The following is a 55,780-nucleotide window of genomic DNA, read 5'->3' on the forward strand; positions in this document are numbered from 1 at the left end:
CTCCCCCTGTGCGGGCCGCCGCCGGACGCGCGACCGGGGGCCGTGCGTTTCGGACGGCCGCCCAGAGGAGGACTTTGTGCCGGCAGCGCACCGCAAGCCCCGACCGCGTTCGCTCAGCGTTGGTAGGGCCCGCACCGCGGCCACCCTCGCCCTGGCATCCGCGGCCACCGTCACCGCCCTCGACGGCGGGGCGGCGCACGCGGAGCCCGAGCTCGGCGCCGCCCAGGTGCGGGCCAAGGTCGACAAGCTGTACCAGGAGGCGGAGGTCGCCACCCAGAAGTACAACGGCGCGAAGGAGAAGGCGGACGGGGCGCGGAAGAAGGTGGACGAGCTCCAGGACGAGGCGTCCCGGCGCACCGAATCGCTCAACTCCCAGCGCGAGAAGATGGGTTCGGTGGCGGCATCCCAGTACCGCACCGGAGGCGTGGACCCTTCGGTCCAGTTGCTCCTCTCCTCCACCCCCGACGCGTACCTCGACAAGGCGTCCCTCACGGAGCGCGTCGGCGCCCGGCAGGCCGCCGCGGTCACCCGCGTGCAGGACGAACTCCGCGAGATCGACCAGCTGCGCGGCGACGCCGACGGCACGCTCTCCGAAATCCGCGCCAAAAAGGCCGAGTTGGAGGACAACAAGAAGAAGGTGAAGCGAAAACTCGCGGAGGCCCGCCGCCTCCTCGACCGCATCACCCCCGAAGAGCGCACCCCCACCGCCACACAGAGCGGGCGCACCTCACGCTCGACGGAACGCGCCGACCTCTCCCAGGCCCCCAACTCCCGCGCCAAGGCCGCGATCTCCTTCGCGTACGGCGCCCTGGGCAGCCCCTACGTATGGGGCGCCACCGGCCCCTCCGCCTTCGACTGCTCGGGCCTCACCCAGGCCGCGTACAAGGCGGCAGGCGTCTCACTCCCCCGCACGACGTACGCCCAGATCGACGCGGGCCCGCGCATCCCGAAGTCCCAGCTCCAACCCGGCGACCTGGTCTTCTTCTACTCCTCGATCAGCCACGTGGGCCTCTACATCGGCGGCGGCAAGATGATCCACGCCCCGAACCCGAGCGCACCGGTACGGGTGGCCCCGATCGACGAGATGCCGTTCGCGGGGGCGACGCGGGTGGCGTGAGCGGTCGGCTCGTCACGCCGACGTGGCGGGGAGCGACGCGAGGAACCGGCGTACGTGGCGGAGCCAGGTCGCCCGGTCTGCCGGGTTCAGGACGTGGGCGGCTCCAGGCAGTTCGATCAGCTGGGCACCCGGGATACCGGCCGCCAGCCGGTACGAGCTCTCGGGCAGCACCAGGCGGTCGCCGGTCGGCACCACCACCAGGGTGGGGGCGGACACCTTCGCCAGATCGGCCCGCACGTCCACCCGGGACACCAGGTCGAAGTGGTCCAGCATGCCCGGCGGCATCGCGGTCAGGGTCTGGGCGACCGGTTCGTCGAGGGCTGCCGGTTCACGGTCCGCCAGGTCCGCCAGGTCCGCCAGGTCCGCCGGGGACATGCAGGACAGGAGGGCGAGCCTTGCCACGTCCTCCCACTGACCCGCGGCCGCAAGGGACTTGATCAGCTGGGCGGCGAGCGCCAGGACCGGATCGGCGGCAGCGAAGCCGGCGGTCAGGACGAGGGCCCGGACACGGCCGGGGTGCCGTGTGGCGATCCGGACGGCGACGACGCTGCCGAGGGATTCTCCGAGGACGGCGAACGAGTCCTGGCCGGCCTCGACGGCGGCCGCGACCAGGCGGTCGGCGAGGTCGTCCAGGTCCAGGGGGCCGGTGGCCACGGCAGAGCCGCCGGCCCCGGGGTAGTGCGGGCCGACGAGGGTGTGGTCCTGGGCGAGGTCGTCGAGGACGAGACCGAAGTTCCCCTCGATGCCACCGCCCGCACCGTGCGCGAGCAGAAGTGCAGGGCCGCTCCCCTGCACGAGAACGTCGAGGCAAGAGGCGGGAAACGCGTGATCGGCAGTCATGGCGCCGACGTTAAACTCCGACATCAGTGTCAGAGTCAAGTCGCTTCTCCGGCAAGGGGAGCAGGGGGAGGCGAGCGGCATGCGCATGCAGGAGATGGTGCGGCGTACCGGGGTTCATGAACGGTTGCTGCGCTACTACGAACAGCAAGGACTCGTGACACCCGACAGGCTGCCCAGCGGCTACCGCATCTACGGCGAGTCGGACGTCGAGACAGTGCGCCGCATTCGCTGTCTGCTGGCGGCAGGCCTTCCGACCGCTCTGATCGCCCAAGTCCTGCCGTGCATCCGGGCGGACGACGAGCGCCTCGTGCCCGCCTGCCCGGATCTGCGCGCCCAACTCCGCCGGGAGGGCGAGCGCATCACCCGCGCCATCGAAGATCTACAGGCGTCGCACGCGATTCTCGACACCATCATCACCGCCGCACCCTCAGGGGCGCCGGCCGCTGAGGCCGCCCCAGCTTCAACTCCCTTCACCAGAAGCTGAGTCGGGGCGCATGGTCGAGTTCCCGGCCGGCTTCAGGCCGTCGTGTGCGCCGCCAGTGCCCGGATGAGCTCCGGCCACAGTTCGCGCGGCCTGTCGTGCCCCATGTCCGGGAGCAGGAGGAGTTCGGCGCCGGGGATCAGCTCGGCCGTGCGACGGCCGCCGTCGGGGGCGATCAGGGTGTCGTCCAGGCCGTGGATCACCAGCGAAGGCACGCTGAGCGCCTGGAGTGCGTCCGCGCGGGAGCCGCTGAGGATCATCGCGCCGAGCTGACGGCCGGTCCCGGCCGGGTAGTAGGCGCGGTCGTAACTGCGAGCGGCCAGATCCCGCAGGACGGCGGCGTCGCCGTACCGTCTGGAGGCCCACACCAGGGCCCTGTCCGCCACCGCGACGTACCCGGAACGGTCGGCCGGCTTCGGGGCGAAAAGCGCCGCCTGCGCCTCCGGGGTCGACCGCCCGCACTCGGGCTCGCCCGTCGAGGACATCATCGAGGTCAAGGTCAGGACGCGCTCTGGCCGGGAGATCGCCATCGTCTGGGCGATCATGCCGCCCATGGAGGCGCCGACCACATGGGCCCGCTCGATACCGAGCGCGGTCAGCAGGCCGAAGGCGTCGTCCGCCATGTCCTGCAGCCGGTACGGGATCATCGCGAGGGCGGCGGGCATGTCCCCCGCGCTCACCGTGGCGATGAACTCCGCCATGTCCACAGGGTGTGCGTCGAACTTGGTGGACAGGCCACTGTCCCGGTTGTCGAAGCGGATCACGTACCTGCCGCGCTCCGCGAGGGTGCCGCAGAAGTCCTCGTCCCAGGCGATCAGCTGGGCACCGAAGCCCATCACGAGCAGCACCACCGGGTCGGCAGGGTCGCCGAAGGTGTCGTACGCGATCGAGATCTCGGGCGATACGTCGACGCTCGGCATCAGTCCGCCCGCCCCGTGGCCGCCACCGTCACGCCAAGGCCCACCATCGCGAGGCCGCCTGCTCCGCCGACCGCCGCGAGGCGGCGCGGGGAGCGGGCGAACCAGGTGCGGGCCGTGGAAGCGGCCAGGCCCCAGACGCTGTCCGAGGCGATCGCGATGACGTTGAACACCAGTCCCAGAAGCAGCATTTGGAGCACGGTGTGCCCGGCCTCCCGGTCGACGAACTGGGGCAGCACCGCCGCGAAGAAGACGATCGTCTTGGGGTTCGCCACACCCACCGCGAAGCCCTCCCACAGGGTGCGCAGAGTCGTCGTGCCCGCCGCGCCCCGCTCCTCGTCGAACACCGCGCGCAGCGAACTCCGTTGACGTATCGCCTTGACGCCCAGATAGATCAGGTACGCGGCGCCCACCAGCTTCAACGTCATGAAGATCGCCACCGACCGCTCGACGAGCGACCCGACACCGAGAGCCACGGCGATCACGAGGACGTACGCCCCGAGCGTGTTGCCCACGACCGTCATCAGCGCGGCGCGCCGCCCCTGTGCGAGAGCACGGCCGACGACGAAGATCACGCTCGGCCCCGGGATGACGATCAGCAGCAAGGACATCGCCGCGAAGGCCAGGAGGCGGTCGGTGGACATCATGGGATCCATGGAGCCACATCCGGGGCCATGAACGCACCCGGATAACGGATCCGCCGGATCTGTCCCTCCTGCGCATGGCCAACCCTGCGGCTTGCGGCTCAGCCGGAGGTGCGTCCGACATGGGTGACCAGAATGCGGATCACGTCGTCGTCGATGACGTACAGAGCCCGATAGACACCGACTCGCAGACGCCGGTAACTGCTGCCGTACGGCGTCGAGTTGGCTGGGCGGGGATTTGTGGCCAGGCTGTCGACGGCTTCGTACAGAGCGGCCAGACCGTCGGGGTCGTCCTTGAGGAATCGCACGGCGGCACTGGTGGCCTCCGGCTCCCAGATGATGCCGTACGTCACCGGCGCAGCCCCAGCAGCCGGCCGACCTCGTCGTGCGACATGCCCTCGCCCAGCGCCCCCTCCGCCTTGCTCCGCTCACGCTCGGCGATCGCGAGCGAGTCCTCCAAATCCTCTATCACCTGGGGCGATACGAGGAGCGCGGCCACGTGGCCGTGATCGGTGAGGGCGATGGTCTCGCGGCCGTGTGCGGCGCGGCGCACGAGGTCGCCCAGCTCGGAGCGTGCCTTGCTGATGGCGATCTCAGTCATGCCCACATGGTGGCACAAGATTAATCTTGTGCCATATTCACGCCGCCCGCCACGGGGCGGCACGTCCGGCACAGCCCGCCCGGCAAGGCTGCGCGCTTTACGCGCCTTCCTGACCTCAGAGGTCATCGCCTCGGCCCCGCCCGCACCGACAGGATGAGGAATTCCTCCGCGTCGCAGGACGCGGACCACGACGGAGAGGTTCGCCATGTCCACAGCCGCACCAGCCAACACCCGTACGGTGACAGAGGACTTGCTGCGCAGGATCGGCGAGGGCGACCCCGAGCGCATCGCCGAGCTGTATGCCGAACAGGGCGACTGGAAGTTGAACTGGCCGGAGACCGAGCACGGTCGCGCCACCACGCCGTGGATCCGTCACCGGTCTTCACGGGCCGACGCCGCCGCCCACTACCGCGCGCTTGCCGAGCATCATGTGCCGGAGCACGTGGCGACCGAGGTCGAGCGCATCCTCATCGACGGTAACGACGCGGTGGTGCTCGGCGAGATCCGCCAGACAGCCCGGCCCACCGGACGTGCGTATCGTGCACGATTCGCTCTCCACCTCACCGTCGAAGACGGTCTTGTCACCCGCCACCACGTCTACGAGGACAGCCTCGCCGTCGCCCAGGCGTTCGGGGTGGACGGCCGCTGAGGTGACCGCGTGATCGCGGGCGCGTCCACCGGACGTCGCTCACACCAGCCGACGCGCCGTCGCCCACCGCGTCAGCTCGTGGCGGTTCGAGAGCTGGAGCTTGCGGAGGACCGCTGAGACGTGGGACTCGACCGTCTTCACCGAGATGAAGAGTTGCTTGGCGATCTCCTTGTAGGCGTAGCCGCGCGCGATGAGGCGCAGGACCTCGCGTTCGCGCTGCGTGAGGCGGTCCAGGTCCTCGTCGACCGGCGGCGCGTCCGTGGACGCGAAGGCGTCGAGGACGAAGCCCGCCAGGCGCGGCGAGAACACCGCGTCGCCTTCCTGGACGCGGAAGATGGAGTTGACGAGGTCGGTGCCGGTGATCGTCTTCGTGACGTAGCCGCGGGCGCCGCCACGGATCACGCCGATCACGTCCTCCGCCGCGTCCGAGACCGAGAGGGCCAGGAAGCGGACCGGGTTCTCCGCGTCCGCCATCATCTGGGCGCTGCGGCGCAGGACTTCGACGCCGCCGCCACCGGGGAGGTGCACGTCGAGGAGGACGACCTCGGGACGCGTCGCCGTGATCACCGTGACCGCCTGGTCGACGTCGGCGGCCTCGCCGACCACCTCGACACCCGTCTCCTCGGTGCGGCCGATCTCCGCCTGGACGCCGGTGCGGAACATCCGGTGGTCGTCGACCAGGACCACTCGTACCCGTCGCTCCTGAGCTGCCTCGTCGGTCATGACGCCCCTTCCGCCCTCTTCATGGTCAGTTCGACCTCCGTGCCACCGTCCGGCACCGCCCGCAGCCGGGCCGTCCCGCCGTTGCGTTCCATTCGGCCGATGATCGATTCTCTTACGCCCATGCGGTCGGGCGGGATGGAGTCGAGGTCGAAGCCGGGGCCCCGGTCGCGTACGGAGACGAAGACCATGTCCCCGTCCACGTCCCCCTCGACCTCCGCGTACACCTGGACGGCGCCGCCCACGCCACCGTACTTGGCGGCGTTCACCATGGCTTCCCTCGCGGCCTGCATCTGTGCCGACAGTTGATCGTCGAGCGGGGTGTCGCCCACCACCACGACCTCCAGCGGGACCCCGTGCTTGTCCTCGACCTCCGCCGCGTTGCGCTTCACCGCCTCCGCAACCGTCTCCGGCTCCTGCGGGTTCTCCGCGGCGGCCGGTTTGTAGAGCCACGCGCGCAGGTCGCGCTCCTGGGCGCGGGCGAGGCGGCGCACCTCGGCCGGATTGTCCGCGCCCCGCTGGATCAGGGTGAGCGTGTGCAGGACCGAGTCGTGCACATGCGCCGCGACCTCCGCCCGCTCCTGTGCGCGGATGCGCATCAGGCGTTCCTCGGAGAGGTCCTGCGTCATACGGATCAGGTACGGGCCCGCGAGGAGCGCGATGCCCACGATGACGGCGAGCGCCGCCTGGAGGATCGGGCCGATGTGTTCCGTGGCGCCCTGCGTGACGAAGATGCCGGTGACGCCCGCGCCGACGAGCAGCACCCCGGAGGCCGCGCGCGCCAGACTCAGCGTGCGCCGGCGGCGGCCGACCTCCATCCAACGGGCCCTGCGCGCGTTGTCGGCCTGTCGCCAGACGAGCGCGACGCCCGCCGCGACGAGCACGGTGGGGATCAGGTACGCCTTGGTGTTGCCGGTCAGGTTCACGTTCTCCACGAAGATCATCGCTACGACGACCATCAGGAGCAGGGCGAGGATCTGGCCCTTGTCCGGCTTGCGCGTCACCAGCCTGCGGCGGCCGTCGACGGACGTCTCCGTGCTGAGGACGGGCGGCCGGTCCGCGCCGACACCGCCCACGCCGAGCGGCACGAAGAACCAGAACGCCGCGTACAGCAACGCGCCAAGACCATCCGCCATGAACAGGCCCACGAAGACCAGGCGCACCCAGATCACCGGCAGCCCGAGATGCCCCGCGAGGCCCCGCGCCACTCCGCCCAGCCAGCGTCCGTCACTGCTGCGGTAGAGCTTGCGCGGCGGCCGCGGGTCGTCTCGGTTCTCGGCGAGAGAGGCGGGCGCTGCTTCCGACATGCCACCGATCGTCACACGCGGCAGGGGGCCGGGCATCAGGGTTCGGCCCGGATACTTCCCTGATCTTCGGGCCGGGGCCCGTGATCTTCGGGCTGGGGTACGTGACTCTTCGGTCCGGGGAGCCGTCGACGCGGATGGCACGGGGCCTCAGGGGTGATCTCAGGGTTCGGCCAGGGTTGTCCCGGCTGCCGCGGGCGGGTCCCGGCCGTCACGATGTACGTATGACGGAGCAGCCCCTTCAGGACACGGACACCGTGGCCCCCGACCCGACACCGGCCAGGCCGCTGCGCGGCTTCCGCAGGGACCGGCGGTACAAGACGCTGGGCGGGGTGTGCGCGGGGCTCGGCCGGCAGTGCGACATGGATCCGGTGATCTTCCGCATCGGCCTCTCGGTGCTCGCGGTGACCGGCGGCGTCGGGCTGATCTTCTACGGCTTCGCGTGGCTGTTCGTCCCGTACGAGGACGAGGACGAGAACGAGTTCCGCAAGCTCCTCACGGGGCGGGTGGACGGTCCTGGCCTTGCCGCGATCGTCACCGCGCTCGTCGGGTGCGGGGTGTTCCTCTCCATGCTGAACAACGGGGGCGCGCTCACCTTCGCCGTCGTGCTCGCGCTGCTGCTGGCCGGGGCCGGTTACTGGTCGCAGGCGCGGCGCACCGCCGATCCGGACCCGGTGGCCGCGCAGGCCGTCGCGGACGCGCCGCCGGAGGCGCAGGCGCCGCCGGTCGCGCGCGGGCCTTCGTGGTGGCGCGACCCGATCGTGAAGGACGGCACGCACGACGGAGGCACCGGCTACCTGTGGGGTCCGCCGGGCGCCGAGGAGCGCCCGGCGGCGGCGCGGTTCGGCTCCTGGCGCGGGCCTGTCTCCGCCGGGCCCGCCGCGCCACCACGGCCCGCCGGGCCGCGCGGCATCGGCGCGCTGACGTTCCTCGGCGCGCTGATCGCGGGCGGCATCGGCACGGGCGTGACGTGGGACGAGCGCACCCTCGACGCCAGCCTGCAGACCGGACTGGCCTGTGCGCTCGCCGTGTTCGGCCTCGGCATCGCGGTGAGCGCGTTCCGCGGCCGCACCGGGGTCGGCTCGATCCTCCTCGCGCTGATCACGGCGGGCCTGCTCACGGCGTCCGCCGCGCTGCCCTCGAACATCAGCACGCAGTGGGCCCGCACCGACTGGGCGCCCGCGCGCGCGGCGGATGTTCGGCCGAACTACGAACTGGGCTCGGGCGACGGCACGCTCGACCTCTCCAAGGTGGACATCGCCAAGGGCGCCACGACCGCCACCCACGTCGAGGTCGGTGCGGGGCGGGCGAGGATCGTGCTGCCCCCGGACGCCGACGCCGAGCTGCACCTGGAGGTCGGGGTCGGTGCGATCCGGCTGCCCGCCGATGTGTCGCGCGATGTGGACATCCGGCCGGGACTGGACCGGAACATCACGATTCCCGCGGCGAAGGCCTCCGGCACGATCGAGGTGCACGTCGAGGTCGGGCTCGGACAGGTGGAGGTGGATCGTGCGGCGTGAATTCCATCCGGGGCGGCTGGTGGCCGGGCTGGTGCTGATGGTGACGGCGGTTGTGTATTTCGGCGATGCGGGGGGCGCGTGGGACGCGCCGTGGTTCGTGGGGATTCCGCTGGTGGGCGGGGGGCTGTGCGTGGCGGCGGTCGTCGGCACGGCCCGGCGCCTGGCAACCCGCCCCCGGGGCTCCGCCCCGGACCCCGCTGCTCAATCGCCGCAGGGGCTTAAATAACCGACCCGAGCCATTCAATCGCCGCCGGGGGACCATCAGCCCCGCCGGCGATTGAGGCGATCCAGCCCTGCCGGCGCCTGAGGCGCGTACACCAAGCCCCAGCGGCGGGCGCGCACACCGAGCCCCAGCGGCGGGTGGGCACATCAAGCGCCTGCGGCGATTGAGCAGCGGGGTACGGGGCGGAGCCCCGGGCTTTCGAGCCCCGCCGGCGATTGAGGCGCGGGGGCCGGGGCGGAGCCCCGTGGCCGTCACCGCGTCCGGTTCAATACTCGGACGACCGCAGCCTTCGGCCCCGCCACCAGGAATCCACCGACCACACCGCCGCTCCCGCCAGAACCAGTGGGAGCCACGCCATCAGATACGCCAAGTCGTTCCCGAGGTAATACGGTTCCGTCGCCCAGCTCACCGTCAGCCACAGGCTCAACGAGATCAGCGCCCCGCCGACCGCCGCGAGCCGCGCGAGGACACCGAGCAGCGTGCCGACCCCGACCACCAGCTCGCCGAAGGCAATCGCGTAGCCGAACCCCGCCGGCGACTTCAGCGCGAGGTCGACGAGCTCCGGGATCGCGGACGTGTCCCGCACCCCCCGCATCTGGTCACCGATCGAGCCGCCCCCACTGGCCTTGAAGAACGCGCTGTCGGTGAGCTTGTCGAAGGCCGCGTAGATGAACGTGACGCCAAGGAAGGCGCGCAGCGGCACCAGGGCGTACCGCTGCGCGGTCTCGCGCCAGCCGCCCCGTGGCGGGCCGTAGTTCGTGGTCAGGTCGGATCGCATGCTGTGCGCCATAGCCGCTCCGCCGCCTCTCGCGCGCCGCTCGCGCCTGGTGTCTTTACCTGACCATACGTACGAGAGCACGCCCCGGCTCAGCGCGGAAGCCGTTCGGCCGCCTCAGTCGACGACGTCGATGCCGCAGCGGTTCGTCTCCACGCCCGCCGCCGTGATCACCTGCACCTCGACCCGACCCGGCTCCACGTCCACCGGAACCGGCACGGTGAGCAGCGCGTCGGTCGGGTTGGTGAAGCCGCCGGGGACCGGGACCAGCGGCACATGGACGTGGACCGGGCCGATCCGCACGGCGACCCGAGCGAGCTGGTCCACGACGCCCGCGCCGGGCGGCACGAACCCGGAGCCGCGGATCTCGATGTCGTCGCCGGTGCGGATCGGCGCGTCCAGGTCCCCGGCCTCCCGCGCCCGCACGACGGACAGGATCGCCGGCCGGCCGCCCTCCGTGTACTTGCCGGCGAGATACGTCGCCGCGGACACGCCCACCAGGACCGCGAGGGACCACGGCAGGTCGGGCAGCTGGTCGGGGCGGCGCGCGAGGCGGACGACCGCCCAGACGACGGCGGCCGCGCCCACGGCTACGTACTGGATGTCGGTGAAGCTGCCGCGCCCGGAGTCGTCGGTGAGCACGTCGGCGGCGCGCGGCCGGGGCGCCCGCAGCTTCTGCAGCCGCTGCCCGCCGACCCGGACCCCGACCACCCGCCGCACCAGCACGGCCACCCCGCACACCACGGCGAGCACCGTCAACAGGCCTGCCCCGCGCGCAAGTTCGAGGCCGCCGATGAGCGCGTCACGACGCCCTGGGTCGGCCGCGAGCGCCAGTTCACCCGCGAGGACGAGGACCGCGTACACGGTCGGCAGAAGCACGCCGCACGCCACCGCCCGCGAGGTCGACAGGCGGTTGTCCTCGCCGATCAGCGGCGCGAGCAGGCCGCCGCGTGCCCGGTGCAGATACCCGGCCGCGGTGAGCAGTCCGGCCACCACAAACGCGGCCACGAGCCCCGCCGTGCGGGCGGCGGTCCAGCCGGCGCCGATCGCGGTGAGCGACTGGCCTATCAGCAGCGCGCACACGCCGCCCCACACCACGTACAGCGTGCGCGGCCACAGCCGGGTGAACCAGGCCACGCCCTCCTCACGGCCGCGGTCGGCCATCGCCCGCGCGGACTGGGTGAGTTCGTCGGAGATCCACTGCCGCGACGCCCCCGCCGAGTACGCGACGGCCGCGGGCAACCCGTGCCCCGCCGCCAACTCATCCCGCTTGGCCGCAAATCGGGCAACGGCCCTGCGATGACCCTCGCGCGCCCCCCGCGGACAGTCGCCACAGGTACACCCGCCCTCGTGCGCCGTCCGGTCGTCCCGCGCTTCCTGCACCGCCACTGCCGCCGCCCCACCCTCGTCAACTTCCGCACCTTGAAGGCGAATTGTGCCGCACGCCGGGGGCGCGAACGTCGCACGGGCCCACCCCGCACGGGTGAACGGCTTTGACCTGCATTGACCGGAGTATTGACGTCACTGCGAGAATTTCCGTATGGCCGAGATCATCCAGCGTGACGGAACCTGGGCCTTCGACGGGACCACGGTCCGCATCACACCAGGTCTGCACCGGTCGGTCGCCCTGCTGCGGCAGACCTACGGCGAGATCGACGTGCCGCTCACCGCCGTCGCCGGCGTCGCCTACGAACCCGAGCGCAAGCGCGGCCGTCTCCGCCTCACCCTGCGCGAGGCCTCGGACCCGCTGCTCCAGGCCACCGGCGGCCGCCTCCCGGACACCGCCGACCCGTACCGGCTCACGGTCGACGCGGACCGCTCCGGGGTCGCCGAGTACGTCGCCGAGGAGATCCGCCAGGCCCTGCTGCTCGAACAACTCCCGCCGGGCCCCGCCGATTCGTACCTCGTCCCGGGGCCCGCCGTGCCGGTCTCGGTGCGCTCCAGCGACGGCCTCGTCTCCTTCGACGGCAGCCGGGTCCGCATCGACTGGAGCGAGACCTCGGACCGGGTGAAGCGTTCCACGGGCCCCCGCGTCATCGCGCTCGACGACCTCGACGAGGTCGAGTGGGTCCCCAACTCCGGTTACGAGGACGGGGTGATGCGCTTCATCCCCAAGGGCTCCCCGCACTCCAAGGACTCCCCGCACTCCAAGGGCTCCCCGCACTCCAAACTGCCGGCGGAGAAGGACCCGTACGCCCTCGACCTGTGGGGCAACGCCCGCAAGGACCTGCTGACCGCCCTCGTCGCCGCGGCGGTCACGGCCCGCCTCCCGCACCCCTCGGCGCCGCGCGGCACTCCTCCGCTGCTGCCCCGGCGGGCCGACCACGACGTGCTGCTGCGGCGCCTGCGGGAGCTGGGCGAGCTGCACCGCAGCCACGTGCTCACGGACGAGGAGTTCGCGGCGACGAAACGGGCGGTGCTGCGCGACTTCCGCTGATCACCCACGTATCAGAAGTATCAGGAGAGCAGGTCCGGCTCGCTGCGCGTGATGTCCTGCCACAGGCTCTGGTAGTTGATCCAGCCCACGAGGTCACTGCCCGTCTGCTCGTGGGTCGCCACCGCCTGCCGCCGGTCGATCAGCACCGGACGCCCCGCCGCACGCGCCGCCAACTGCACCTCGCAGGCCCGCTCCAGGGCGATGAACCACCAGGCCGCCGCGTCCACCGAGTCGCCCACCGTGAGCAGCCCGTGGTTGCGCAGCACGAGCGCCTTGTGCGAGGCGAGGGCGACGGCGATCCGTTTGCCCTCCTCCGGGTCCACGCCGACGCCCGTGTACTCGTCGAGCAGCGCGTGGTCCTCGTAGAACGCGCAGGCCTCCTGCGTGATCGGCTCGATCAGTTCGCCGAGCGCGGCCACGGCGCGGCCGTACGTGGAGTGGCAGTGCGCAACCGCGACCACCTCGGGGCGGGCGCGGTGCACTGCTACGTGCGTGGTGAAGGCGGCCTGGTTGACGTGGAAGCGGCCGTCCACGACCTGCCCGTCCCCGTTCGCGAGCACGAGGTCGCTCACCGTGACGTGCCTGAAGGGCACGCCGAACGGGTTGACCCAGTAGCAGTCGTCGTACTCCGGGTCGCGGGCGGTGATGTGCCCGGAGACCCCTTCCTCGTAGCCCGCCCGCCCGAAGACGCGCAGGGCGCCCGCGAGCCGCTCCTTGCGGTACCTGCGCTCGTCGGCGTACGTCTCGTGCCGCGGCGGCATCGCGAATCGGAGCTGGTCGTGGGGTATCGGGGCGGGGGGCTGCGTCGACATGCTGCGGAAGGTACCTCCGCTTCCGCCAAGGTGACAGGGCCGTCGTGTGAAAAGAATGCGGCGAAACGCGCGGGGATACCGGACAGAAGACGTCGGGATTGCGCGCGAGACTCGCCACCATGACGTCGAACGCGGCCACCTGGGCCACTTTCACCGAAGCCGAACCGGAACTCGCCAAGACCGTCGAGGACCGCTTCGGGCAGCACACCCACCACGTCCTGGCCACACTCCGCAAGGACGGCTCGCCGCGCACCAGCGGGCTCGAAGTACGGTTTCTGAACGGGGAGTTCTGGCTCGGCATGATGCCCGGCTCGCTCAAGGCCCGCGACCTGTTGCGCGATCCGCGGTTCGCGGTGCAGGCCAACCCGGGCGAGGGCCAGACGATGGGCGGCGGCGACGCCCGGATCAGCGGCCGGGCGTACCTGGTCGAGGACCCGGCGACCATCGCCCGCTACACGGACCGGGTGGAGGTCCCCGACCCGAACGACTTCCACCTGTTCCGCACCGAGCCGACGGAGGTCACCAGGACGTACGTCGAGGACGACACGTACCTGGTGGTGCAGGTGTGGACGCCGGGCGAGGCGGTCCGGGTCATGAAGCGGTCGTAGGCGACGCAAGTGAAAGTGCCGCCCACCCGAGGGTGGACGGCACTTTCACAGAACTACGAACTACGAGCTGCGGACTATTCCCACTCGATGGTGCCCGGGGGCTTCGACGTCACGTCGAGCACGACCCGGTTGACGTCCTTGACCTCGTTCGTGATCCGCGTCGAGATCTTCGAGAGCACGTCGTACGGCATCCGCGTCCAGTCCGCCGTCATGGCGTCCTCGGAGGAGACGGGGCGCAGGACGATCGGGTGGCCGTACGTGCGGCCGTCGCCCTGGACGCCGACCGAGCGGACGTCCGCGAGGAGGACGACCGGGCACTGCCAGATCTCGCGGTCGAGGCCTGCCGCGGTCAGCTCCTCGCGGGCGATGGCGTCGGCCTCGCGCAGCAGGTCGAGGCGCTCGCGCGTGACGTCGCCGACGATGCGGATGCCGAGCCCTGGACCGGGGAACGGCTGGCGCTGGACGATCTCGTCCGGCAGGCCCAGCTCGGCGCCGACCGCGCGGACCTCGTCCTTGAACAGCTGGCGCAGCGGCTCGACGAGCGAGAACTCGATGTCGTCCGGGAGCCCGCCGACGTTGTGGTGCGACTTGATGTTCGCGGTGCCAGTGCCGCCACCGGACTCGACGACGTCCGGGTAGAGCGTGCCCTGCACGAGGAACGCGACCTCCGGGCCGTCCTCCTGGAGGATCTCCAGCTGGGCCTGCTCGAAGACGCGGATGAACTCGCGGCCGATGATCTTGCGCTTCTCCTCGGGGTCGGAGACCCCGGCGAGCGCGTTCAGGAACCGCTCCGACGCGTCGACGACCTTGAGGTTCGCGCCGGTCGCGGCCACGAAGTCCTTCTCGACCTGCTCGGTCTCGCCCTTGCGCATCAGGCCGTGGTCGACGTACACGCAGGTCAGCTGGGAGCCGATGGCCTTCTGGACGAGGGCCGCGGCGACCGCGGAGTCCACGCCGCCGGACAGACCGCAGATCGCGCGCTTGTCGCCGACCTGGGCGCGGATCGCGGCGACCTGCTCCTCGATGACGCTGCCGGTCGTCCAGCACGGTGTGATGCCGGCGCCGCGGTACAGGAAGTGCTCCAGGACCTGCTGGCCGTGCGTCGAGTGCATGACCTCGGGGTGGTACTGGACCCCGTACAGCTTCTTCTCGTCGTTCTCGAAGGCGGCGACCGGTACGACGTCCGTGGACGCGGTGACGGTGAAGCCCTCGGGCGCCGCGGAGCAGGCGTCGCCGTGCGACATCCACACGGGCTGCTCGGCCGGGGTGCCCTCGAAGAGCGTCGAGTCGCCCTTCGACACGGACAGCGCGGTGCGGCCGTACTCGCGGGCGCCGTTGTCGTCGACGGTGCCGCCGAGGGCCGTGGCCATCAGCTGGAAGCCGTAGCACATGCCGAAGACGGGGACGCCGGCCTCGAAGAGCGCGCGGTCCAGGCTCGGGGCGCCCTCCGCGTAGACCGACGAGGGGCCGCCGGAGAGGATGATCGCCGCCGGGTTCTTGGCGAGCATCTCGTCGACCGGCATGGTGCTCGGGACGATCTCGCTGTAGACCCGGGCCTCACGGACGCGGCGGGCGATGAGCTGGGCGTACTGCGCACCGAAGTCGACGACCAGGACGGTGTCGGGGGCGGCGGCAGCGGAGGTCGCTGATGACACGGGTTGCCTTCCGGCGGCTTAGCGGGGGGTCGTGTGGCCGATTCTACCGGGTAGGTCACCCGTGGTCGGCGTCACGGGGCTCTGCCCCGGACCCCGCTGCTCAATCGCCGCAGGGGCTTGATTGTGGGCACCATCGCCGCAGGGCCTGATTGTGGGCGCCATGGCCGCGTGGGCTTGATGGTCCGTCCTCGGGACTTGATGGTCACGGAGGCGGGGTTATAGTGACGGCATGTTCTCGCTCACGACCTTCGTCTTTACCTATGGCAGCCGGCCCGCCGGATGCCATGGTCGTGCTGCTTGAACCACTGACAAGCACTTCACCAGGCGCCCCGGGCCGACAAGGTCCGGGGCGTCTGGCGTTTCCGGGGCTTGGCGGTCCGGGGCTCCGCCACCACGCCAGAGGAGCCCCTCATGACCACCACCGACACCACCACCGACGTGATCTCCGGTGCCCGCGAGCGCATCGACGCGCTCGACGACCGGATCATCGGCCTCGTCCAGGAACGCATGGCCGTCTCCGCCGTCGTCCAGGAGGCCCGGATCGCCTCGGGCGGGCGGCGGGTGAACCTGTCGCGCGAGAACGAGGTGCTCGGGCGCTACAGGGACGCGCTCGACAAGCCCGGCACCTCGCTCGCCATGACGCTGCTCGAACTGTGCCGGGGCCGGATCTGACCGGCTCCGGCAGGGCGGGGCACCTCAGTTCGGTTGCGTCCTCACCCATACGGCGCGTGACCCGTTGGCACAGGCTTCGTTGGTCCCGGTGTCCGTGCCAGCCAGGGGCGGGCCGATCGAACCACGCGTGGCTCCGCTGGAGCGTTGAGACGTATCGGGTCATGCCATACGTCGTGGGACCTCGCTCCAGACAAGTGACCGGACGGCAGGGGACAGCAGCCCGGTCACACCAGAGAACGGTCGGCCTCGGGGACGCCCGAGGCCGACCGGACTCCGTAGTACAACCCCATACCCCTCCGAGCGGGATCAGCCGGTCTGCAGCGGCTTCTGCTCATCCTTCTTCGGCGGCACCTCGGGTACCGCGAGGAGCGGCAGCTTCAGCGCGCCGAAGGCCTCCGCCGGGACCGCCGGGCTCTTCGGCTCGACGGGCGCGAGCCGCCGGTACGCCGAGCCGACCTCCGGCCGGGTGTCCTCCTCGCCCTTGTTCGGCCAGTACGACAGGGCCCGCTCGGCCTGCGCCGTGATCGTCAGGGACGGGTTCACGCCGAGGTTGGCGGTGACGGCGGCGCCGTCGACGACCGAGATGCCGGGGTGGCCGTAGACCCGGTGGTACGCGTCGATCACGCCGGTCTCGGCCGAGTCGCCGATCGGGCAGCCGCCCAGGAAGTGGGCGGTCAGCGGGGTGCCGATCAGCTCGCCGACGTTGGAGCCCGCGAACCCGTTGATCTCCGCCGCGATCGCCGAGGCGCCCTCGGTCGCCGCCTTGATCTGCTTGGGGTTGGGGGCGCCGTGGCCCTGCCGCGCGGTGAGCAGTCCCTTGCCGACGCCGTCCGCCTTCAGATGCGTGGTCAGCGAGTTGTCGAGGGACTGCATGACGAGACCGATGATGGTCTTCTCCGACCAGCGGCGGTTGGAGAGCGAGCGGACCATCAGCGACGGGTGCTTGACCACGTTCGCCAGCCAGCCGGCGACCCGCGAGGAGCCCTCCGCGTACGGAACTTGCAGGACCGACAGGCCGCCCATCGAGTTCGAGCCCTTGCCGTAGCGGACCGGCTCGATGTGCGTGTTCGCGTCCGGGTGGATCGAGGACGTGATCGCGACGCCCTTGGTGAAGTCGACCTTCGCGACGCCGTGCTTCTTCTTGTAGCGCCGGTTCGTGGTCTGCGAGCCGACGAGCGCCTCGGAGTTGGTGCGGGTCAGCTCGCCCAACTTCGCGGACAGGTGCGGCAGTTGGCCGCTCGCCTTCATGCGGTGCAGGAGGGTCTGCGTGCCGTACGTGCCCGCCGCGACGACGACCTTCGGGGCGGTGAAGGTGCGTCCGGCCGCCTTCTTGTCGTCCGTCGGCAGGGTCGCGACCGCGTAGCCGCCGCGCGAGTCGTCCGTCACCGAGACCACCGACGTCATCGGGTGGACGACGGCGCCCGCCTTCTCGGCGAGGTACAGGTAGTTCTCGTTGAGGGTGTTCTTCGCGCCGTGCCGGCAGCCCGTCATGCACTCGCCGCACTCGGTGCACGCCTTGCGGGCGGGGCCCGCGCCACCGAAGTACGGGTCCTCGACCTGCGCACCCGGGGCCGCCCTCGACTCGCCCTCGGCGTCCTTGCCGTCGCCGAAGAAGACACCGACCGGCGCCAGGTGGAAGGTGTCGCCGATGCCCATCGACTGGGCCGCCGCCTTCAGGTGCACGTCGGCGGGGCTCATCGTCGGGTTGAGCCGTACGCCGAGCATGCGCTGCGCCTGGTCGTAATACGGCTTCAACTCCTCCTGCCAGTCCGTGATGTGCGCCCACTGCGGGTCCTCGAAGAACGGCTTCGGCGGTACGTAGAGGGTGTTGGCGTAGTTCAGCGAACCGCCGCCGACCCCCGCGCCTGCCAGGACCATGACATTCCCGAGCAGATGGATGCGCTGGATGCCGTACATGCCGAGCTTCGGTGCCCAGAGGTAGTTCTTCAGGTCCCAGGAGTTCTTGGGGAGCGTGGCCGGGGTGAAGCGGCGCCCCGCTTCCAGCACGCCGACCTTGTAGCCCTTTTCGGCGAGGCGAAGGGCGGACACGGATCCACCGAAGCCGGAGCCGATGACCACCACGTCGTAGTCGTAGCCGTCCTGCGTCACGTGTGCGTTCTCCTTTGAACTTTGAACGTTGGAACGGCCGTCGGCTACTTCAGCCGGAACTTCTTCATCAGGCCGAGGCTGACCGTCATGAACGCGGCGTAGCGCTCGTCGTCCATGCCGAACGACGGAGCCATCGGCATCACGCGCTGGTGGGCGACCGTCTGCGCCTCGGTGTACTTGAGGATGCCCTCGGAGCCGTGCCGGCGGCCGAGCCCCGACTCCTTCATGCCGCCCATGGGCGACTGCACGCTGCCGTACGCGGGCGCGTACCCCTCGTTGATGTTCACGGTGCCGGTGCGCAGGCGGGCCGCGACCTCGTGGCCGCGCTTGGCGCTCTTCGTCCAGACCGAGGAGTTCAGGCCGTACGCCGTGGAGTTGGCGAGCGAGATCGCCTCGTCCTCGTCGCTGAAGCGGTAGATCGAGACGACCGGGCCGAAGGTCTCCTCGTTACAGACCGACATGGGGGCCTCGACGCCGTCCAGGATCGTCGGCTCGAAGAAGTACGGGCCGATGTCGGGGCGCGCGGTGCCGCCCGCGACGAGCGTGGCGCCCTTCGCGACGGCCTCGTCGACATGCCGCGTCACCGTCTCCAGCTGCCGCTCGCCGACGAGCGAGCCCATCTCCGCGCCGTACGCGAGGGACCGGCCGAGCCGCATCCCCTTGGTGCGGGCGGCGAACCGGGCCACGAACGCGTCGGCGATCGACTCGTGGACGTACAACCGCTCGATGGAGATGCACAGTTGACCGGCCGAGGAGAAGCAGGCGCGGACCGCGCCCGCCGCGGCCTTCTCCACGTCGGCGTCCTCAAGGACGAGCATGGCGTTCTTGCCGCCCAGTTCGAGGGAGACGCCGACGAGGCGCGCGGCGGCGCCCTGCGCGACCTCGCGGCCGGTGCGCGTGGAGCCGGTGAACGAGACGTAGTCGGCGTGCTTGACCAGCTCCGGGCCGACGACCGGGCCCTCGCCTAGTACGACCTGGAAGACCTCGGACGGCAGGCCCGCCTCGATCAGCAGGTCGCGCGCCCACAGGGCGGTCAGGCAGGTCTCCGTGTCGGGCTTCATGACGACCGCGTTGCCCGCGACGAAGGCGGGGAGCGCGTCGCCCACCGACAGTTCGAGGGGGTAGTTCCACGGCGCGATCTGGCCGACGACGCCGCGCGGCTGACGCAGCTCGGTGACCTTGGTCAGCGTCGGGACGGCGCCCGTGTGCCCCTTGGGCTTCAGGTACGAAGACGCCTTGCGGCCGTAGTGCCGGGCGGCGACCGTGACGGCCTGCACCTCTTCGTGCGCGTGCAGACGGGCCTTGCCGGTCTCCAGCTGGATCAGGTCGAGCACCTCGGCCTGGCGGGCGAGCACCAGGTCGTGGAAGCGCAGCAGGACGGCGGCGCGCTTGCGGACCGGCGTCTTCGCCCAGACCTCCTGGGCGGCGCGAGCCCGCTCGAACGCTTCTGCGACGTCCTCGGGCGTCGACTCCGGCAGGTCGGCCAGCTTCTCGCCGGTGAACGGCGTGTGGTTCGCCGTCCGCCCCGAGCCGACCACGTCCCGCGTGAGGCGCGCGATCAGGTCGGGCGTGACCACGTCGACGGCCGTGCGGGCACCCTCGGGGGCGGCCGCGACCGGGTTCGTGCGGGTCTTCTCTGCCACGTGCTCGGGGGTGGCCTGCGACTGCGTCATACGGGCGAGCGTAAGTCCGGGCGTCCGCTTTCGGTACCCGTCGGTAACAGGTTTCACCGACTGCACACACCGCGCCAGTGATCGCTGGCAGCAAAGCCGCTGATCAGGGCTTTGCCACCAACGAACGCGACTTCAGAGCTTGTTGACCTCCAGGTTGGCGATGGCACCCTTGGCGACCTCGCGACCGCGTTCCGTGAAGTCGCCCTTGCCCGGGTAGTCGACCCACAGCCGGTACATGTCGCCGGCCTTGCTCTTGTAGTAGAAGGCCTTCGCCTCGCGCGGCATGTCCTTGTCGAAGTCCGTGCCGATGCTTCGCACGCCGTACGTGATCGTGTTGAGCGCGGCGTCGCGGTCCTGGTACGTGACGTTGGAGTCGGTCTCGCTGGTGCTCTTGGTGTCGCTCGACATCGACGCCCCGGCGCCGCTGAACGTGCCGCCCTTGATGTCCTCGGAGTCCTTGGAGGCCTCGGCGTCGGCCGTGCTCGCGATGTCGGCCACCTCGTCCTTGTGGTCCGCGCGCGACAGGTTCACGGTGATCGCGCCGCTCGGATCCGCGTACGTCATCACCGACTTGTCGTCCTCGTCCGGGATCGGGATGTACGTGTCCGGCAGGCCGACGGTCGTGTCCAGTGGCGCCCCCGCCTCGAACTCCTTCCACCCGTCCGGCAGCGGCCCCGCGAACGGGTTCGCGACGACCAGGTACGCGACGACGGCCGCCACCACGACGCCCGCACCGATGCCCAGGAGGGTCTTGCGGCCCAGGCGCAGGCCGCCCTGGGCGGAGCCGATCTGGACGACCTGGGTCGGCGCCTGCGACGGCGGCTCGGCCGCCTTCTCCAGGAGGACGCGCACCTGCGCCGCGTTGGGCCGGCGCGCCGGGTCCTTCTGCAGCAGCCCGTTGATGGCGTCGGCCAGCGGGCCCTGCGCGGCGGCGGGCGCGGCCGGCGTCGCGTTCAGCACGGACTGGAGCGTCGCGGGCGTGTTGTTGCGGCGGAACGGGGAGACGCCCTCGGTCGCCGCGTACAGGACGACGCCGAGCGACCACAGGTCGGAGGCGGGGCCCGGACGCTGACCGAGGACCCGCTCCGGGGCGATGAATTCGGGCGAGCCGACAAAGCCACCCGTATCGGTCAGATTCGTCTCGCCCTCGATCTGGGCGATGCCGAAGTCGGTGAGGATCACGCGGTCGTGGCGGCCGAGCATCACGTTGTCCGGCTTCACGTCACGGTGCAGGATCCCGCCGGTGTGCGCGGCCTCCAGGGCGCCGAGCATCTCGAGGCCGATGCGGGCGGCCTCGCGGACGCCGAGCGTGCCCTCCTGGAGGGCGGCGCCGAGCGAGCGGCCCTGCACGAACTCCATGACGATCCACGGCTGGCCGTCCTCGACCGCCACGTCGTGCACGTTCACGACGGAGGGGTGGTCGAGCCGGGCCGCGGCGCGGGCCTCGCGGCGCATCCGCTCGAAGGCGTTGGCCCGCTCCCGCTCCGGCAGGTGGTCCGGCAGGCGCGGCTCCTTCACGGCGACCTCGCGGTCCACCGTCTCGTCCTTCGCCCGCCACACCGTGCCCATGCCGCCGTGGCCCAGCTTGCTCAGCAGCCGGTAGCGCCCGGCCACGAGCCGCCCCGCGCCCGGTTCGTGCTGCTCGGTCGAGACCTGCGTGGGCTGGGCGGCGTACGGGTTGCCCGGGTGCGGCACGTACGGCTGCTGCGGCGGTTGCAGGGCAAAGCTGGTGGGCTCGTTCGGGCCGTGTGCGGCTCCCCCGTTGTCACTCATGGGTCCATAAGTACCTTGCGGGACACGCCTGGGACCACTCGGAGCACGGAGTTGTGACCACGCTGATGCGAGGCCTCACCCCCGGGGCACCGCGAACCTGTCGACCGCGGCGTCGAAGTGGGCGCGCGCCCGGGCGGTGTCGCCGACGGGGGCCGACACCCACACGTCGTACATCCGGCCGCCCTCCTCCCAGCACAGGTCGACGGTGTGCCGGGCGCCCTCGGCCTCGCTGAACCCGTTCCAGGTGAACTCCCACAGCGCGGCGTCGTGCCCGTTGTGCGAGGTGTCGGTGACCTTGGCGGCACGGTAGCCCGGATTGTTCTTCGGCCCTCCGGCGTCGGAGCGCCGCTGCACGGCGCCGGGGCCGCCGCTCTCCGTGCGCCCCACCTTGACGCCGATGCGGTAGGTCTTGCCGGGCGACATGTAGAAGATCCGCGGCCCGTCCACGGAGCGCGTGAACCCCTCGGGCACGGCGAGCCGGAAACCCTCGGGGTCCGTGACCGTGCGATAGCCCTGCGGGGCCCCGGCGTCCGGCGTACGGGTCCCCGGCCGGGTCACGGTGACCGTGGAGGTCGGCGAGGGCGAGCCGGAGGCGGACGGCGTACCGGTCGAGGCGGAGACGGTGGTCGTCGGCGGCGGCGCGGGCGTCTTGCCGTTGTCCCCGGCCAGCAGCACCGCGGTCGCGACCCCGGCCCCCGCGAGCGCGGCCACCAGCGCCGCCGCGACGAGCAGCGCCCGGGTCGACACGACACGTCTGCGCCGCGCCATCGGCACGTTCGCCTGCGTCGGGGTGTAGAGCACGCGCGGCACGAGCGGGATGGGGACCGCGGGCTGCGGCGTCGCCCCGGTGGCGATGTACGCGCGCAGCAGCCGCTCGGCCTCGTCCAGGTTCATCCGGCGCGCGGGGTCCCGCTCCAGCAGGCCGCGGATCACCGGGAGCAGCGGCTCGGCCTCCTCGGGCGGTCTGATCTCCTCGTAGACGACGGCGTGCAGGATGCCGCCCAACGAGTCGCGGCGGAAGGGGGATTCGCCGCTCATCGCCGCGCAGAGCAGCGCCCCGAGCGACCACAGGTCGGCCCCCGCGCCGGCCCGCTCCCCCGCCATCCGCTCCGGTGCCGTGTACTCGGGCGAGCCGACGAAGCCGCCGGTCTCGGTGAGGGTGGTGGCGCCCTCGACCTGGGCGATCCCGAAGTCGGTGAGGACGACCCGGCCCGTCGAGCTCTCCAGGAGTACGTTCGCGGGCTTCAGGTCCCGGTGCAGCACGCCCGCGGCGTGGGCGACGCGCAGCGCGCCGAGCAGCGCGAGCCCGATCCGGGCGGCCTCCAGGGGTTCGACGGAGCCTTCCCTGGTGATGCGCTCGGCCAGCGAGTCGCCGCCGACCAGGTCCATGACGATGTACGGGTGTTCCTCGTACAGCACCACGTCGTGCACGACGATCACGTTCGGATGCCGCAATTGGGCCACGGCCTGCGCCTCGCGCAGCATCCGCTCGCGCTGCTGGTCGGCCTCGTCCTCCGAGAGCGTCTCGTCGACGGCGAGTTCCTTGACGGCCACCTGACGACCCAGCAGCGTGTCGGCGGCCCGCCATACGACGCCCATGCCGCCGCGGCCGATTCTGGCCTCCAGCCGGTAACGCCCGGCGATCACACGGGCGTTGTCCCCCTCGGTCCCCATGCGCCCCATCATGCCGCACGCTTGTTCACCGGGACTGCACGCTTCCGGCCAGGGGCCCTCACGTGCCTAGGAGCTCTCGGGTTCCCAGCCGCGCAGTATCGCGTCGAACTGCTGTCGCGCGTCGGGCCAGTCCGATTCCGGGACGGACAGGTAGATGGCGTACTCCGTGCCGTCGTGTGCCCGGTAGGTCTGCTCGATGGCGTGCCGCGGCCCGGACGTCGTGTCCTGCGTCCCGGCGGTCCAGCTGAACTCCCACAGCGACCCGGTCTGGTCCCGGAACATGTTCGACTGCAACAACACCCGCTGGTAGTCCGGCAGCTTGGGCCGCAGCCCCTTCTCCAGGTCCAGCTGGTGCTGGTACGAGTCCTTCCAGTCGGAGGCCTTGTCGATGGCGATACGGACGAACCGCTGCCCGCCGTCGGGCGTGTAGTCGATCTGCGAACCCTCCTGCTGCCGCTTCCAACTGGGCGGCAGCATCAGGCTGAACCCCTCGACATCGTCCCGCCGCACCCAACTGTCGGGGATCGACCCGTCCTTGGGGACTGCCTCGTCCTTGTCGCCGGATCCGCTCTGCCCCCCGGAGTCCTGGCTCCCGGAGTCCTGCCCCGTCGCCGCACTGCTGCTGTCAGCCGCACGCTGATCGATGTAATACATGGCGCCCAACGCCCCGCCACCACCCACGAGCGCAGCAGCCACAACAGCAGCAACCACCTTGGGCCACCGCCGCCTCTTAAGCCCCGCCGGCGATTGAGGCGCGGGGTCCGGGGCAGCGCCCCGCGACTCAGGACCGGTGTCCCGAATCGTCACGGTCGGCTGCCCGGACACATGCCCCACCGGAACCGGCGCCGCCGGCACATGCACCTGCGTCGGCACATACGCCTGCGCCGCACTCGGCCGACGCCCCTCCGCCGCCTCCGCAAGCATCACCTCCGCCTCATCGGCGGTGGGCCGGTCGGCCGGGTCCTTGCTGAGCAGGGCGCCGATGACCGGCCCGATCGCCCCGGCGTTCTCCAGCGCCTCCGGCTCGTCCTCGACGACGGCCTGCATCGTGGCGATCGGCGACGTACGCCGGAACGGGGAGAGCCCCTCCACGGCCGTGTACAGCGTCGCGCCCAGCGCCCACAGGTCGGCGGCGGGCCCGAAGTCGGACCCGCGCACCCGCTCGGGCGCGAGGTAGTCCACGGAGCCGACTATCTCGCCGGTCCGCGTGATGGTGGAGTCGCCCTCGACCTGGGCGATGCCGAAGTCCGTGAGTTTGACCTGCCCGTTGCCTGCGAGGAGCACATTGCCGGGCTTCACGTCCCGGTGCATCACACCGGCGTTGTGCGCGGCACGCAGCGCCCGTAGCGTCCACAGGCCTATCCGGGCGGCCTCTGCGGGCTCGACCCGCCCGTCCGCCTTGACCGCGTCGGCGAGGGACCGCCCCTCGACCAACTCCATGACGATCCACGGCCGGTCGTCGTGCTCAAGCACGTCGTGCACGGTGACGACGGCGGGGTGGTTGATCCGCGCGGCGGCCCGCGCCTCCGTCCGCGTACGCTCGAGCAGGACGGCCCGGTCCGCCTCGGCCACCCACTGGGCAGCCGTCAGCTCCTTCACGGCGACGGTACGGTGCAGCACCTCGTCGTGCGCACGCCACACCCGGCCCATGCCGCCGCGCCCTATGGATTCACCGAGCCGATAGCGCCCGGCAAGGACCTCGCCCTGCATCTGATTCACGTTTCCCCGATACTGTGTCGACCCGGTTCACACTAGGGATCAGTCGCCACACACGGAACAGCCGGGGTCCCACAGAGACCGCACTGTGACGCTTTGTCGCGGGCTCGACGGCTGTGGCGCGCGGGCTCAACCACCGTAGCGATACGTCGAGTACGCCTGCTGATAGAGCCGCGTGACCTCGTCCCGCTCGGCCTCCGGGCCGCGCACCTGCACCACGTGGTACCTGCCGCCGACCACCATCGCGAGATTGCGGACGTACATCTCCCGCCCGTCGGACCCCTGCCAGGTGAACTGCCCCTCGGCCATGGTCCGTCCGCCGACGTCGATGCTCTTCATGCCGCTCGACGTGGCCCAGGTCGAGTCCCGGAACGGCTGCAACTCGTGCTCGTCCTCCCGCTGATACTTCATCGGGTCCTTGCCGTACTTCGCCGTGGAGTCGCGCCCGGGGACGACGAGCAGCTCGAAGGCGCCGTGCGCGTAGACGACCTGCCCCCGCCCGTTCTTCCCCGTCCGCTGCCACCCCTTGGCGACGGCCACCTCGAACCCCGCGGCGTCCTCGCGCAGCACGAAACCGGGGGCCACGTCAGACTGCGGCTTGGTGGAGGAGGGCGTCGAACTGCGCTTGCCCGACGGAGACGCGGCGGACTTCGACGGCTCCGGCGACGGCTTGCCCCGGTCGTCCGAGGAGGCGGAGGGCGCCGCACCCGCCGCGTTCTCCTGCCGGGCGCCCGCGGCCCCGGCCCCGGCGCCCTGGCCCGACTTCGGCATGAACACCATCGCGTACGCCACGGCGCCCACGAGCGCGAGCAGGATCAGCACCAGCAGCCAGCGCCCGAGCGATCTCGGCCGGCGCGTACGTGGAGCGCGCGCGGGCCGCGGCGCGCGCTCCACGGCCCGGCCCCGCTTGTGCCGGCCGTGCTGCCCCGCGGTGGCCGGAACCCGCGCCCGCCGCTTGCGGACGAGCTCTCCCCTGCGGCGTACGACGGGCAGCCGGGCCGCGTCGAAGGCGGGCGCGGGGATGACGTTCACCCCCGCCTCCGGCTCCGGCGCGGAGCGCACCAACGACCGCAGCCAGCCGCGCAGTTCCTCGATGTCGAGCCGCTCGGTGGGGTCCTGGCGCAGCAGCGACTCGACGACCGGCCGCACGGGCCCGCACTCCTCGGCGAACGCGGGCGGCTCGGCGCACACCATCTGCACCAGCTCGGGCGTGGACTCCTCCGGGTACGGGGCGTGCCCCTGCACGGCCCGGAACAACAACGCACCGAGCGCCCACAGATCAGTGGCGGGCCCGACGGGCGCCGCCAACTGCCAGTTCTCCTGCACCGGATACGCCTGCTCGGGCGCCCACCGCTCGGTGACGGGACCGATGACGGTCATGCGCACCTGCCGGGACCGCTCGGCAGATATAGCCCCGCCGGCGTTTGAGGCGCGGGGTCCGGGGCGGAGCCCCGAGTCGTCACCCCCGGATATGAGCTCACTCCACCGGGCAGCCGGCACAACGGCCTTACCGGCCCCCACACCCACGGACTCCACCTCATCCGGATCCCGCTCGACCGCAGGCGCCACGTCATACCCGCACAACGCCTCCTCCGCCGCCCCCACGGCAAGCCCGGTCAGCATCACCCGCCCGTCGTCACAGACAAGCACCGTCCGCGCCGTGACGTTCCTGTGCACCCACCCGTGCGCATGCAGCACCCGCAACGCGGTGAGCACATCGGCGGCGACCTCAGCGGCCCGGTAGGGACTGAGCGGCCCACGCGCGAGCAGCGCGGACAGCGGCCGCGCCGCCACCAGTTCGCTCACGATCCACAGCGAACCGCCCTCGGCGAACACGTCGAAGACCTGGTCGAGCCGGGGGTGGTCGGGGATCCGCGCGGCGGCCTGCACGGCCTCGACGGCGCGCGCCACAATGGGGCCTCCCCTGCTCGAACGGAGTTGAGAGCTTGGGGAAGGTTCAGCGGCCTCCCGCCCCGTATCCCCGCCGGGCCTGAACCCCTCCGGCAGCCCGTCCGCGTCAAGGACCTCCGCCTCGACGACCTCGGGCAACGGCACCTGCCGCACGAGGACTTCCTGCCCGCTGTACGTGTCAAAGGCCCGCGTCTCCGCCGCCGGGGACTCGTACGCGTCCGAGGAGAGGACCGGCAGCCGGTACCGGCCGGCGAGCACCCGCCCCGCGTACTCGTCCACGACGCCTCCCCCTGATCCACCGGCTCTGCCGAGCGACTGCGCACGGTCCCCAAACATTCACGATACGTGCCGCACGGCCCACCGGTTCAGGACTTGGGCTTGAACGTCTGTGTGAATGCCTTCCAGGTCGACTTGCGCTGCTCGCCACCCCAGTCGGAGTCCTTGGCGGTGTACATCAGCCCGTATCCCAGCGACCCGTTCACCACGGTCCCCCGGTCTATCGAGTGCCACTTCGTGCCGCCGTCGGCGTACGTGAACTCCCAGTCGGCCGTCTTCCAGTCGCGGTAGTCCACCGACGCTATGCGCACCCGGTGGTACTGGGAGCGGACCATGTACTTCTCCTGGTTGCGCCAGTCCGCGACCGGGTCGGACTTGGGGCTGCTGGTCCAACCGATCAGCAACCGCTGCCCGTCGGGCCCGGTGAAACGGGCCCCCGCCGCCTGCGTCTTGACGTACTTCCACCCCTTCGGCAGGCCGATCGAGAAGCCCTGGGAGTGCTTGTACGTCTCCTTGACGGCCGCGGCGGACTTGCCCTCGGCGGCGTCACCGCTGGGCGAGGCGCTCGCGCTCGTACTGGGAGACGCGGAGCCGCTCGCCGACGCGCTCCCGGAGGGCTTCTTGTCGCCGCCGGAGCCCTTGTTGTCCTTGGCACCGCTGCCGGCGTCCTTGTCGCCACTGTCGTTCTTGCCGTCAGCGCCGGCCGTGGCCCCGGACGACGCGCCCTTGTCGCCGCCGCCCTTCGCGTCCGCACCGTCGCCGTTGTTCAGGACGAGGGCCAGGATGCCGGAGAGCACGACGACCGCGACGACGAGCGCGCCGATGACGAGGGAGCGGCCCCGCAGCGCGTCCGCGAGGACGGCCGTGCCACCCGGGCGCCCACCGCCCGCGGCCGGGCCGGCGGGCGCGGTCGCCCCGGGCTCCTCCGACTTCGCCTTCGGAGCCGTCGCGGCGGCGGCCGCCTTGCGTACGTTCTTCAGGGCGCCGCGCATCTTCTCCGCGGTCTCTTCGCTCCTGGCGGCGACACCTGCCGCGGCCGAGGCGGCGGCAGCCTTCGCGGCAGCTGCCCTGGCCGCCGCGGCGCCCTTCTCCCTGGGCTTCCTGGGCTCCTTGCGCTTCTTCGGCGCGGGAGCGGGCGGCAGCGGCACCACCTTCGTGGCCTCGACCGGCTCCGGCTCGGGGGCCGGCTTCGGCTCCGGGGCATGGATGATGTCGTTCAGCATCAACCGCGTCGTCGCGTCGTCGAGCCGCTGGTCGGGGTCCTTGTCGAGCAGCCCGTAGATCACCGGCTCCAGCGGCCCCGCGTTCTTCGGCGGGTCCACCTGCTCGGTCATCACGGCGGTCAGCGTGGCGATCGCCGACCCCTTGTCGTACGGCGGCACACCCTCCACGGCCGCGTACAGCAGACCGCCGAGCGACCACATGTCGGCGGCGGGCCCCGGCTTGTGGCCTCGGGCACGCTCGGGCGAGATGTACGAGGGCGCGCCGACCAGCATTCCAGTCGAGGTGATCGACGGGTCACCCTCGACCTGCGCGATCCCGAAGTCCGTCAGGACAACGCGACCGTCCTCCGAGATCAGCACGTTGGACGGCTTCACGTCGCGGTGCAGGATGCCCTCGCGGTGCGCGGAGCGCAGCACGTCGAGCACGGCGAGCCCGACCTCGGCGGCCCGCCGGGGTTCGAGCAGTCCGTCCTCGCGGATGGCCTCGGCGAGGGACATGCCCTCGACCAACTCCATGACGATCCACGGCCGGTCGTCCTCGTCGACCACGTCGTAGACCGTCACCGCGCCGTTGTTGCGGATCCGCGCGATCGCCTTCGCCTCACGCAACGTACGCGTGATCAGGCGGCGCTTCTCCTCGTCGTCGATGGCGCCCGGGAAGCGCAGCTCCTTCACCGCCACCGTGCGCCCGAGTGTCTCGTCCTTGGCCCGCCACACGGTGCCCATGCCGCCCCGGCCCAGCACATCGCCGAGCCGGTACCGGCCGGCGAGCAGCCGGCCCTCCGGAGCTGTCACGGACTCCTCCTGATCGTCCCGACCGGATGAATCCTGACGAGTGCCCTTGTCTTCACGGGCCTCGCCCGCCCGCTCCGCCTCCGACATGCGTCCCCTCTAGCAACCCGCCCTGACAGAGCCTTCATTGTCCCATCACTGGACCACCACTCCGCGCGCCGGGTCACCCCCACCCGACACGCACAGGAACGTCCCACAATGGTGCGCCCGCACCCCCGAAGGGACCGTCGTTGCCCGTACTCCGGACACTCCTGGCCATACCGCTGGCCGCGGCCATCGTGTGCCTGGCCCCGAGCAGTGCGCCAGGTCCGACGACGCCCGCGGACGACACTCTTCCGCTGCTCGTGACGCGAGGCAAGGCCCCGTCGGCCGCGCTCCTGGCAACCGACGGCTCCACAGGCCACTTCACCACCACCAGCACCGACCTCACCCGCTCCGATCATGTGCGCGCGGGCAGCATCACCAAGACCTTCATAGCGACGGTGGTCCTCCAACTCGCCATGGAACACCGCCTGCACCTCTCCGCACACATCACCACCTACCTCCCCACCCTCCCGGACACCCGCGAACTCACGGTCCGCTCGCTCCTGACCCAGACCAGCGGCCTCTACGACTTCACGGCCACCACCCACGGCCGCGTCCCGCTGACCCCGAGAGCGGTGGCGGCGCTCGCACTCTCCGAGCCCCGGACGACCCGCCCAGGAACCTGGTCGTACTCCAACACCAATTACGTACTCCTGGGCATGATCATCCATCAGGTCACGGGCCACTCCTACGCCACGGAGGCCCGCCACCGCATCATCGACCCGCTCCACCTCACCGGCACCACGTTCCCCGGCGCCCGCACCACGGTCCCGAGCCCGCACGGCCCCGACGCGGTCCGCCTCGACCCACGCACGGCCGGCGCCTCCGGCGAACTGATATCCACGCTCCCCGACCTGAACCGCTTCTACGCGGCCCTCCTGGCAGGCCACCTCCTCCCACCCGAGGCCCTCCGCACGATGCTCAACACCCGCCCCACAAACGGCCATTACGGCATGGGCCTCTACCCGGAAAAACTCCCCTGCGGCACGACGGTCTGGGGCCACAACGGCCGCATAGCCCACACCTACGTCCGTACAGCGGCAACACCCGACGGCTCACGCACCGTCACCTTCCGCACGACAAGCCCAACTTTGTCGCACGACACCGACATCGAACGAAACATACTCGCGTCAGAGTTCTGCCAGCGACCACAATCAAGCCCCTCCCGCGATTGAGCCGCACACCAAGCCCCTCCGGCGATTGAGCCGCACACCAAGCCCCTGCGGCGATTGAGCAGCGGGGTCCGGGGCAGAGCCCCGATCTTTCAGCCCCGCCGGCGCTTGAGGCGCGGGGCCCGGGGCAGCGCCCCGCGACCGCAACCCCGGCACCCGCAACAACGACACCCGCCCCACCGAAGGTCAAAGCGGCACGATGTCCGGCGCCCCAAGCCGCGCCGCATCCGCCGTAAGGTCATCCGGCTGCCGCTGCGACTCCCGCTCCGCCTCCACCCGCTTCTCGTAATGCTCGACCTCCCGCTCCACCTGGTCCTTGTCCCACCCAAGAACCGGCGCCATCAACTCCGCCGCCTCCCTCGCACACCGCACCCCCCGGTCGAAGGTCTCGATGGAGATCCGGGTCCGCCGCGTCAGCACGTCGTCGAGGTGCCGCGCCCCTTCGTGCGAGGCCGCGTAGACGACCTCGGCCCGCAGATAGTCGTCGGCACCGGTGAGCGGCGCCCCCAACCCCGGGTCGGCGGAGACGAGTTCGAGGATCTCCTCGGCCAGCGCCCCGTACCGGTTGAGCAGGTGCTCGACCCGCACCACGTGCAACCCCGTACGCGCGGCGATCCGCGCCCGCGCGTTCCACAGCGCCCGGTACCCCTCGGCCCCCACCAGCGGCACCTCCTCGGTCACGCACTCGGCGACCCGCTGGTCGAGCCCGTGCACGGCCTCGTCGACGGCGTCCTTGGCCATGACCCGGTACGTCGTGTACTTGCCGCCCGCCACGACCACAAGACCCGGCGCGGGATGCGCCACCGTGTGCTCCCGCGACAGCTTGCTCGTCGCATCGCTCTCCCCTGCGAGCAGCGGCCGCAGCCCCGCGTAGACCCCCTGCACGTCATCACGCGAAAGCGGGACGCCGAGCACGGAGTTGACGTGCTCCAACAAGTAATCAATATCCGCACTCGACGCCGCCGGATGCGCCTTGTCCAGGTCCCATTCGGTGTCGGTCGTGCCGATGATCCAGTGCCGCCCCCACGGAATGACGAACAGCACGCTCTTCTCGGTCCGCAGGATCAGCCCGGTCGTCGAGTTGATCCGGTCCTTCGGGACCACCAGATGGATCCCCTTGGAAGCCCGCACATGGAACTGCCCACGCTCGCCGACCATGGCCTGCGTGTCATCGGTCCACACACCGGTGGCATTGACGATCTGCTTCGCCCGGATCTCGTACTCCCCACCCCCCTCCACGTCCTCCACCCGCGCCCCGACAACCCGCTCACCCTCCCGCAGGAACCCGGTGACCCGCGCACGGTTCGCGGCCTTGGCGCCGTACATGGCGGCGGTCCGCACCAGGGTCGCCACATACCGGGCGTCGTCCATCTGCGCGTCGTAGTACTGAAGCGCGCCGACGAGAGCGTCCTTCTTCAAACAGGGCGCGACCCGCAGCGCATGCTTACGCGTCAGATGCCGGTGCATCGGCAGTCCGCGCCCGTGCCCACGCGCCATCGACATCGCGTCGTACAGCGCGACGCCCGACCCGGCGTACACCCGCTCCCACGCCTTGTGCTGCAACGGATACAGGAAGGGCACGGGCTTCACGAGGTGCGGGGCGAGCCGCTCCAACAACAGCCCGCGCTCCTTCAGCGCCTCGCGGACGAGCGCGAAGTCCAGCATCTCCAGATACCTGAGCCCGCCGTGGACCAGCTTGCTTGAACGGCTCGACGTGCCGGAGGCCCAGTCCCGCGCCTCGACGATCCCGGTGGACAGGCCGCGGGTCACCGCGTCGAGCGCCGTGCCCGCGCCGACCACCCCGGCTCCCACGACAAGAATGTCCAGCTCGCGCTCCGCCATGGCCGCCAGAGCCTGTGCACGCTGCTCGGGTCCCAGTGTCGCTGCCTTCACTGCTGCCTCCCGCTGTCGTCGGCGTGGCTCACGCGTGTGGTGTGCCCGGCCTCATGTACCTCGAAGCGCCCACCGCACTCTCCCTACATGCCCCGATTCTTCACCCGCTGCCCGATTCGGGCCACCAGCGGGCGCGCGCCTGTGGACAACTTGCGGAGACTCGCGGCGCAACACTCGCAAATCCATCGCTATGCAATACGACATATCGGTCATATTTACTCCTAGTCTGACAGGGCGCTCGCTCATCCTGTCCACAGGGCTTGCGCCCTCGTCCCGCTCCGGTTAATGACCGGTCCGCTCCTCGGGAAAGGACGGCAACCGCCATGCCCGCAGACCTCGCCGTCATCGGCCTCGGCCACCTCGGCCTGCCCCTCGCGCAGGCCGCCGTGGCGGCCGGGATCGCGACCATCGGCCACGATCCGGCCCGTGCCCGGGATCTCGCGGCGGGCCGGCTGCCCGGCGGCGGCGACTCGGCGGCCCTCACTGCCGCCGACCTCCGCCGCATGCTCTCCGCGGGCTTCCGCCCCACGGCCAACCCCGCCGAGCTCGCCCGTGTCCGCACCGCCGTGATCTGCGCCCCGACCCCGCAGGGCCCCGACGGGGCGCCAATGCTCACCCCGGTCGTCGAGGCGACCCGCGCACTCGCCGCCCGGCTCCGCCCGCACACCACGGTGATCATCGAGTCGCCCGTGCCGCCCGGCACCACGCAGTCGCTCCTCCTCCCCGTCCTCGAAGAGGGCTCGGGCCTGCGCGCGGGACGCGACTTCCACCTCGCCCACGCCCCCGGCCGCGTCGACCCCGGCAACCGCCTGCACCCCTACACGTCGACCCCCAAGGTGATCGGCGGCCACACCCCCGCCTGCACCGAGTCGGCGGCCACCTTCTACGGCCGCCTGACCGACAAGGTGGTACGCGCGCGTGGCCCGCGGGAAGCGGAGACCGTGCACCTCCTGGAGACCAACTACCGGCACGTCAACATCGCCCTGGTCAACGAGATGGCGGTGCTCTGCCACGACCTGAACGTCGACCTCTGGGACGTCATCCGCTGCGCGGAGACGAAGCCCTTCGGCTTCCAGGCCTTCCGCCCCGGCCCCGGCGTCGGCGGCCACGCCCTCGCCCAGGACCTCACGGGCCCGCACCTGCCCACACGCCCCCTGCGCATGGTCGAACTGGCCCGCCAGGTCAACCACCACATGCCGTCGTACGTGGTCCAGCGCGCGGCCACCCTCCTCAACGAGCACGGCAAGTCGGCCCGCGGCGCCCGGATCCTCCTCCTCGGCATCACCTACAAGCCGGACCTCGCCGACCAGCAGGCGGCCCCCGCCGAGGAGATCGCCACCCGCCTCATGCAACTCGGCGCCGCCGTCAGCTACCACGACCCGTACGTGCCGTCCTGGAACGTCCTGGACCGCCCGGTCCCACGCGCCGACTCCCTCTACGAGGCCGCCGCCGACGCCGACCTGACGATCCTGCTGCAACAGCACCGCACGTACGATCTCCAGGGCCTCTCCGTAAAAGCCCAACTCCTCCTGGACACAAGGGGCGCCACTCCGGCGGGAGCGGCCCACCGCCTCTAACCACGGGGCTGTGTCGATTTGCGGCTCCGCCGCGCGGGCGCAAAAAAACGGGTTGGGCCCCACCTATCCGGTGAGGCCCAACCCGTTTCCCGCTACGCGCTACCGCTTGTGTGTGGCATCGGCCACCGTGACCTCGACCCGCTGGAACTCCTTGAGCTCGCTGTAGCCGGTCGTCGCCATGGCCCGCTTCAGCGCACCGAAGAAGTTCATCGACCCGTCGGGCGTGTGCGAGGGCCCGGTCAGGACCTCCTCGGTCGTGCCGACCGTGCCGAGGTCGACCTTCTTGCCGCGCGGCACGTCCTCGTGGACGGCCTCCATGCCCCAGTGGTGACCGCGGCCCGGCGCGTCCGTGGCGCGGGCCAGCGGGGACCCCATCATCACGGAGTCGGCGCCGCAGGCGATCGCCTTGGGCAGGTCGCCGGACCAGCCCACGCCACCGTCGGCGATGACGTGCACGTAGCGGCCACCGGACTCGTCCATGTAGTCACGGCGGGCAGCAGCCACATCGGCCACAGCGGTCGCCATCGGCACCTGAATACCCAGCACGTTCCGCGTGGTGTGCGCGGCGCCGCCACCGAAGCCGACGAGCACACCCGCCGCACCGGTCCGCATCAGGTGCAGCGCGGCCGTGTACGTGGCGCAGCCGCCCACGATGACCGGGACATCCAGCTCGTAGATGAACTGCTTCAGGTTCAGCGGCTCGGCGGCACCGGAAACGTGCTCGGCGGAGACCGTGGTCCCGCGGATCACGAAGATGTCGACGCCCGCGTCCACGACCGCCTTGGAGAACTCGGCGGTGCGCTGCGGGGAGAGCGCGGCGGCGGTGACGACACCGGAGTCGCGCACCTCCTTGATGCGCTGCCCGATCAGGTCGGCCTGGATGGGCGCGGAGTAGATCTCCTGGAGGCGGCGGGTCGCGGCCTCGGGCGTCAGCTCGGCGATCTCGTCGAGCAGCGGCTGCGGGTCCTCGTAACGGGTCCACAGGCCCTCGAGGTTGAGGACACCGAGTCCGCCCAGCTCACCGATGCGGATCGCGGTCGCCGGCGAGACGACGGAGTCCATGGGGGCCGCCAGGAACGGCAGCTCGAAGCGGTAGGCATCGATCTGCCAAGCGATCGAGACCTCCTTCGGGTCGCGGGTGCGCCGACTCGGAACGACGGCGATGTCGTCGAAGGCGTACGCGCGGCGGCCGCGCTTGCCGCGCCCGATCTCGATCTCAGTCACGTTGGGGGGCGCCTTTCACATCTGGGTCCCACTTGGGCCTTGCCTGTCCAGTATCCCTGACACGCGAAGAGAGGGGCGGACCGGAGGTCCTCAGGCAAGGGCGGTGGTGGGTGACGGGCGGGAGGTCCCGGTGTTTCCCAGGACCGCCCCATCACGTCTGACCTGCTGTTACTTGCTGCGGCTGTAGTTCGGCGCCTCGACCGTCATCTGGATGTCGTGCGGGTGGCTCTCCTTGAGACCCGCCGACGTGATCCGGACGAACCTGCCGTTGCTCTGCAGCTCCGGAACCGTGCGCCCGCCGACGTAGAACATCGACTGGCGCAGGCCACCGGTGAGCTGGTGCACGACCGCGGACAGCGGGCCGCGGTAGGGCACCTGGCCCTCGATGCCCTCGGGGACGAGCTTGTCGTCGGAGGCGACACCCTCCTGGAAGTACCGGTCCTTGGAGAAGGACCGCTGCTCGCCGCGCGTCTGCATGGCGCCCAGCGAACCCATGCCGCGGTACGACTTGAACTGCTTGCCGTTGATGAAGAGCAGCTCGCCCGGGGACTCCTCGCAGCCCGCGAGCAGCGAGCCGAGCATCACGGTGTCGGCGCCGGCTACGAGCGCCTTGGCGATGTCACCGGAGTACTGCAGGCCACCGTCGCCGATGACCGGGACACCGGCCTCCCGGGCGGCGAGGGACGCCTCGTAGATGGCCGTGACCTGCGGGACGCCGATACCGGCGACGACACGCGTGGTGCAGATCGAGCCCGGTCCGACACCGACCTTGATGCCGTCGGCACCGGAGTCGACGAGCATCTTGGCGCCGTCACGGGTGGCGATGTTGCCCCCGATGACGTCGACGCCGCCCGCGTTGGACTTGACCTTGGCGACCATGTCACCGACGAGCCTCGAGTGCCCGTGCGCGGTGTCGACGACGATGAAGTCGACGCCCGCCTCGATGAGGGCCTGGGCGCGCTCGAAGGCGTCACCGGCCACACCCACCGCGGCGCCGACGAGCAGCCGACCCCCGGAGTCCTTCGCGGCGTTCGGGTACTGCTCGGCCTTCTTGAAGTCCTTGACCGTGATGAGGCCCTTGAGGAGGCCCGCGTCGTCGACCAGCGGAAGCTTCTCGATCTTGTGGCGGCGCAGCAGCTCCATCGCGTCGACGCCGGAGATGCCGACCTTGCCCGTGACGAGCGGCATCGGCGTCATGACCTCGCGGACCTGACGGCTGCGGTCGTTCTCGAAAGCGATGTCGCGGTTGGTGACGATGCCGAGCAGCTTGCCGCCGCCGTCGGTCACCGGCACACCGGAGATGCGGAACTTCGCGCAGATCGCGTCGGCCTCGGCGAGCGTCGCGTCCGGGTGCACCGTGATCGGGTCGGTGACCATGCCGGACTCGGAGCGCTTCACGAGGTCCACCTGGTTCGCCTGGTCGGCGATCGACAGGTTGCGGTGCAGGACACCCACGCCACCCTGCCGCGCCATGGCGATCGCCATGCGGGACTCGGTGACCTTGTCCATCGCGGCGGACAGCAGCGGGATGTTCACCCGTACGTTCTTCGAGACGTGCGAGGCGGTGTCGATCTGGTCGGGCGCCATGTCCGACGCGCCCGGCAGCAGCAGCACGTCGTCGTAGGTCAGCCCGAGCGTCGCGAATTTCTCGGGCACTCCGTCGACGTTTGCAGTCATGACACCTTCCCCAAATGGCCTTGATCGGTGCGGATGTCCATGCTAACGGCCCGCGGGGGTGTCTCATTCCACGATCAAGATCATCGGCGCACTTTGTACGTTTACACGTACACGTCAGGGGGATGTGCCACTGCTCCGCGAGCGCCCCGCCACCTACTGCTCGGCGAGCGCCCGGAGCCTGCTCAACGCCCGGTGCTGCGCCACGCGCACGGCGCCGGGTGACATGCCCAACATCTGCCCGGTCTCCTCCGCGGTGAGCCCGACGGCGATACGCAGCAGGAGCAGCTCCCGCTGGTTCTGCGGAAGGTTGGCGAGCAACTGCTTGGCCCACGCGGCGTCGCTGTTCAACAGCGCCCGCTCCTCCGGGCCGAGGGAGTCGTCGGGCCGCTCGGGCATCTCGTCGGAGGGCACCGCCGTGGACCCGGGGCCGCGCATGGCCGCCCGCTGCAGATCGGCGACCTTGTGCGCGGCGATGGCGAAGACGAAGGCCTCGAAGGGCCGCCCGGTGTCCTTGTAGCGCGGCAGCGCGAGCAGCACCGCGACGCAGACCTCCTGGGCGAGATCCTCCACGAAGTGCCGCGCGTCACCCGGGAGTCGGGAAAGACGCGTGCGGCAGTAGCGGATCGCGAGGGGGTGGACATGCGCGAGCAGATCGTGCGTGGCCTGCTCGTCGCCGTCCACGGCGCGGCCGACGAGCGTACCGATGACCCCCTGGGGAGTCGCTGCCTCGTCGTCACGCATCGGTCCATGGTGCCCCGACGCCTTTCGGTCCGAGACACCGTGCCCGTAGTTGTGCACCGAAGCGTTATGAGCAGGTGCGCCGGAACTCATCTCCTGCGCCCTCCCCTCTCGCTGACCCTGCTCACCCGACTCGTCCCCGAGGAACTCCACACCCCCAAGGATGCGGCATCGCGCGCGAAGCGTCGAAAAGTCGCGGCGCGACGGGCCGGAGCGGCGTCCCTCACGGCGGGTCCACCGCGCCCCGAAGGGCGCGGAGGCGTGCCGATCAGCGGCTCGTCGTCAGCGAACCAGGCCCCAGCGGAACCCGAGCGCCACCGCGTGCGCACGGTCCGAGGCGCCGAGCTTCTTGAACAGGCGACGCGCGTGCGTCTTGACCGTGTCCTCGGAGAGGAACAGCTCGCGCCCGATCTCGGCGTTGGACCGCCCGTGGCTCATGCCCTCGAGCACCTGGATCTCCCGCGCGGTGAGCGTGGGGGCGGCCCCCATCTCGGCCGAGCGCAGTCTGCGCGGCGCGAGCCGCCAGGTCGGGTCGGCGAGCGCCTGCGTCACCGTGGCCCGCAGCTCGGCGCGCGAGGCGTCCTTGTGCAGATAGCCGCGGGCGCCGGCGGCGACCGCCAGGGCCACCCCGTCCAGATCCTCGGCCACGGTGAGCATGATGATGCGCGCACCGGGATCGGCGGAGAGCAGCCGCCGCACTGTCTCGACGCCGCCCAGACCGGGCATGCGTACGTCCATCAGAATCAGGTCCGAGCGATCGGCGCCCCAGCGGCGGAGTACTTCCTCGCCGTTGGCCGCGGTCGTCACGCGCTCGACGCCGGGCACGGTCGCGACCGCGCGGCGCAGCGCCTCTCGGGCAAGCGGGGAGTCGTCGCAGACGAGGACGGATGTCATGACCGTCCTCCGCAGCTGATGCGCGTCACCTTGAGCCTCCAGGCTGTGTACGAATCGTCACCTGTGCGGTCGACATTCAACAAGGCAATCGGACACTTGCCCGAGCACTTGCTCCTTCAACCGCCTCCGCACTCTCAACGACGGTCACTCGAAAGAGTTACGGGTCGGACGACCTCCTTCGGCACTCTACGTGAGGGCGCGAACACGGTGCGGACAGCGCGGCGGACCCACAACGTTTCATCACAACCCATGCCCCATTTGGAAGGTTTTCCTTCCTTTTACTGGTATCTGTAGCTAGATTCGCAATGAGTCATATTTTCATCTCCTTAGACAGTAGATGTACGGTCATGTGCACCGCATCCACGTCTGAACGGCTACAAGGGGACACAGCAATGGCAGATTTCTCCCGCCTACCCGGACCGAACGCCGATCTGTGGGACTGGCAGCTCCTCGCGGCCTGCCGCGGGGTGGACAGCTCGCTCTTCTTCCACCCGGAGGGCGAACGTGGGGCGGCTCGCAGCGCCCGTGAGAACTCGGCCAAGGAGGTCTGCATGAGGTGCCCGGTGCGCGCGGAGTGCGCTGCTCACGCCCTACAGGTGCGTGAGCCGTACGGCGTGTGGGGCGGCCTGACGGAGGACGAGCGCGAAGAGCTCATGGGGCGGGCCCGCAACCGGCTCGTCACCGCGTCGGCCCCGAGTGGAGGACAGGCCGCCACAAGCGGCGCGCACAACTGAAGGAACGTTTCTGCACGCATCTGAACGGCCCGCGGAGGCGGGGCGCGCCGAGCCGCGCCCGCCTCCGCGTTCAGTGCGGGGCGGACCTGTTCAGCGTGTCGCGGCCTTCGCGAGGTGGTCGAGGGTCGCGCGGACCGCGGGCACCTGGGCCAGATCGGGCAGGGTGAGCGCGACGATCTCGCGGCGCACGGCGGGCTCGACGGTCACTGTGCGTGCACCCTTGGGCCGAACGGACTCGATGGCCAGTTCGGGGAGGACCGCCACGCCGAGCCCGGCGCTCACGAGTCCGACCACCGCCGGGTAGTCGTCCGTCGCGAAGTCGATGCGCGGGGCGAACCCCGCTCCCCTGCACACCTCGACCAGCTGGCGGCGGCAGCGCGGGCAGCCCGCGATCCACGGCTCGTCCGCGAACGCGTCGATGGTGACCGAGCCCGCCCCGGCCAGCGCGTGCCCCTCGGGGACGAGGCCCACGAGCCGGTCCGCGAACAGCGTCCGTACGACGAGGTCGTCCCAGTCCTCCGCGGCGTGCGCACCCTCGTAGCGGAAGGCAAGCGCGACGTCGCAGTCGCCCTCGCGCAGCATCTCCACGGAGCGCGGCGGCTCGGCCTCCACCAGGGACACGCGCGTGCCGGGGTGCTCGGCGCGCAGGGCGGCGAGTGCGGCGGGGACGAGCGTCGAGCTGCCGCTGGGGAAGGACACGAGCCGGACCCGGCCCGCCCGCAGCCCGGCGATGGCGGCGACCTCCTCCTCGGCGGCGGTGAGCCCGGCGAGGATGCCCGACGCGTGCCGCACGAGGGCCTCGCCGGCCTGCGTCAGGCGCATCTCGCGGCCGGTGCGGATCAGCAGCGGGGTGCCGGCCGAGGACTCCAGGGCCTTCATCTGCTGACTCACGGCGGGCTGGGTGCAGCCCAGCTCGCGGGCTGCCGCGGAGAAGGAGCCGGTGGCGGCGACGGCGCGCAGGACACGGAGATGACGAGCCTCGATCACCCCTCAAGCATAAGGGACGCTTGGATATCGCGCCGAATAACGCATGGCGACTTTGGGTCCGGGTCCCGTAGCGTTCCGCGCATGAAGCTTCTGTCGCTGAATCTGGGGCGGCCCGAGCCCGCCGAGTACACGGACCAGCCCGAGGGGGTCACGGGCATCGACAAGCGGCCCGTCACCGGTCCCGTGCGGGTGTCGGCGCCGGGCCCCGAGGGGACCGGCGCGAGCGGGCTCGCCGGGGACGCGGTGTGCGACCTGCGGCACCACGGCGGGGACCATCAGGCCGTGTACGCGTACGCGCGTGAGGACCTGGACGCGTGGAGCAAGGAGCTCGGCCGGCCGCTGCCCAGCGGCACGTTCGGCGAGAACCTCACGACGGAGGGGGTCGACGTGTCGGGCGCGCAGATCGGCGAACGCTGGCGCGTCGGTGCCGAGTTGGTCCTGGAGGTCACATCGGGCCGCATCCCGTGCCGGACCTTCCAGGGGCATCTGGGCGAGCGGGGCTGGGTGAAGCGGTTCACGCGGGAGGGGGTGCCGGGGGCGTACTTCCGGGTGATCGAACCGGGCGAGATACGGGTGGGCGATCCCATCGAGATCGTGCACCGGCCCGAGCACGGGGTGACGGTGGCGGTGCAGTTCCGGGCGGTGACGACTGAGCGGGGGTTGCTGCCGAGGTTGTTGGAGGCGGGTGGGGCGCTTCACCCGGAGGCGTTGCGCTCCGCGCGGGAGTACGTCGAGAAGTACGGCTCGTAGCCATCGTTGCGGTCGACCGCTCCCACGCCACGGGGCTCCGCCCCGGACCCCGCGCCTCAAACGCCGGCGGGGCTGAAAGAATTCGTGCTCATTAGCCTTGGGGCATGACTACCGCTCTGATCACCGGATCCACCGCAGGCATCGGCGCCGCGTTCGCACGGCGGCTCGGCGCGGACGGGCACAACCTGGTGCTCGTCGCGCGCGACACCGAGCGGCTGCACGAGCAGGCGACAGAGCTGCACGACCGGCACGGCATCGAGGCCGAGGTGCTCACCGCCGACCTGGCCACGGATGACGGAATCGCGGCGGTCGAGGCCCGGCTGACGGACCGTAAGGCCGCGGTCGATCTACTCGTCAACAACGCCGGGTTCGGCAACAAGGGGCAGTACCTGGAAGTCCCGATGGCCGACGAGCTGACGATGCTGAAGGTGCACTGCGAGGCGGTGCTGCGGCTGACGTCGGCGGCCGTGGGGGCGATGCGCGAGCGCGGTCGCGGCGGCGTGGTGAACGTGGCGTCGGTGGCGGCCTTCGTGCCGCGCGGCACGTACGGCGCCTCGAAGGCGTGGGTCGTGCAGTTCACGCAGGGCGCGGCGAAGGATCTCGCGGGCAGCGGGGTGCGGTTGATGGCGCTGTGCCCCGGGTTCGTCCGTACGGAGTTCCATCAGCGGGCCGGGATGGGCACGGGCAACATTCCGAAGTGGATGTGGCTCGACGCGGACAAGTTGGTGGCGGCGGCGCTGGGCGATCTGGCCCGCGGCAAGTCGCTGTCGATCCCGGACCCGCGGTACAAGGCGCTTATGGGTGTGGTGAAGGTGACGCCGCGCGTGCTTTTGGGCGGGGTCACGTCCCGCACGGGCCGCAAGTACGGTCCCCAGTAACGGTCGTCCGTCCCCACGTCACGGGGCTCCGCCCCGGACCCCGCGCCTCAAACGCCGGCGGGGCTTGATGTGCCGAGGCCCGGCCCCCCGCGACGGGGAGCCGGGCCTCGGTCGGCGGCCGCCTGAGCGGCAGCGAATCAGTGCGAGTGGCCGTGCCCGTGGCCCGCGGCCTCGGGCTCCTCGTCGGCCGGCTTCTCGACGACCAGGGTCTCGGTCGTGAGCAGCAGGGAGGCGATGGAGGCGGCGTTCTCCAGGGCGGAGCGCGTGACCTTGACCGGGTCGATGACACCGGCCTTGACCAGGTCGACGTAGTCGCCGGTCGAGGCGTTGTAGCCGTTGCCGTTCTCGAGCTCCTTGACCTTGGAGACGATCACGTAGCCCTCCTGGCCGGCGTTCTCGCCGATCCAGCGGAGCGGCTCGACGACGGCGCGGCGGACCACGGCGACACCGGTGGCCTCGTCGCCGACCTTGCCGAGCGAGTCGTCGAGGACCTTGGAGGCGTGCACCAGAGCGGAGCCACCACCGGAGACGATGCCCTCCTCGACCGCGGCGCGGGTCGCGGAGATGGCGTCCTCCAGACGGTGCTTCTTCTCCTTGAGCTCGACCTCGGTGGCCGCACCGACGCGGATGACGCAGACGCCACCGGCCAGCTTGGCCAGGCGCTCCTGCAGCTTCTCGCGGTCCCAGTCCGAGTCCGTGTTCTCGATCTCGGCCTTGATCTGCGCGACGCGGCCCTTGACGTCCTCGGCCTTGCCGCCACCGTCGACGAGCGTGGTGTCGTCCTTGGTGATGGTCACGCGGCGCGCGGTGCCGAGCACCTCGAGACCGGCCTGGTCGAGCTTGAGGCCGACCTCCTCGGCGATGACGGTGGCACCGGTGAGGGTGGCCAGGTCCTGCAGCATCGCCTTGCGGCGGTCACCGAAGCCGGGGGCCTTCACGGCGACGGCGTTGAACGTGCCGCGGATCTTGTTCACGACCAGGGTCGACAGGGCCTCGCCCTCGACGTCCTCGGCGATGATCAGGAGCGGCTTGGAGCCACCGTTCTGGATGACCTTCTCCAGGAGCGGGAGCATGTCCTGGATCGAGCCGATCTTGCCCTGGTGGATCAGGATGTACGGGTCGTCGAGGACGGCCTCCATACGCTCTTGGTCGGTGACGAAGTACGGGGACAGGTAGCCCTTGTCGAAGGCCATGCCCTCGGTGAAGTCGAGCTCCAGGCCGAAGGTGTTGGACTCCTCGACGGTGATGACACCGTCCTTGCCGACCTTGTCCATCGCCTCGGCGATGAGCTCGCCGACCTGGTTGTCCTGGGCGGACAGACCGGCGACGGCCGCGATGTCGGACTTGTCGTCGATCGGGCGGGCGGTCGCGAGGAGCTCCTCGGACACGGCCTTGACCGCGGCGTCGATGCCCTTCTTCAGGGCGGCCGGGGAGGCGCCGGCGGCAACGTTGCGCAGGCCTTCCTTGACCAGGGCCTGGGCGAGCACGGTGGCGGTGGTCGTACCGTCACCCGCGATGTCGTTGGTCTTGGTCGCCACCTCCTTCACCAGCTGCGCGCCGAGGTTCTCGTACGGGTCCTCGACCTCGACCTCACGGGCGATCGTGACGCCGTCGTTGGTGATGGTGGGGGCACCGAACTTCTTGTCGATGACGACGTTGCGGCCCTTGGGGCCGATCGTCACCTTGACCGTGTCGGCAAGCTTGTTGACGCCGCGCTCGAGGGCGCGACGGGCGTCCTCGTCGAACTTCAGGATCTTCGCCATGGAGCTGAGTCAGTCCTCTCGAAAAAACGAACCGCGCCCCTCGCACCCGGCAATATCAGCGGGGGCCAGGGGCGCGGTTCAAAGCATTCTGCTTCAGTGAAGCCGGGAAAGCTCGGGTGAATTACTTCTCGACGATCGCGAGCACGTCGCGAGCCGAGAGGACGAGGTACTCGTCGCCGTTGTACTTCACCTCGGTGCCGCCGTACTTGCTGTACAGCACGACATCGCCGACCTTGACGTCGAGCGGAAGACGCTCGCCGTTCTCGAAGCGGCCCGGGCCCACGGCGAGGACAGCACCCTCCTGGGGCTTCTCCTTCGCGGTGTCCGGAATGACCAGGCCAGAGGCCGTGGTCTGCTCGGCGTCGAGCGGCTGGACCACAATGCGGTCCTCAAGCGGCTTGATGGCAACCTTGGAGCTGGTGGTCGTCACGATCCGGTCTCCCCCTTCGGAGATCTCACGGGGTTAACAGTCTGGGGTGGCGACCAGGTGGATCCGTCGTCGCGGGTGCCGGACCTGCCCGTCGCTGTTGGCACTCTCCAGTGGTGAGTGCCAGAACCGAGACTATGACCGCGATTAGCACTCGGTCAAGCGGACTGCTAATCGACACCGTCGCGGGTCGCCGGATCACAGGTAGTCCTCCAGCCTCCCGACCGTGAGTCCCGCCTGCCGTACGCGGTCCAGCAGCCGGGCGGCCGCCTCCTGCCGCATCCCGTGGACCGGGAGGATGTCGCCGGGCCGCGGGGTGCCCCGCGGCTCGCGCCACAGGACGATCGCGTCGACCGCGCACGCGCCCGCCGCCAGCAGCGTGCTCCCGTCGTACGCGCCCGAAGGCGGGTGGAGGAGGCGGGGCGCCGTCCCGAAGCGGGCCTCGATGCGGTCGCGCTGACCGCAGATCTCGGCGTGCTGCTCCACGTATCCGAGGCCGGGCAGGAGGACGTGGGTGAGGGTGCGGTTCTGCACCTGGGCGCCCAGGGACGGGCCCCCATCGCCCCCACCGCCCGCGGCGCCCGCGAGGAAGAGCGAGACCGGGACGTGGCGATCGCGGAACGGTCCGATACCTTCCGCGCCCTGCCCGGCCCCGCCCTCGTACGCCAGGAAGACCACCCTGTCGGCGGTGGGGACGCGGGAGACGATCGGTGGGACGGTCCGCTGCGGGCCGGCCCGCGAACCGGACGCCGTCCGCTCGGCCGGGATGGCGCCCCGTGCGCACCCGGTGAGGAGTGCTGCGGCCAGGGCGCAGCCGAGCAGCCGCGCCCATGGCCCGCGCGGTGTCACAGGTAGTCCTCCAGGCGCGCCACCGCGTACCCCCTGTCGGTGAGGTACTTCATGAGGTTCCGGATCATGTCGGGCATCGTGCCCTTCCAGTCCTTCCGGCCCCTGAAGTGCGTGAGCAGGATGTCGCCCGGATGGATGCTGCGGTCCCACTCGCGGTAGTCCATGCGGTCCACGAACGCCTCGGCGTTCCAGATCGGGGCGTACTCGATGCCGCAGGCCTTGGCGGCGCGCAGGGTGTCCTGGTTGTAGTCGCCGAAGGGCGGGCGGAAGAGCTTGGGCCTGTGGCCGTACTTCTTCTCGATGACGTTCTGCATGCCGCAGATCTCGTGCTTCTGGCGGGCGTACGAGAGGGCGGGCAGGTAGGGGTGGGTGAGTGTGTGGTTGTCGAGGGTGATGCCGCGGGCCTGCATTTTCTTGAAGTAGCCGTATCCGGGCCTGACTTCGGAGTCGGTCAGGAACGCCGTGTACGGGATCCGCAGCTCGCTCATCATCTTCAGGAACCGCGGATCCTTCTCGGCCCCGTCGTCGATGGTGAGGAAGACGACCTTGTCCTTGGTCGGGATCGACGTGAACACGGGCGGCAGGCCGAGTTCCTTCTGGCCGTCGACCTCGAAGCCCTTGCGCGCCTCGATGACCGGCTTCTTCGCCGGCGGGGCCGGGGCGGTGAGCGGCACGTCGGCGAGGCCCCAGCGTCTGGTCGCCGCGACGAGGGCGGTCCGCTGGGCGCGCAGCTTCGTCGCGTACGAGTCGAGGGCGCGGGCGGGGGCGCCCTGGAGGCCCTTCTGCGCCTGCTGGCCGGGGGCCGGCCGCACCGGCTCGGGGTCGCCGCCGGCCGCGCATCCCGTGGCGAGGGCGGAGGCGGCGAGCAACGCGCTCAAGAGACGGACGCCGCGTCTCTTCCTGACCAGCTTTCGGGCGCTTTCTTCGTTTTGTCGTACTAGTTGCATGGCGCCGGATCCTGGCAGCTCGCGGGCCCGTTCCCGGGCCGACACCGCCGCCTGGCGCGCACCGTCGCCCGCCTGGCCCACAATGGACCGGGTGAGTTCCTCCCCTTCGCCCGACGCCTTCTCCGCCCTCCTGTCCCCCGAGGGCCTGGCCCTGCTCGACGAACTCCGGGATCACGATCCGGCCCAGGAGCTCGCCCTCGCCACGAGGCTGCGCCGCGAGCATCCCGCCGAGCTCGTCTCGGCCGCGCTCGCCCAGGCGCGGCTGCGGCAGCGGGCCGTCGCGAAGTTCGGGGCCGAGGACGCGGCCCGGATGTACTTCACGCCGAACGGGGTCGAGCAGGCGACGCGGACGCGCGTGGCGGAGTACCGGGCCGGGGCCTTCGAGCGGCTGGGCGTGCGCTCTGTCGCCGACCTGTGCTGCGGCATCGGCGGCGACGCGATCGCGCTCGCGCGCGCGGGGATCCGGGTGCTTGCCGTCGACCGGGATCCGCTGACGTGCGCGGTGGCGCGGGCGAACGCGGAGGCGCTCGGTCTCGCGGAGCTGATCGAGGTGCGTGAGGCGGACGTCACCGAGGTGGACACGTCCGCGTACGACGCGGTGTTCGTGGACCCCGCGCGGCGTGGTGGTCGGGGGCGCATCTTCGACCCCGAGGCGTACTCCCCTCCGTTGTCCTGGGCCGTGTCGGCCGCGCTCAAGGCGCCGCGCGCCGCGCTGAAGATCGCTCCCGGGATCCCGCACGAGGCGATCCCCGCGGAGGCTGATGCCGAGTGGATCTCGGACGGGGGCGATGTGAAGGAGGCCGTGCTGTGGTTCGGCACGACCGCCGGGCGGATGCGGTCGACGCTGCTGCCGGGGCCGCGGGAGCTCGTCGGGCGGGGGCTGCCGGATCCCGAAGTGCGGCCTGTGGGGCGGTACTTGTACGAGCCGGACGGTGCGGTGATCCGGGCGCATCTGGTGGCCGAGGTGGCCGAGGAGGTCGGGGGCGGGCTCGTCGACGAGACGATCGCGTATGTGACGGGGGACGAGTTGCGGCCCACGGCGTACGCCGTCGCGTACGAGATCACCGATCAACTTCCGTTCAACGTGAAGAAGTTGAAGGTGTTGCTGCGGGAGCGGGAGGTCGGGGTGCTGACCGTGAAGAAGCGGGGGTCGGCGGTGGAGCCGGAGGAGTTGCGGCGGAAGGCAATGCCTAAGCCCTTCGGGAAGCGGGCGGTGACGGTGTTCCTCACACGGGTTGCGGGGGCGCCCACGATGCTCATCGGCGCCCCGGTGGGTTGACGCCACGGGGCTCCGCCCCGGACCCCGCGCCTCAAACGCCGGCGGGGCTGTAAAAGGCGGGGCGCTGCCCCGGACCCCGCGGGCTCTCGTCGAAAGTACGGGCTTGAAAGATCGGGGCTCCGCCCCGGACCCAGCTGCTCAATCGCCGCAGGGGCTTGATAGGCCCACCCGTCGCCGGGGTTTGATGTGGCCCGCTTCGCCGCAGGCGAGGCCCGGGCCCCGCCCATCTCCCACCGCCCGCCCCCTCCGGGGGCGTCGGCCGCGTGGGGTGCGGCACCCCGCTGCAGGCAATCTGCCGCCCGCACGGCTCCCGGCCCATTGCGGTCGGCCGCGCCCCGCCTTGGGCAACGTGCCGCGGCACGACTCCCCACCCATGCGGTCGACCGCACCCGCCTTGGGTGGCCTCCCGCCCGCACGGCTCCCCACCCGTTACGGTCGGCCGCCGCCTTGGGCAATCTGCCGCCTGGGGCGGCAGGGTGGGCATGGCGGCGCCACGGTGCCGCGTGCCGAGACGACGAGCCCGGACCCGGAGAGGCTGCGCATGACGTTCGACCACAACGATCACTATCACCGGTTGCTGACCCGCCAGTTGCCCGCCGGAGGGCGCACCGCGCTCGATGTCGGCTGCGGCACCGGCCGGTTCGCGCGGCGGCTCGTGGCGCACGGGTACCGGGTCGACGCACTCGACCCGGACCCGGCGACGCTCGCCGTGGCGGAGGCCACCGGTGGCGGGCCGCGTTACCGCCTCGCCGATGCCGCGGAGGCCGAACTCCCGCCCGGCCACTACGACGTGATCAGCTGCCTGGCGAGCCTGCACCACATGCCGTTCGAGACACTCACCCGATTCCGCGAGGCCCTCGCGCCCGGCGGCAGGCTGCTCGTGCTCGGTTGCTACGACGGCGTGACGCCGTGGGACGTGGTCGCGTCCCCGGCGAACGCGGTGGCGCGTCTCTCCGTTCACGTGGGTGAGCGTGCGCGCGGAGGCGGAGTCCGTACTGCTCCGCCGCGACCGCCGGTGCGGCAGCCGGAGATGCGGCTGCCGGAGGTTCGCCGGGAGGCGGCGCGACTGCTGCCGGGCAGCGAGGTGCGTCAACTGCTGTACTGGCGCTACCTGTTGACGTACACGGCGGACACAGCAGACACGGCGGACAGCCGCTAGGCCGCCTCGAACCGCCAGCGGTGAACCGCCCGTGCCACCAAATCGGCGCCCGGTTCCGGGAGTTCGGGCAACTCCGCGTCGTACTCGGCGTCCCACCACGTGATGACGAGGACCCGGTCCTGCGGGGCGCGGAACGTCTCGCGGCGCTCCGGTTCGCGGTCGAGGACCTGGGACTTGGCCCAGGCGAGCAGCTCCTCGCCACGACCGTCGACGGCCCTGGCCTCCCACATCAGCGCGACCGTCATGAGTACAGGTTCTCCTTGCTGACCTCGTGCACGTGGTCGTGATGGTGGTGGCCGGGGACGTGCGGCTCCGTCACCGGGAGCGAGGAGTCCGCGGACAGGTCCCAGCAGGAGGACGGCCGGTTGCGGGCCACCATCTCCGCGCCGAGCGCCGCGACCATCGCGCCGTTGTCCGTGCACAGCTTGGGGCGCGGCACGCGCAGCCGGATCCCGGCCCGCTCGCAGCGCTCCTGGGCCAACGCACGCAGCCGCGAGTTGGCGGCCACACCGCCGCCGATCATGAGGTGGTCGACGCCCTCGTCCTTGCAGGCACGCACCGCCTTGCGCGTCAGCACGTCCACGACGGCCTCCTGGAAGGACGCCGACACGTCGCGCACCGGCACGTCCTCCCCCTCCGCCCGCTTGGCCTCGATCCAGCGGGCCACGGAGGTCTTGAGGCCCGAGAAGGAGAAGTCGTAGGCCGGGTCGCGAGGGCCCGTGAGCCCGCGCGGGAAGGCGATCGCGGTCGGGTCGCCCTCCTTCGCGTACCGGTCGATGACGGGCCCGCCCGGGAAGCCGAGGTTGAGCACGCGGGCGATCTTGTCGAAGGCCTCGCCCGCCGCGTCGTCGATGGTCGCGCCGAGCGGCCGTACGTCGGAGGTGATGTCGGTGGAGAGCAGCAGAGAGGAGTGGCCGCCCGACACCAGCAGCGCCATCGTCGGCTCGGGCAGCGTGCCGTGCTCCAGCTGGTCGACGCAGATGTGCGAGGCCAGGTGGTTGACGCCGTAGAGCGGCTTGTCGAGCGCGTACGCGTACGCCTTCGCGGCCGAGACGCCGACGAGCAGCGCGCCCGCGAGGCCGGGGCCCGCCGTGACGGAGATGCCGTCGAGGTCCTTCGCCGTGACGCCCGCGTCCTTCAGGGCGCGCTGGATCGTGGGGACCATCGCCTCCAGGTGCGCGCGGGAGGCGACCTCGGGGACGACGCCGCCGAAGCGGGCGTGTTCGTCGACGCTGGAGGCGACGGCGTCGGCGAGCAGGGTGGTGCCGCGGACGATGCCGACGCCGGTCTCGTCGCAGGAGGTCTCGATGCCGAGGACGAGCGGTTCGTCAGCCATGGTTCTTCTCTTCGCTCACTGAGTCACTTGCGGTGGTGGTGTTCAGGCGCATCACGAGCGCGTCCACGTTGCCGGGCTGGTAGTAGCCGCGCCGGAAGCCGATCGACTCGAAGCCGAAGCGCTCGTACAGCTTCTGCGCCCGCGTGTTGTCGACGCGTACTTCGAGCATCACCTGGTCGACGTCGAAGGCGGTGGCGTGCCGCAGCAGTTCGGTGAGCAGCCGGGCGCCGAGCCCGGTGCCCCAGTGGTCGCGGGCGGCGGCGATGGTCTGGATGTCGGCCCCCGCGGCGGAGCCGCTGTCGGACGCGGTGCCGGAGGCGGCGACGCCCCCGTACCCGACCAGCTTCTCGTCCTCGTACGCGACGACATAGCGCCGCGTGGAACCGAGGCCGCGGGCGTGCGCAAGCTCGGACCAGAACATGCCGCGCGACCAGGCGTCGTCCGGGAAGAGCGCCTTCTCCAGGGCGAGCACGGGGTCGATGTCCCACCAGCGCATCTCGCGCAGCGATACGTCCACGGCTGTCACTTGGGGGTGACCACCTTGTAGTTCTTGGGGACCTGCGCGTCGGGGCGGCGCAGGTAGAGGGGGCGCGGTTCGAGGAGTTCCTCGCCCGCGGCCAGCTTCTCGGCGACGAGGGCGGCGAGCGCCGCGGCCGACACGTTCTGGGGCCCGCGCGCGTCCGGGAAGGTGTCCGGGTAGAGCAGCGCGCCGGCGCCGACGGCGGGCAGCCCCGCCACGTCGGAGGCGATGCCGGCGGGCCGGTCGACGGCGGGCTCGGTGACCCGGGTGCGCCCGTTCTCGTAGCGCGCCCAGTACACCTCCTTGCGCCGCGCGTCGGTGGCGACGACGAAGGGCCCCTTGACGTCCCGCGCCTCGTACGCGAGCCCGTCGAGCGTGCACACGCCGTGCACGGGCACGCCGAGCGCGAGCCCGAACGTGTCGGCGGTCATCAGGCCGACACGCAGCCCTGTGTACGGTCCCGGGCCCACGCCCACGACGATCCCGGTGACGGCGTCGAGCCGCAGGCCGGCCTCGGCGAGCACCCGGTCGACGGCGGGCAACAGCAGTTCCCCGTGTCTGCGGGCGTCCACCTGATTCGACTCGGCCACGACGGAGGTCCCGTCGTACAGGGCGACGGTGACGGCGGGGGTGGCGGTATCCAGCGCGAGCAACAGCACGCGAACAGCCTACGACCACAGAAGGGCGGACACGTCCGTACTTCCGGCTAGGCCGGGGTGCCGGGGCTCGACTGCTACCGTCACCCTGAGGTTCGTACTTGAGAGGCAGGCACCTGGTGGCACGGAGCAGCACCGGATTCGTGACCGCGCTCACGGCGGGATCACTCGTCGTGGTCGGCTTCCTCGCCTACCAGGCGTCGGCGAGCGCGCCCTCCGACCTCGCCGAGAAGAAGGCGGGCTCCTCGCCCTCCGCCTCGGCGTCGAAGACACCCAAGAAGAAGACGGACCCGAAGGCGCTGCCCGCGGGCTCCGGCAAGGGCGAGCGCGTCGTGTACGCGCTGGGCGGTGACCGGGTGTGGGTGGTCGACGCGGGCAACAAGACGGAGTCGACGTTCCGGGTGACGCCCGGCACGGTGGACCCGGCGCCCGGCTCGTACACGGTGACCTCCCGCTCCGGCTCCATCACCGGCACGGACGGCGTCCCGATCGAGCACGTGGTCCGCTTCGCCAATACGAACGGCGTGGCGATCGGCTTCAGCGCGGCCGTCAACGGCTCGACGGCCGCCCCCGACCCCGGCAAGCAGACCGGCGGCATCCGCGAATCCCGCAAGGACGCCGACACGCTGTGGCAGTTCGCGACGATCGGCGTAAAGGTCGTCGTCGTCAAGTAATTCGGCCCCTGATCCAAGCCCCGGGCCGGGGAAAATCAAGCCCCGCCGGCACTTGAGGCGCGGGGTCCGGGGCAACGCCCCGCGTCCGCAACGCCGTCACGGCGCGACGATTCCCGCCGAACCGGCGGAGCAGGCGGCGTAGAAACCACCCGCGCCGCCGCACAGGACGCAAGCAGCTCCGCCATCGACACGTTGTGTTCTGAAGCCGACATGGACGCCTCCCGAGGGCCGGAGCAGCCGTAGTTAGGTAGACCTAACCAGTACCGAACCCCCATGTGAACACGCCGAAGCCACGCCGCGCAAGAATTTGCCGACGCCCTGTCGGGATACCTGTCGGGATACGCCCCGCCCCCGCGACCGATCAGCCCGCCAACGACCCCAGGTCCGCCCCGGCCCACCGCTCCCCGATCCCGCTGAACGTCACGACCCGCACCTCGTCGGTCGTGTCCCCCGTGGCCCGGTCGATGATCACGTGAAGCCGGTCGTCGGACAGCTCCTCGACCTTGCCGTCGCCCCACTCCACGACGACCACGGAACCCGGCAGGGACACGTCGAGGTCGAGGTCCTCCATCTCGTCGAGCCCGCCTCCGAGCCGATACGCGTCGACGTGCACCAGGGCGGGCCCCTCGCCGAGCGGCGGATGCACGCGGGCGATCACGAAGGTCGGCGAGGTCACCGCGCCGCGTACACCCAGGCCCGCACCGAGCCCGCGGGTCAGCGTCGTCTTGCCCGCGCCCAGCTCACCGGTGAGCATCACGAGGTCGCCGGGGCGCAGCTGTTTGGCCAGGGCGAGCCCCAACTCCCGCATCTGGTCCGGGGAGTTGACGGTGACGGTGACCGTGCTGACGGGGGTTTCCCGAGCGGTGGCGGGCTCAGCCGCCGGGCTGTGCGGTGTTGCCGGTGTCTCCATAAATCCCCACGGTAGCGGCTGTCGGCACCGCTCCCGCACGCACCAAAAGGTCCGCGAGGCGGTCCGTCACGACCTCGGGGTGCTCCAGCATCACGAGGTGCCCCGCGTCCGGCACCAGCACGTACTCGGCGTCCGGCAGCAGCGCCGCGATCGCCTCGCTGTGGTCGCTCGGCGTGACCAGGTCGCGCTCCCCCGCGAGGACGAGCGCGGGCAGGTCCGCGAAGTGCGCCAGGGCGTCCGCCTTGTCGTGGTCCCCGAACGCCGGGTAGAACTCGGCGACCACGTCGATCGGCGTCCCCTCGATCATCCGCTCGGCGAACCGGGCGACGGCCGGGTCGACGTCCCGCGAGGCGAACGAGTACCGCTTGATGATCCCGGCGAACAGGTCGGCCGTCGCGCGGCGCCCCTTCTCCACGAGGTCCGCCCGCTGCCCGAGCGCATTCAGTACGCCGGGCAGCACCCGCCGCACCGCGTTCACCCCGGCCATCGGGAGCCCGTAGTTGACCTCGCCGAGCTTCCCCGACGACGTACCGATGAGGGCGACGCCCACGACCCGGTCGCGGATCAGCTCGGGGCACCGGTCGGCGAGCGCCATGACGGTCATGCCGCCCATGGAGTGGCCGACGAGGACGAGCGGCCCCTCGGGCGCGGCCGCGTCGATGACGGCCAGCAGGTCGCCGCCGAGCCGGTCGATGGAGACGGGCACCCCGTCCTCGACCTGCTCGGCGCCCCGCCCCGAACGCCCGTGGCTGCGCTGGTCCCAGTACACGCAGCGGACGACGCCGCGCAGGGCCGCGCGCTGGAAGTGCCAGGAGTCCTGACCCAGGCAGTAGCCGTGACTGAAGACGACGGTGACGGGCGCCGGGTTCTTGCGGCCGAACAGGCGGCGCCGACGGGACCCGGAGGGCTCCGGCTCCGCCTCGTCGACCTCGTAGTACAGCTCCGTGCCGTCCTCCGCGTACGCCTTTCCCGGCACGCCGCGCAGCGCTCCGTAGGGCCCCGACGCGTCGAGGGCGAGCCGCGCCTTCCTGCGCATCCCGCGGCCCACGGTCAGCCGCTCGATGGCGACGCCCGCGGCGGCCCCGGCCGCGACCACGCCTATGGCGGCGCCCGCGAGGCCGGCCCGCCGCCAGTTCCCCGACGCGGCCTGTTCAGCCGCTTCGACGACGGCCGCCGTGGCCGGTGCGCTGCTCTCGCTCACGTGCCGCTCCCTGCTCCGCGTCCTGCCTGTCGCCCGGTGTCGGGTGACCCGTTTCGTTGTTGCTTCACATGGTGGCGGCTCGGACCGCCGTGTCGGTGGACCTTCAAGCCGTGACGCCGGTCACGCGCGCGTGGCGCCGCCTTCTTCGTCGCCGCTTCCTTCGTCTATGCAGTCGCCGCTTTCTGCGTCTACGTAGACGCGCGGTACGCGGGATCCGATGCGCGTGACGATCTCGTACGCGATGGTGCCCGACGCGACCGCCCAGTCCTCGGCGGTCGGCTCGCCGCCGTCACCGGGTCCGAAGAGCACCGCCTCGTCCCCCGCGGCCGGTTCGTCGCCACCGAGGTCGACGACGAACTGGTCCATGGCCACGCGGCCCGCGATCGTGCGCCGCTTGCCGCCGATCAGGACCGGGGCCGTGCCGGACGCGTGCCGCGGGATGCCGTCCGCGTAGCCCAAGGGGACGAGGCCGAGCGTCGTCTCGCCCGGTGTGACGTAGTGATGCCCGTAACTGACGCCGAGTCCACCCGGCGCGTGCTTCACGAGCGCGAGGCTCGCCTTCAGCGTCATGACGGGGCGAAGCCCGAAGTCGCCGGGCGTGCCGACCTCGGGGCTCGGCGAGATCCCGTACATCGCGATGCCGGGGCGCACGAGGTCGAAGTGTGTCTCGGGAAGGGTCAGCGTCCCCGGCGAGTTGGCGATGTGCCGGACCTCCGGTGTGACGCCCTCGCCCTCCGCGTACGCGACCATCTCCCGGAAGGTGGTCAGCTGGGCGGCGATGGACGGGTGCCCCGGCTCGTCGGCGCACGCGAAGTGCGACCAGAGCCCGGTGACGTTCACGAACCCGTCCCGCTGCGCCTTCAGCGCCTCCCGTACGAGCTCGGGCCAGTCGCCGGGCAGGCATCCGTTCCGCCCGAGGCCTGTGTCGGCCTTGAGCTGGATACGGGCGACCCGGCCCGCCGCGCGCGCGGCGTCGGCGACCTCCCGCAGCGCCCACATGCCGCTCACCGACATGTCCAGATCGGCCTCGATGCCCGCCCGCCAGGGCCCGCCCGGCACCCACAGCCAGCACATGATGCGCCCGGTGAGACCCGCCGCGCGCAGTTCGAGCGCCTCCTCCGCGGTGGCGGCCCCCAGCCATTCGGCCCCCGCGCCCTTGGCGGCGCGCGCGACCGGAAGCATGCCGTGCCCGTACCCGTCCGCCTTCACGACCGCCATGAACGCGGCCCCGGGCGCGTGGTCCCGCAGGGCGCGCACATTGGCCTTGAGGGCGGCCAGATCGATCTCGGCGCGGGCGCGGAGCGGGGCAGTCACGTTCTCGTTCATGGTGAGGTCAGTGTCTCAGAGGGGTGTGACATCACATCCGTTGGCCGATCCGGCACCCGTCGCTCCGGCCGGAGCGACGGCCCTGCGGGACACTCGATGGCATGCGACTCGCTCACGACGTAGAGACGGTCCGATCCGCCGAGCGCGCCCTCATGGCGCGGCTGCCCGAGGGCGCGCTGATGCGGCGCGCGGCGGCGGGTCTCGCCACCGCCTGCGCCGATCTGCTCGGCAAGGTGTACGGATCCCGGGTCGTCCTCCTGGTCGGCAGCGGGGACAACGGGGGCGACGCCCTGTACGCGGGCGCCCGCCTGGCCCGGCGCGGCGCGGGCGTCACGGCGCTGCTGCTCTCCCCCGAGCGCGCGCACCCCGGGGGCCTCGCGGCGCTGCGCGCGGCGGGCGGCACGCTCCTCGACGCGCAGGACGAGCACGCCACGGAACGCGTTGGCCGCGCCGACCTCGTCGTCGACGGCATCGTGGGCATCGGCGGCAAGGGCGGCCTGCGCCCCCGCGCGGCCGAACTGGCCGACGCGGCACGGGGCACCGTCGTGGCCGTCGACCTTCCGAGCGGCGTCGACGCCGACACCGGTGAGGTGCGCGGCGCGGCGGTGCGGGCGGACGCGACCGTCACCTTCGGCACGTACAAGCCGGGCCTCCTCATCGACCCGGCGCGGGAGTACGCGGGCGCGCTCCGCCTCGTCGACATCGGCCTCGAACTCACCCCTTCCGAAACGTGTCTCGAGGCGCTCCAGTACGCGGACGTCGCGACCCTGCTCCCCGAACCCACCGGCGAGAGCGACAAGTACCGGCGCGGCGTCGTCGGCATCGTCGCCGGCTCGGCGCGCTACCCCGGCGCGGCGGTCCTGGCGGTGGCGGGCGCGCTGCACGGCGGCGCGGGGGCCGTCCGGTACGTGGGCCCGGCCGCGGACGCGGTGCTGGCCCGCTTCCCGGAGACGCTCGTCTCGGCCGGGCCACCGGCGAAGGCGGGCCGGGTCCAGGCGTGGGT

General features: G+C 71.3%; 52 protein-coding genes (1 of these 52 running past the window's edge). 17 read left to right on the forward strand and 35 right to left on the reverse strand.

The annotated features are described in order from the left end of the window. Positions 1 to 76: 76 nt before the first annotated feature. A complete protein-coding gene (locus tag ACWD2L_RS15305) occupies positions 77 to 1,117 on the forward strand; it encodes an NlpC/P60 family protein (RefSeq protein WP_451189778.1) in 1,041 nt (346 codons plus the stop codon). 12 nt (positions 1,118 to 1,129) lie between these two features. On the opposite strand, the gene ACWD2L_RS15310 is transcribed toward ACWD2L_RS15305, so the two are convergent. Then, positions 1,130 to 1,957, reverse strand: coding sequence for an alpha/beta fold hydrolase (locus ACWD2L_RS15310; RefSeq protein WP_351334528.1), 828 nt, complete (start codon positions 1,955 to 1,957; stop codon positions 1,130 to 1,132). Between the two features lie 79 nt (positions 1,958 to 2,036). Here ACWD2L_RS15310 and ACWD2L_RS15315 point away from each other — a divergent pair, with 79 nt between their 5' ends. Continuing rightward, entirely contained in the window at positions 2,037 to 2,441 is a 405-nt protein-coding gene (locus tag ACWD2L_RS15315) for a MerR family transcriptional regulator (RefSeq protein ID WP_351334531.1), read from the forward strand. Positions 2,442 to 2,473: 32 nt separating this feature from the next. Here the strand turns inward: ACWD2L_RS15315 and ACWD2L_RS15320 are convergent, their stop codons facing one another. The 4 genes from ACWD2L_RS15320 to ACWD2L_RS15335 all read right to left on the reverse strand — a co-directional run bounded on the left by ACWD2L_RS15320 (position 2,474) and on the right by ACWD2L_RS15335 (position 4,600). Beyond that, positions 2,474 to 3,358, reverse strand: a complete 885-nt coding sequence (locus ACWD2L_RS15320; RefSeq protein WP_351334534.1) for an alpha/beta fold hydrolase — start codon at positions 3,356 to 3,358, stop codon at positions 2,474 to 2,476. Further along, positions 3,358 to 4,002, reverse strand: a complete 645-nt coding sequence (locus ACWD2L_RS15325) for a LysE family translocator (protein ID WP_351334675.1) — start codon at positions 4,000 to 4,002, stop codon at positions 3,358 to 3,360. Before ACWD2L_RS15325 ends, ACWD2L_RS15320 begins: the two co-directional genes overlap by 1 nt. A 98-nt stretch (positions 4,003 to 4,100) precedes the next feature. Next, positions 4,101 to 4,352 (reverse strand): type II toxin-antitoxin system RelE family toxin, encoded by a 252-nt coding sequence (locus ACWD2L_RS15330; protein WP_351334537.1) that lies wholly within the window; start codon positions 4,350 to 4,352, stop codon positions 4,101 to 4,103. Then, positions 4,349 to 4,600, reverse strand: a complete 252-nt coding sequence (locus tag ACWD2L_RS15335; protein WP_351334540.1) for a type II toxin-antitoxin system Phd/YefM family antitoxin — start codon at positions 4,598 to 4,600, stop codon at positions 4,349 to 4,351. Before ACWD2L_RS15335 ends, ACWD2L_RS15330 begins: the two co-directional genes overlap by 4 nt. 205 nt (positions 4,601 to 4,805) lie before the next feature. Here ACWD2L_RS15335 and ACWD2L_RS15340 point away from each other — a divergent pair, with 205 nt between their 5' ends. Continuing rightward, a complete protein-coding gene (locus ACWD2L_RS15340) occupies positions 4,806 to 5,249 on the forward strand; it encodes a nuclear transport factor 2 family protein (protein WP_351334542.1) in 444 nt (147 codons plus the stop codon). A gap of 39 nt (positions 5,250 to 5,288) precedes the next feature. On the opposite strand, the gene ACWD2L_RS15345 is transcribed toward ACWD2L_RS15340, so the two are convergent. Both ACWD2L_RS15345 and ACWD2L_RS15350 read right to left on the reverse strand, forming a co-directional pair. Continuing rightward, entirely contained in the window at positions 5,289 to 5,972 is a 684-nt protein-coding gene (locus tag ACWD2L_RS15345) for a response regulator transcription factor (protein WP_351334544.1), read from the reverse strand. Further along, positions 5,969 to 7,276, reverse strand: coding sequence for an ATP-binding protein (locus ACWD2L_RS15350; RefSeq protein WP_351334546.1), 1,308 nt, complete (start codon positions 7,274 to 7,276; stop codon positions 5,969 to 5,971). Before ACWD2L_RS15350 ends, ACWD2L_RS15345 begins: the two co-directional genes overlap by 4 nt. Before the next feature lie 221 nt (positions 7,277 to 7,497). Between ACWD2L_RS15350 and ACWD2L_RS15355 the strand changes: the two genes are divergently transcribed. Both ACWD2L_RS15355 and ACWD2L_RS15360 read left to right on the forward strand, forming a co-directional pair. Beyond that, entirely contained in the window at positions 7,498 to 8,793 is a 1,296-nt protein-coding gene (locus tag ACWD2L_RS15355; RefSeq protein ID WP_351334549.1) for a PspC domain-containing protein, read from the forward strand. Beyond that, positions 8,783 to 9,019, forward strand: a complete 237-nt coding sequence (locus tag ACWD2L_RS15360) for a hypothetical protein (protein ID WP_451189785.1) — start codon at positions 8,783 to 8,785, stop codon at positions 9,017 to 9,019. Before ACWD2L_RS15355 ends, ACWD2L_RS15360 begins: the two co-directional genes overlap by 11 nt. A 262-nt stretch (positions 9,020 to 9,281) precedes the next feature. Here the strand turns inward: ACWD2L_RS15360 and ACWD2L_RS15365 are convergent, their stop codons facing one another. Next, positions 9,282 to 9,806 carry a DoxX family protein gene (locus tag ACWD2L_RS15365; RefSeq protein WP_351334552.1) on the reverse strand — a complete coding sequence of 175 codons (525 nt, stop codon included), beginning with the start codon at positions 9,804 to 9,806 and terminating at the stop codon, positions 9,282 to 9,284. Between the two features lie 102 nt (positions 9,807 to 9,908). Beyond that, positions 9,909 to 11,180, reverse strand: coding sequence for a hypothetical protein (locus ACWD2L_RS15370; RefSeq protein ID WP_351334554.1), 1,272 nt, complete (start codon positions 11,178 to 11,180; stop codon positions 9,909 to 9,911). A gap of 151 nt (positions 11,181 to 11,331) precedes the next feature. On the opposite strand from ACWD2L_RS15370, the gene ACWD2L_RS15375 reads away from it, so the two are divergent. After that, the gene (locus ACWD2L_RS15375; RefSeq protein WP_351334557.1) at positions 11,332 to 12,228 is read left to right on the forward strand and encodes a DUF4429 domain-containing protein; all 897 of its coding nucleotides are present in this window, start codon (positions 11,332 to 11,334) and stop codon (positions 12,226 to 12,228) included. Positions 12,229 to 12,248: 20 nt separating this feature from the next. Here ACWD2L_RS15375 and ACWD2L_RS15380 read toward each other — a convergent pair whose 3' ends face one another. Continuing rightward, a complete protein-coding gene (locus tag ACWD2L_RS15380; RefSeq protein WP_351334559.1) occupies positions 12,249 to 13,040 on the reverse strand; it encodes a class II aldolase/adducin family protein in 792 nt (263 codons plus the stop codon). 119 nt (positions 13,041 to 13,159) lie between these two features. On the opposite strand from ACWD2L_RS15380, the gene ACWD2L_RS15385 reads away from it, so the two are divergent. Next, complete coding sequence (locus ACWD2L_RS15385; protein ID WP_351334562.1) at positions 13,160 to 13,648, forward strand: pyridoxamine 5'-phosphate oxidase family protein; 489 nt, start codon at positions 13,160 to 13,162, stop codon at positions 13,646 to 13,648. Positions 13,649 to 13,722: 74 nt separating this feature from the next. Here the strand turns inward: ACWD2L_RS15385 and guaA are convergent, their stop codons facing one another. Next, positions 13,723 to 15,303: a glutamine-hydrolyzing GMP synthase gene (gene guaA, locus ACWD2L_RS15390; protein WP_351334565.1), complete on the reverse strand. Its 1,581-nt coding sequence runs from the start codon at positions 15,301 to 15,303 to the stop codon at positions 13,723 to 13,725. A gap of 411 nt (positions 15,304 to 15,714) precedes the next feature. Between guaA and ACWD2L_RS15395 the strand changes: the two genes are divergently transcribed. Then, the gene (locus ACWD2L_RS15395) at positions 15,715 to 15,975 is read left to right on the forward strand and encodes a chorismate mutase (RefSeq protein WP_351334568.1); all 261 of its coding nucleotides are present in this window, start codon (positions 15,715 to 15,717) and stop codon (positions 15,973 to 15,975) included. A gap of 306 nt (positions 15,976 to 16,281) precedes the next feature. On the opposite strand, the gene ACWD2L_RS15400 is transcribed toward ACWD2L_RS15395, so the two are convergent. The 7 genes from ACWD2L_RS15400 to ACWD2L_RS15430 all read right to left on the reverse strand — a co-directional run bounded on the left by ACWD2L_RS15400 (position 16,282) and on the right by ACWD2L_RS15430 (position 29,212). After that, complete coding sequence (locus tag ACWD2L_RS15400; RefSeq protein WP_351334571.1) at positions 16,282 to 18,084, reverse strand: GMC family oxidoreductase; 1,803 nt, start codon at positions 18,082 to 18,084, stop codon at positions 16,282 to 16,284. A gap of 44 nt (positions 18,085 to 18,128) precedes the next feature. Next, a complete protein-coding gene (locus tag ACWD2L_RS15405) occupies positions 18,129 to 19,757 on the reverse strand; it encodes a succinic semialdehyde dehydrogenase (RefSeq protein ID WP_351334574.1) in 1,629 nt (542 codons plus the stop codon). Positions 19,758 to 19,889: 132 nt separating this feature from the next. Continuing rightward, positions 19,890 to 21,530: a serine/threonine-protein kinase gene (locus tag ACWD2L_RS15410; RefSeq protein ID WP_351334577.1), complete on the reverse strand. Its 1,641-nt coding sequence runs from the start codon at positions 21,528 to 21,530 to the stop codon at positions 19,890 to 19,892. A 75-nt stretch (positions 21,531 to 21,605) separates the two neighbouring features. After that, entirely contained in the window at positions 21,606 to 23,204 is a 1,599-nt protein-coding gene (locus ACWD2L_RS15415; RefSeq protein ID WP_351334580.1) for a serine/threonine-protein kinase, read from the reverse strand. 66 nt (positions 23,205 to 23,270) lie between these two features. Beyond that, on the reverse strand, positions 23,271 to 24,914 hold the full coding sequence (locus ACWD2L_RS15420) for a serine/threonine-protein kinase (RefSeq protein ID WP_351334680.1): 1,644 nt from the start codon (positions 24,912 to 24,914) through the stop codon (positions 23,271 to 23,273). Positions 24,915 to 25,049: 135 nt separating this feature from the next. Next, positions 25,050 to 27,110, reverse strand: coding sequence for a serine/threonine protein kinase (locus ACWD2L_RS15425; protein ID WP_351334583.1), 2,061 nt, complete (start codon positions 27,108 to 27,110; stop codon positions 25,050 to 25,052). An 86-nt stretch (positions 27,111 to 27,196) separates the two neighbouring features. Continuing rightward, complete coding sequence (locus ACWD2L_RS15430; RefSeq protein WP_351334585.1) at positions 27,197 to 29,212, reverse strand: serine/threonine-protein kinase; 2,016 nt, start codon at positions 29,210 to 29,212, stop codon at positions 27,197 to 27,199. A 140-nt stretch (positions 29,213 to 29,352) separates the two neighbouring features. Here ACWD2L_RS15430 and ACWD2L_RS15435 point away from each other — a divergent pair, with 140 nt between their 5' ends. Then, entirely contained in the window at positions 29,353 to 30,381 is a 1,029-nt protein-coding gene (locus ACWD2L_RS15435) for a serine hydrolase domain-containing protein (RefSeq protein ID WP_351334588.1), read from the forward strand. Between the two features lie 183 nt (positions 30,382 to 30,564). On the opposite strand, the gene ACWD2L_RS15440 is transcribed toward ACWD2L_RS15435, so the two are convergent. Then, positions 30,565 to 32,271: a glycerol-3-phosphate dehydrogenase/oxidase gene (locus ACWD2L_RS15440; protein WP_351334590.1), complete on the reverse strand. Its 1,707-nt coding sequence runs from the start codon at positions 32,269 to 32,271 to the stop codon at positions 30,565 to 30,567. A gap of 323 nt (positions 32,272 to 32,594) precedes the next feature. On the opposite strand from ACWD2L_RS15440, the gene ACWD2L_RS15445 reads away from it, so the two are divergent. Further along, the gene (locus ACWD2L_RS15445) at positions 32,595 to 33,848 is read left to right on the forward strand and encodes a nucleotide sugar dehydrogenase (RefSeq protein WP_351334592.1); all 1,254 of its coding nucleotides are present in this window, start codon (positions 32,595 to 32,597) and stop codon (positions 33,846 to 33,848) included. A gap of 99 nt (positions 33,849 to 33,947) precedes the next feature. On the opposite strand, the gene ACWD2L_RS15450 is transcribed toward ACWD2L_RS15445, so the two are convergent. The 4 genes from ACWD2L_RS15450 to ACWD2L_RS15465 all read right to left on the reverse strand — a co-directional run bounded on the left by ACWD2L_RS15450 (position 33,948) and on the right by ACWD2L_RS15465 (position 38,381). Continuing rightward, positions 33,948 to 35,072, reverse strand: coding sequence for a GuaB3 family IMP dehydrogenase-related protein (locus ACWD2L_RS15450; RefSeq protein WP_326020775.1), 1,125 nt, complete (start codon positions 35,070 to 35,072; stop codon positions 33,948 to 33,950). Between the two features lie 168 nt (positions 35,073 to 35,240). Further along, entirely contained in the window at positions 35,241 to 36,749 is a 1,509-nt protein-coding gene (gene guaB, locus ACWD2L_RS15455; RefSeq protein WP_351334595.1) for an IMP dehydrogenase, read from the reverse strand. Positions 36,750 to 36,902: 153 nt separating this feature from the next. Next, positions 36,903 to 37,490, reverse strand: coding sequence for a sigma-70 family RNA polymerase sigma factor (locus ACWD2L_RS15460; protein WP_351334597.1), 588 nt, complete (start codon positions 37,488 to 37,490; stop codon positions 36,903 to 36,905). Positions 37,491 to 37,769: 279 nt separating this feature from the next. Further along, positions 37,770 to 38,381 (reverse strand): response regulator transcription factor, encoded by a 612-nt coding sequence (locus ACWD2L_RS15465; protein WP_003948568.1) that lies wholly within the window; start codon positions 38,379 to 38,381, stop codon positions 37,770 to 37,772. A 392-nt stretch (positions 38,382 to 38,773) separates the two neighbouring features. Between ACWD2L_RS15465 and ACWD2L_RS15470 the strand changes: the two genes are divergently transcribed. After that, complete coding sequence (locus ACWD2L_RS15470) at positions 38,774 to 39,115, forward strand: WhiB family transcriptional regulator (RefSeq protein ID WP_266713167.1); 342 nt, start codon at positions 38,774 to 38,776, stop codon at positions 39,113 to 39,115. 90 nt (positions 39,116 to 39,205) lie between these two features. On the opposite strand, the gene ACWD2L_RS15475 is transcribed toward ACWD2L_RS15470, so the two are convergent. Next, the gene (locus ACWD2L_RS15475; RefSeq protein ID WP_351334601.1) at positions 39,206 to 40,102 is read right to left on the reverse strand and encodes a LysR family transcriptional regulator; all 897 of its coding nucleotides are present in this window, start codon (positions 40,100 to 40,102) and stop codon (positions 39,206 to 39,208) included. 81 nt (positions 40,103 to 40,183) lie between these two features. Between ACWD2L_RS15475 and ACWD2L_RS15480 the strand changes: the two genes are divergently transcribed. Further along, entirely contained in the window at positions 40,184 to 40,852 is a 669-nt protein-coding gene (locus ACWD2L_RS15480; RefSeq protein ID WP_351334603.1) for an MOSC domain-containing protein, read from the forward strand. Positions 40,853 to 40,956: 104 nt separating this feature from the next. Beyond that, entirely contained in the window at positions 40,957 to 41,730 is a 774-nt protein-coding gene (locus ACWD2L_RS15485) for an SDR family NAD(P)-dependent oxidoreductase (RefSeq protein WP_351334605.1), read from the forward strand. A 137-nt stretch (positions 41,731 to 41,867) separates the two neighbouring features. Here the strand turns inward: ACWD2L_RS15485 and groL are convergent, their stop codons facing one another. The 4 genes from groL to ACWD2L_RS15505 all read right to left on the reverse strand — a co-directional run bounded on the left by groL (position 41,868) and on the right by ACWD2L_RS15505 (position 45,716). Continuing rightward, positions 41,868 to 43,493 carry a chaperonin GroEL gene (gene groL, locus ACWD2L_RS15490; protein ID WP_351334607.1) on the reverse strand — a complete coding sequence of 542 codons (1,626 nt, stop codon included), beginning with the start codon at positions 43,491 to 43,493 and terminating at the stop codon, positions 41,868 to 41,870. 121 nt (positions 43,494 to 43,614) lie between these two features. Continuing rightward, positions 43,615 to 43,923 carry a co-chaperone GroES gene (gene groES, locus ACWD2L_RS15495; RefSeq protein ID WP_018528412.1) on the reverse strand — a complete coding sequence of 103 codons (309 nt, stop codon included), beginning with the start codon at positions 43,921 to 43,923 and terminating at the stop codon, positions 43,615 to 43,617. A 195-nt stretch (positions 43,924 to 44,118) separates the two neighbouring features. Next, positions 44,119 to 44,769 (reverse strand): polysaccharide deacetylase family protein, encoded by a 651-nt coding sequence (locus ACWD2L_RS15500; protein ID WP_351334610.1) that lies wholly within the window; start codon positions 44,767 to 44,769, stop codon positions 44,119 to 44,121. Further along, the gene (locus ACWD2L_RS15505) at positions 44,766 to 45,716 is read right to left on the reverse strand and encodes a polysaccharide deacetylase family protein (RefSeq protein ID WP_351334612.1); all 951 of its coding nucleotides are present in this window, start codon (positions 45,714 to 45,716) and stop codon (positions 44,766 to 44,768) included. The genes ACWD2L_RS15500 and ACWD2L_RS15505 overlap by 4 nt, the downstream gene beginning before the upstream one ends. An 82-nt stretch (positions 45,717 to 45,798) precedes the next feature. Here ACWD2L_RS15505 and ACWD2L_RS15510 point away from each other — a divergent pair, with 82 nt between their 5' ends. After that, entirely contained in the window at positions 45,799 to 46,995 is a 1,197-nt protein-coding gene (locus tag ACWD2L_RS15510) for a THUMP-like domain-containing protein (RefSeq protein ID WP_351334683.1), read from the forward strand. A gap of 541 nt (positions 46,996 to 47,536) precedes the next feature. Then, positions 47,537 to 48,154 (forward strand): class I SAM-dependent methyltransferase, encoded by a 618-nt coding sequence (locus ACWD2L_RS15515; RefSeq protein WP_351334615.1) that lies wholly within the window; start codon positions 47,537 to 47,539, stop codon positions 48,152 to 48,154. Here ACWD2L_RS15515 and ACWD2L_RS15520 read toward each other — a convergent pair. Genes ACWD2L_RS15520 through tsaB form a run of 4 tightly spaced genes read right to left on the reverse strand, consistent with a single transcriptional unit; the run spans position 48,151 to position 50,669 of the window. Beyond that, positions 48,151 to 48,399 carry a hypothetical protein gene (locus tag ACWD2L_RS15520; protein WP_351334618.1) on the reverse strand — a complete coding sequence of 83 codons (249 nt, stop codon included), beginning with the start codon at positions 48,397 to 48,399 and terminating at the stop codon, positions 48,151 to 48,153. The genes ACWD2L_RS15515 and ACWD2L_RS15520 overlap by 4 nt on opposite strands. After that, the gene (gene tsaD / locus ACWD2L_RS15525) at positions 48,396 to 49,490 is read right to left on the reverse strand and encodes a tRNA (adenosine(37)-N6)-threonylcarbamoyltransferase complex transferase subunit TsaD (protein WP_351334621.1); all 1,095 of its coding nucleotides are present in this window, start codon (positions 49,488 to 49,490) and stop codon (positions 48,396 to 48,398) included. Before tsaD ends, ACWD2L_RS15520 begins: the two co-directional genes overlap by 4 nt. Further along, positions 49,483 to 49,986, reverse strand: a complete 504-nt coding sequence (gene rimI, locus ACWD2L_RS15530) for a ribosomal protein S18-alanine N-acetyltransferase (protein WP_451189826.1) — start codon at positions 49,984 to 49,986, stop codon at positions 49,483 to 49,485. Before rimI ends, tsaD begins: the two co-directional genes overlap by 8 nt. A gap of 26 nt (positions 49,987 to 50,012) precedes the next feature. After that, positions 50,013 to 50,669 carry a tRNA (adenosine(37)-N6)-threonylcarbamoyltransferase complex dimerization subunit type 1 TsaB gene (gene tsaB / locus ACWD2L_RS15535; protein WP_351334626.1) on the reverse strand — a complete coding sequence of 219 codons (657 nt, stop codon included), beginning with the start codon at positions 50,667 to 50,669 and terminating at the stop codon, positions 50,013 to 50,015. A gap of 116 nt (positions 50,670 to 50,785) precedes the next feature. Between tsaB and ACWD2L_RS15540 the strand changes: the two genes are divergently transcribed. Next, positions 50,786 to 51,340, forward strand: coding sequence for a hypothetical protein (locus tag ACWD2L_RS15540; RefSeq protein ID WP_351334629.1), 555 nt, complete (start codon positions 50,786 to 50,788; stop codon positions 51,338 to 51,340). Between the two features lie 361 nt (positions 51,341 to 51,701). On the opposite strand, the gene tsaE is transcribed toward ACWD2L_RS15540, so the two are convergent. The 3 genes from tsaE to alr all read right to left on the reverse strand — a co-directional run bounded on the left by tsaE (position 51,702) and on the right by alr (position 54,777). After that, on the reverse strand, positions 51,702 to 52,250 hold the full coding sequence (gene tsaE / locus ACWD2L_RS15545; protein ID WP_351334631.1) for a tRNA (adenosine(37)-N6)-threonylcarbamoyltransferase complex ATPase subunit type 1 TsaE: 549 nt from the start codon (positions 52,248 to 52,250) through the stop codon (positions 51,702 to 51,704). Continuing rightward, positions 52,213 to 53,451 carry an alpha/beta fold hydrolase gene (locus tag ACWD2L_RS15550; protein ID WP_351334634.1) on the reverse strand — a complete coding sequence of 413 codons (1,239 nt, stop codon included), beginning with the start codon at positions 53,449 to 53,451 and terminating at the stop codon, positions 52,213 to 52,215. The genes tsaE and ACWD2L_RS15550 overlap by 38 nt, the downstream gene beginning before the upstream one ends. 120 nt (positions 53,452 to 53,571) lie before the next feature. Next, positions 53,572 to 54,777 (reverse strand): alanine racemase, encoded by a 1,206-nt coding sequence (gene alr, locus ACWD2L_RS15555; protein ID WP_351334637.1) that lies wholly within the window; start codon positions 54,775 to 54,777, stop codon positions 53,572 to 53,574. A gap of 101 nt (positions 54,778 to 54,878) precedes the next feature. Between alr and ACWD2L_RS15560 the strand changes: the two genes are divergently transcribed. After that, positions 54,879 to 55,780 carry the 5' portion of an NAD(P)H-hydrate dehydratase gene (locus tag ACWD2L_RS15560; RefSeq protein ID WP_351334640.1) on the forward strand. Its footprint extends 544 nt past the window's final position, so 902 of the gene's 1,446 nt are visible here — the first part of the coding sequence; its start codon is at positions 54,879 to 54,881; its stop codon lies beyond the right edge, outside the window.

The organism is Streptomyces sp. NPDC002754, assembly GCF_053592315.1.

What these genes read in the sequence shown, in the direction of transcription:
- ACWD2L_RS15310 (WP_351334528.1), bottom strand. Translation starts at nt 1,957, where the DNA reads ATGACTGCCGATCACGCGTTTCCCGCCTCTTGCCTCGACGTTCTCGTG.
- ACWD2L_RS15315 (WP_351334531.1), top strand. Translation starts at nt 2,037, where the DNA reads ATGCGCATGCAGGAGATGGTGCGGCGTACCGGGGTTCATGAACGGTTG.
- ACWD2L_RS15320 (WP_351334534.1), bottom strand. Translation starts at nt 3,358, where the DNA reads ATGCCGAGCGTCGACGTATCGCCCGAGATCTCGATCGCGTACGACACC.
- ACWD2L_RS15325 (WP_351334675.1), bottom strand. Translation starts at nt 4,002, where the DNA reads ATGATGTCCACCGACCGCCTCCTGGCCTTCGCGGCGATGTCCTTGCTG.
- ACWD2L_RS15335 (WP_351334540.1), bottom strand. Translation starts at nt 4,600, where the DNA reads ATGACTGAGATCGCCATCAGCAAGGCACGCTCCGAGCTGGGCGACCTC.
- ACWD2L_RS15340 (WP_351334542.1), top strand. Translation starts at nt 4,806, where the DNA reads ATGTCCACAGCCGCACCAGCCAACACCCGTACGGTGACAGAGGACTTG.
- ACWD2L_RS15345 (WP_351334544.1), bottom strand. Translation starts at nt 5,972, where the DNA reads ATGACCGACGAGGCAGCTCAGGAGCGACGGGTACGAGTGGTCCTGGTC.
- ACWD2L_RS15350 (WP_351334546.1), bottom strand. Translation starts at nt 7,276, where the DNA reads ATGTCGGAAGCAGCGCCCGCCTCTCTCGCCGAGAACCGAGACGACCCG.
- ACWD2L_RS15355 (WP_351334549.1), top strand. Translation starts at nt 7,498, where the DNA reads ATGACGGAGCAGCCCCTTCAGGACACGGACACCGTGGCCCCCGACCCG.
- ACWD2L_RS15365 (WP_351334552.1), bottom strand. Translation starts at nt 9,806, where the DNA reads ATGGCGCACAGCATGCGATCCGACCTGACCACGAACTACGGCCCGCCA.
- ACWD2L_RS15375 (WP_351334557.1), top strand. Translation starts at nt 11,332, where the DNA reads ATGGCCGAGATCATCCAGCGTGACGGAACCTGGGCCTTCGACGGGACC.
- ACWD2L_RS15380 (WP_351334559.1), bottom strand. Translation starts at nt 13,040, where the DNA reads ATGTCGACGCAGCCCCCCGCCCCGATACCCCACGACCAGCTCCGATTC.
- ACWD2L_RS15385 (WP_351334562.1), top strand. Translation starts at nt 13,160, where the DNA reads ATGACGTCGAACGCGGCCACCTGGGCCACTTTCACCGAAGCCGAACCG.
- ACWD2L_RS15395 (WP_351334568.1), top strand. Translation starts at nt 15,715, where the DNA reads ATGACCACCACCGACACCACCACCGACGTGATCTCCGGTGCCCGCGAG.
- ACWD2L_RS15405 (WP_351334574.1), bottom strand. Translation starts at nt 19,757, where the DNA reads ATGACGCAGTCGCAGGCCACCCCCGAGCACGTGGCAGAGAAGACCCGC.
- ACWD2L_RS15410 (WP_351334577.1), bottom strand. Translation starts at nt 21,530, where the DNA reads ATGAGTGACAACGGGGGAGCCGCACACGGCCCGAACGAGCCCACCAGC.
- ACWD2L_RS15415 (WP_351334580.1), bottom strand. Translation starts at nt 23,204, where the DNA reads ATGGGGACCGAGGGGGACAACGCCCGTGTGATCGCCGGGCGTTACCGG.
- ACWD2L_RS15420 (WP_351334680.1), bottom strand. Translation starts at nt 24,914, where the DNA reads ATGCAGGGCGAGGTCCTTGCCGGGCGCTATCGGCTCGGTGAATCCATA.
- ACWD2L_RS15430 (WP_351334585.1), bottom strand. Translation starts at nt 29,212, where the DNA reads ATGTCGGAGGCGGAGCGGGCGGGCGAGGCCCGTGAAGACAAGGGCACT.
- ACWD2L_RS15445 (WP_351334592.1), top strand. Translation starts at nt 32,595, where the DNA reads ATGCCCGCAGACCTCGCCGTCATCGGCCTCGGCCACCTCGGCCTGCCC.
- guaB (WP_351334595.1), bottom strand. Translation starts at nt 36,749, where the DNA reads ATGACTGCAAACGTCGACGGAGTGCCCGAGAAATTCGCGACGCTCGGG.
- ACWD2L_RS15460 (WP_351334597.1), bottom strand. Translation starts at nt 37,490, where the DNA reads ATGCGTGACGACGAGGCAGCGACTCCCCAGGGGGTCATCGGTACGCTC.
- ACWD2L_RS15465 (WP_003948568.1), bottom strand. Translation starts at nt 38,381, where the DNA reads ATGACATCCGTCCTCGTCTGCGACGACTCCCCGCTTGCCCGAGAGGCG.
- ACWD2L_RS15470 (WP_266713167.1), top strand. Translation starts at nt 38,774, where the DNA reads ATGGCAGATTTCTCCCGCCTACCCGGACCGAACGCCGATCTGTGGGAC.
- ACWD2L_RS15480 (WP_351334603.1), top strand. Translation starts at nt 40,184, where the DNA reads ATGAAGCTTCTGTCGCTGAATCTGGGGCGGCCCGAGCCCGCCGAGTAC.
- ACWD2L_RS15485 (WP_351334605.1), top strand. Translation starts at nt 40,957, where the DNA reads ATGACTACCGCTCTGATCACCGGATCCACCGCAGGCATCGGCGCCGCG.
- groL (WP_351334607.1), bottom strand. Translation starts at nt 43,493, where the DNA reads ATGGCGAAGATCCTGAAGTTCGACGAGGACGCCCGTCGCGCCCTCGAG.
- ACWD2L_RS15505 (WP_351334612.1), bottom strand. Translation starts at nt 45,716, where the DNA reads ATGCAACTAGTACGACAAAACGAAGAAAGCGCCCGAAAGCTGGTCAGG.
- ACWD2L_RS15510 (WP_351334683.1), top strand. Translation starts at nt 45,799, where the DNA reads ATGGACCGGGTGAGTTCCTCCCCTTCGCCCGACGCCTTCTCCGCCCTC.
- ACWD2L_RS15515 (WP_351334615.1), top strand. Translation starts at nt 47,537, where the DNA reads ATGACGTTCGACCACAACGATCACTATCACCGGTTGCTGACCCGCCAG.
- ACWD2L_RS15520 (WP_351334618.1), bottom strand. Translation starts at nt 48,399, where the DNA reads ATGACGGTCGCGCTGATGTGGGAGGCCAGGGCCGTCGACGGTCGTGGC.
- tsaD (WP_351334621.1), bottom strand. Translation starts at nt 49,490, where the DNA reads ATGGCTGACGAACCGCTCGTCCTCGGCATCGAGACCTCCTGCGACGAG.
- rimI (WP_451189826.1), bottom strand. Translation starts at nt 49,986, where the DNA reads ATGCGCTGGTGGGACATCGACCCCGTGCTCGCCCTGGAGAAGGCGCTC.
- tsaE (WP_351334631.1), bottom strand. Translation starts at nt 52,250, where the DNA reads ATGGAGACACCGGCAACACCGCACAGCCCGGCGGCTGAGCCCGCCACC.
- alr (WP_351334637.1), bottom strand. Translation starts at nt 54,777, where the DNA reads ATGAACGAGAACGTGACTGCCCCGCTCCGCGCCCGCGCCGAGATCGAT.